Source organism: Pedococcus sp. P2_E5, assembly GCF_056403895.1.
Genome location: NZ_JBFUEP010000021.1, coordinates 1 through 55,211 on the forward strand (window position 1 = coordinate 1; position 55,211 = coordinate 55,211).

Here is a 55,211-nt window from a genome sequence, read left to right on the forward strand (position 1 = left end):
CCCCGGGCCCGGCCGCCCCGGGCCCGGCCGCCTCGAGCCCGGCCGCCTCGAGGCGGCGCGACGCATCCTGTCAGCCGGACCGCAGCTCCGCCGCGGGTTGCTCCCCCTGGCTCCCGGGGCGCACTCCGAGGTCGAGCATGCCTTCGAGCAGCAGCGCCAGACGGTACTCGGGGCGCGCCCGCAGGGCACGGTCCACACAGGTCCGGGCCAGGGCACCGTCACCGCGCCACCAGGCACAGCTGGCGAGCACGGTGAGCACCGGCGCCGCGTGCTCGTCCGGCACCGACCTGGCCAGGGACTGCAACCTGGCGAGCAGCCTGCCCCCGGCCACGGCCGAGGCGCCACCGGACCCGCGCTGCCAGGTGGGAGGTGGCATGGTGCAGCGCAGGGCGTCGACGAGGTCCGGCTCCAGGGAGTCCAGGGGCAGCGAACCCGGGCACAGCCAGCCCACCAGCCCGTCACGCAGCGCGAGGTCCTCCAGGCTGCGCACGAGCAGGGAGACCTCGGCCGGTCCGAGATCCTGGACGTCGGCGGCGCCATCGGTCACGTCGCAGACCACGGACCAGCGCGACAGCGCCTCGAGCCGACGGGCGGCCTCGGACCGTCCCGGGTCGGACGGCACGACCCCGGTCAGCTCGGTGGCCACGGCCTCGGCCAGGGCAGGATCCGCGGCGACGAGGCCGGCAATCGCCGACCGACCGGTCAGCGGCGCGACCTCGAGCCCGACGTACTCGGCGACGGCCGGGGTGTCGGCTGCCTCCGGGACCGGCGCACCCTCCGGCGGGCAGCACCCGTCGGCGCAGTCGATGCCGAACCAGCGCCCGTCACGGACGACGAGGCGGTCGAGCACATCGAGGTCGGCCTCGGTCGCCAGCCGACGGACGACCTCCAGAGCGGGCCTGCTCGAGCCCGGGGCCGTCTCGTAGCCCACGAGCATGACCGCCTCCGGACGGTCACGGAGCAGCGGACCCACGAGGACGCGGCCAACCTCCTCGACGTCCTCCGCTGGCGGCAGGTCGATCCGCTCGATCAGCCCGACGCTGCGACCGTGCAGGGCGAGCAGCACGATCGAGCCCTGCGGGTGGTAGCCGAGCTGGTAGGGCAGGACGGCCACGACGTCCGCCGGGCCGCGCAGTCTGATCTGGCTCATGGGCCAACGCTGGCGTCCAGGCAGCCGTCCGTCAGCGCCGGTGCTCGAGCCCTGTGGACGCCCGGGTCGGCGCTGCCCCGGGTGTGGCTCGCGGGCGCCACAACGGCGCCGCAACGGCGTCCTCCACCAGCCGACCGCTTCCCACACCCCGGCCGCGCGTCAGGACGTGCGTGGCGTCAGCGGACGACGTCGCCCTCCACGGTCTCGTGCACGGTCGTCGCCGGCGTGGCGCGCTCCCAGGCCAGGAACGACTCGGTCTCGTTGACGACGGTCGCAGCGATCCACGACACCACCACGGCGTCGTCGGCGAGGCCGAAGACGGACAGCGCCAGCTCGGGGATCAGGTCGATGGGCGACACGACGTAGGCCACCGCCCCGAGAACCATCAGCAGCCGACCGCGGGTGGTCCCGGCATACTCACCGCGAAAAGTGGCCCGGACGAGCCGGGGCAGGCTCATCAGGCGTTCCCCCAGGGCGGGCGAACCAGGACGCATTGAGGTCCGTACCGCGGTGGCGATGGTGCGCAGGGCACCGAAGCGGGTCATGGCCATGGTCAGACTCCCGTTGTTCGAGGGCGCAGGTTGTTCGAGGGCTCAGGTTGTTCGAGGGCGCCGCTCCCGGACGCCGACGTGGCCCGGACACAGTTCAAACGACCTGGGTGCCCCGGTGATTCCCGGCACCGTCCCAGCGTGCGCACACGAGGCGGCCCACGCCACTCGGAGCCGGGCAGTCAGAGTCCGGTGGCCCTGGGCGGGAACTCGTGGCGCGCGTGGTCGGCGATCTTCTTCAGCAGGTAGCTGTCGAGGCCGGCGCCGACGACGCCGCCGATGACCGGCACGCCCTTGCCGAACCGGCTCAGCGTCTTCTTCCCGGCGGTCGACAGCAGCCGGAAACCGACCGCCTTGTTGACCACCATCAACGCCGGTCCGGGCAGCCGCTGGGCCGCGAGGTTGGCGAGCCGGCCGGTCGAGGCCACACCCGCCTTCTTCAGCAGGTCGTCGGCGTCGGCCCCGACGAGGGTGAGCAGCACCGCCGAGCGGATCTCGGGCCGCTTGATGTCGTAGCCGCGCAGGGACGCGATCGAGGCCACCATCCGGGTCGCCACGACGTAGAACTCGACGACGTTGGCCGGGAGCGCCACCGGCAGCGTGACGAAACCGCCCAGCCCGGTGACGAAACCACCGGCGGCAGCAAGCCTGAGGTGACTTCGCACGACGGCGTCGACCGCCTCCTCGGCACCCGGCTTCTCGGCCCGCCGGACATCGGCGACCTTCTGCGCCGAGTCGAACGGACCCTTGCCGTCGATGCCCACGTCGAGCAGGCTCTCGATCAGGCCGGTCACTGCGCCGGAGAACATGCCCGAGTCCTCGCGAGGGGCCTTCCCCCGTTCGAGCGCCGAGGTCGGCTTTGCCTCCGCCTCGTCCTTGCCCATTCCGAGAAAGCCCACGTCAGCACCCCTCCGGGTTTCGTTTCGGTCGGTCGCCGCCATCCTGCCATGGGCCCGGAGGACCAGCGGGATTAGCCTTGGGACATGGCCCCAACCACTGAGTCCTCCTCCGCCGGCTTCACGCAGTACGCCCACCCGGAGCGGCTGGTCAGCACGCAGTGGCTGGCCGACCAGATCGAGGCCGGAGCCGTCGGTGGGCCCGACGGCATCGTCGTCCTGGAGTCCGACGAGGACGTGCTGCTCTACGACACGGGCCACATCCCCGGCTCGCTCAAGCTGGACTGGCACCAGGACCTGAACGACCCGGTGGTGCGCGACTACGTCGACGCCGAGCAGTTCGCCGCGGTCATGTCGGCCCGCGGCGTCGGCCGAGGCACCACGGTCGTGGTCTACGGCGACAAGAACAACTGGTGGGCCGCCTATGCGCTGTGGGTGATGAGCCTGTTCGGCCACGAGGACGTCCGGTTGCTCGACGGCGGTCGCGCCAAGTGGGCGGCCGAGGGTCGCGAGCTCACGCGAGAGGTTCCCGCCGTCGGCGCCCTGGCCGGCGACGCGGCATACCCCGTGGTGGAACGCGACGACGCGCCGATCCGGGCGTTCAAGGAGGACGTGCTCGCCCACCTCGGTGGGCCGCTGGTCGACGTGCGCTCCCCCGGCGAGTTCAGCGGCGAGCTGCTGCACATGCCCGACTACCCCCAGGAGGGCGCGATGCGCGGCGGGCACATCCCGGGCGCCAAGTCGGTGCCGTGGGCCCGGGCGGCCAACGAGGACGGCACCTTCAAGTCGCGCGAGGACCTCGAGGCGATCTACCTGCAGGAGCAGGGCCTGTCCCCCGACGCCGCCACGATCGCCTACTGCCGCATCGGCGAGCGCTCGTCGCACACCTGGTTCGTCCTCACCCACCTGCTGGGCTTCGACGCCGTCCGCAACTACGACGGCTCGTGGACCGAGTGGGGCAACGCCGTGCGCGTCCCTGTCGAACAAGGCGCGCCGACGTGACCAGTGCCGTGAGTGACCAGGCCTCGGCCCAGCCCGTCCCCCTGCCGGCTGCGATGCAGGAGATCGCCGACGACTTCGCGGATCTGCTTGCGCCGCAACGCCTGGAGCTCCTGCTGGAGTTCAGTGAGGGACTGCCCGACCTCCCGGAGAGGTATGCCGGGTCGCTCGACACCATGGAACAGGTCCACGAGTGCCAGTCCCCGATCTTCCTCGCCGTCGAGGTCGCGGACGAGCCCGCCGACCAGCCGGGTGAGCGGGCCGTGCACCTGTTCTTCTCGGCGCCCGCGGAGGCGCCGACGACCCGCGGGTTCGCGGGGATCCTCAGCGAGGGGCTCGACGGCCTGACCGCCGCCGAGGTGCTGGCCGTGCCGGAGGACGCGCCGTACCGGTTCTCGCTCGGTGAGGCGGTCTCGCCGCTGCGGCTGCGTGGCATGGTCGGGATGCTGAGCCGGATCAAGCGCCAGGTCGCCCTCAAGACCCGCACCTGACCACCGACCGGGTCGTCGGTCCCGGGTGCGAGGATGTGGCCGCCATGCCTGCTGCCCACGTCGCGTTCGTCGCCACAGCGGACGGTCGCGCCGCGATCGTGGGCGAACACGTCCAGCTCATCGGCCCGGTGGGCGAGCTCGTCCCGCGGGCAGCCGACCTCGAGCAGGCCGGTGACGTGAGGTGGGTCTGGTGGTCCGCCGGTGGCGACGCCTCCGCACTCGTCGCGGCCGGGGTGCCGGTGAACCGTTGCTGGGACGTGGCCGAAGCCCATCGCCTGCTCGCCGGCGGGTGGGAGGCGACGCCCCAGGTGGCGTGGGCCGCGGCACACCGGCTGGATCGTGCGGGCCTGCCCGCTGCGACGCGCGGAGACCTCTTCGACTTCCACACCACCGAGCCCTCGCGGGCGTCGGGGGTGTCCGGGGCGTCGACCGGCGGGCCGGGCACCGACGTCGACGCGGGACTGTCGGTGGTGAGGTCCGACGGCTACCTCGACCCCGACGCGGGCACGGCCACGTGGGTGCCGGACGACGACACGGTGGTGGCGTGGGGCCGRGCGACCCTCGCCTGCGCAAACGCCCAGGAGTCCGCCCTGGCGGAGGTGGGCCCACGGTCCGTGGCGGCGGCCCACTCGGAGTCCGCCGCAGCGTTCCTGTGTGTCGAGCTCGCCCGCGACGGGCTGCCCGTCGACCGGGCGACCGCCGAGCGGATGATCGCGGAGGCTGCCGGAGCCCGTCCCGAGAGCGAGGCGGACGCGAGACGGATCCGCGCCGAACGCGACCTGCAGGTGCTCTCCCACACGCCCGGTCGCGAGTCCACGGATCTGCGAAACCCGTTGCAGGTCAAGGAGCTCCTCGCCTCTGTCGGGGTTGTCGTACCCAACACGCGCAAGTGGGTCCTGGAGCCCTTCCGCGAGACCCACGCAGTGGTCGGCGCCCTCCTGGACTGGCGCAAGGCCGAACGCATCGCGACCACCTACGGCTACCCCTGGCTCGACGCCCACGTGGGGCCGGACGACAGGCTGCGCGGCGGGTGGACCGCCTGCGACGGAGCCGCTGGACGGATGACCGCGCAGAACGGCCTCCACAACCTGCCCACGTCGCTGCGCCCTGCCGTGGCCGCCCACCCCGGTCACGTCTTCGTCCGCGCAGACCTCGGCCAGATCGAACCGCGAGTCCTGGCCGCGGTCTCCGGCGACGAGGCCTTCGCCGCGGCAACCCGGGCGGACGACCTCTACGCGCCGGTGGCGGCGGCGCTCGGGGTGGAGCGTCCGGTGGCCAAGATCGCGGTCCTCGCGGCGATGTACGGCCAGCGCAGCGGAGCAGCCGGCGAGGCGCTCAAGGACCTCGAGCGCACCTACCCGGTCGCCATGGGCTACCTCGATGCCGCGTATGCCGCGGGGTTGCGGCGCGAGCCGCTGCGCACCTTCGGGGGTCGGCTGATCCGCCTCGACGCGGTCCTGGCCGACGCGCCCGCGGACGGCACGGCGGCCTACGACGCCGCCCGTGGCCGGTTCGCCCGCAACGCCGTGATCCAGGGCAGCGCCGCCGAGCTGTTCAAGGCGTGGGCGGCCACGGTCAGGGTCACGACGCGAGACCTCGGCGCCCAGATCGTGCTGTGCCTGCACGACGAGCTGCTCGTCCACGTCCCGGAGGAGAACGCCGCCGAGGCCAGGACCCGGCTCGAGCGCGCCCTGACCGACAGCGCCCGGCGCTGGACCGGGTCGACGCAGGTGCGCTTCGTCGCCGACGCCTCGATCATCCGGCGCTGGTCCGAGGCCAAGGACTAGTCCCTCGACAGCGCTGGACCGAGGCCGAGGCCGAGGCCGGGACCGAGGCCGAGGCCGGGATCGAGAACGAGGCCAACACCGAGACCGGGACCCGGCGAAGACCCTGACCCTCAGGCTCTGGCAAACCCCTGGCCATTGGGCCCTGGCAAACCCCCTGACCTGCGGGGATGCGTGGTTAGGTGGTGACATGGACTCCCAGGACGTCAAGCAGGCCGCCTCCAAGGCATCCGACCACCCCGCTCTGGAGGCCGCCGCGCGCGTGGGTTACGCCACGAGTGGCCTGCTGCACCTGCTGATCGGCTGGATCACCCTCCAGGTGGCCTTCGGCGGCAGCGGAGGCAAGAACGCCGACCAGAGCGGCGCCCTCGCGTCCCTCGCCGGCAACGGGGCGGGCAAGGCGGCCCTGTGGGTGGGCGTCGTCGGCTTCCTCGGCCTGGCCATCTGGCAGGTCGCCGATGCCTTCGTGGGACACCCCGGTGACGACAAGGACGCGTGGGGCGGCCGGGCCAAGGCCGCGGGCAAGGCGGTCATCTACGTCGCCCTCGCCTGGTCGGCGTTCCAGTTCGCCCGGGGCAGGTCCAGTGACAGCCGCAGCCAGAGCGTCGACTTCACCGCCAAGCTGCTGGACAAGCCCGGTGGGCGAGCACTCGTGGTCGTCATCGGACTCGCGATCATCGGCGTCGGCATCTACCACGTCCACAAGGGATGGACGAAGAAGTTCCTCCAGGACCTCCAGGACCACCCCGGCACGTGGGCGACGCGCGCCGGCCGGATCGGCTACATCGCCAAGGGCATCGCCCTGGTGATCGTCGGGTTCCTGTTCGCCGCTGCCGGCGTGCACAAGCAGGCGGCGGAGGCCAGCGGCCTCGACGGCGCGCTCAAGTCGCTACGCGACGAACCCTTCGGCCCCGCCCTGCTCGTCGTGATGGCGGCCGGTTTCGCGGCGTTCGCTCTCTACAGCTTCTCGCGCGCCAAGCACGCCAAGGTCTGACGAGTCGCCGGGGCCCCCGCCCCGGCGACGTGGCGCGTGGTTCGGCGCCGGACTGGTCAGCTGGGGTTGCCCTCGCCGGCGGCCTCGTCATCGGCGACGTCGCGCAGGAACTGCTCGAACTCGGCGCCGATCTCGTCCGCCGACGGCAGCTCGCTGACGTCGGTGGCGAGCAGGCTCGGCTTCTGACGACCCTCGCTGAACGTGTCGTACTGGCGCTCCAGCGCGGCGATCACCTGCGACACCTCGTCGGACCCCTCGATCTCGCGCGCGATCTCGGCGCGGTTGAGCCCCGCCTGCGCGATGAGGTCGTCGATGGGCAGGTTGAGCCCGGTGGCGGCGGTGATCGCGTTGAGCGCGGTCACGGCGCCGTCGGCGAACTCTGCCTGAGCGAGGTAGTGCGGCACGTGCACGGCGAACCCGAGGGCGTCGTGACCTGACTCCCCCAGCCTCAGCTCGAGCAGGGAGGACAGGCTCGCCGGCACCTCGACGCGACCGAACGGGTTGTCCTGCAAGGGAATCAGCCGCGGGTCCGTCGCGTGGGACGTGAGCCCGATGGGGCGGGTGTGCGGGACCGCCATGGGGATGCCGTGGGCACTGACGACGAGGGTGACGCCGAGCAGCACCACGAGCTGACGGACCGCCTCGGTCATCCGCTCCCACTGGAAGTCCGGCTCGGGTCCGGTCAGCAGGAAGTAGGGCGTGCCGTCCCGGTCGACGAGCCGGTGCAGCGCCAGGCACGGGTCGTCGTAGCTCATCCAGCGGTTGGAGTCGAAGACCATCGCAGGTCGACGACCGCGGTAGTCGATCATCTGGTCGGTGTCGAACGAGACGACGACGGTCGACTCGCCCGAGCCCAGGAGGTGGTCGGTGAGGATCCGTTGCGTGTGGCCCGCATCCATGAAGCCGCCGAGCGCGACGACCATGACCGACGCCCGCAGCTCCTGCGGGTCGGTGTCGGTCTCGAAGTGGTAGAGCTCGGATGGGTTCAGCACGGCTACTCCAGCGGTCGGTTCCCAGGTCTGATCTGGGCTCGTCAGGTTCTCTGCTTCTGGCCCGGGATGCTCGCAGACGTCCCGGTCCACAGTGGCAACGCTTCAGCATGGCAGGGGATTCCGTGCCTCACCTCCACCACCGTCGGGAGTTTCGCGAGCCATCCGAATGTGATGCCCGTCACACTTGACCACTTTGCGGAATGGGGCGAGCAGGCGTACGGTTCGATGAAACGAAACAGTTTCGTACTGTCCATCGACTCGAGGAAGACCACCGTGACTCCCACCAGCACCGCCACCGCCCTGGGGACCCAGGAGGCGCCCGAACCGGCGCGCTCCCGCCCCCGGGTCGAGGGCGACCGCGAACGGGAGATCCTCGAAGCCGCGCTCGAGACCCTGGCCGACGTGGGGTACGACCGCCTGAACTTCGACGCCGTGGCCAGTGCGGCGAAGGCCTCGAAGGCCACTCTCTACCGTCGCTGGCCGGGGAAGGTCGACCTGGTCATCGACGCGCTCCAGCTGATGATCGGCGTCGAGGCCGACCGCTACCCCGACACCGGCAGCCTGCGCGGTGACCTCATTGCCCAGGCCTGTGCCAAGGGCGGGATCGGCGAGGACCTCCCGGTCCAGGTGTTCGCCGCCCTGCTCGGGTCACTGCACCGCGACCCCGAGCTCCGTGAAGCCATCATGACCCGCCTCATGGCGCCCAAGATGGCGGTCACCCTCAAGACCTTCCGCGCCGCTCAGCTGCGCGGGGAGATCGGCAACGGCGCCGACCTGGAAATGCTGGCACGTCTGCTGCCGGCCATCTGTATCCACGAGGCGATGCTGACGGGCACCAACCCGTCACAGGAGCGCCTCATCTCCCTGGTGGACAGCGTCGTCCTCCCCGCCTGCGCCGCGACCCTGCAGCGCGGCTGACCACCCCTCGGCCTCTCTCCACCGCTGCACCCTCACCACGTCACCGTGAGGTCACCTGACGCCACGTCGGCTGACACCACGCCAGCTCACTCCATCCACCCAGAAGGATCCACCATGTCTTCGACTGCTGTCGTCGAGTCCGTCTCGACTCCGGAACCCGAGGTCGCGCCCAGCGGCAAGGGCCGGCACCTGGGCATCGCCCTGACCGTCATCACGGCCGCCCAGCTCATGGTCGTGCTCGACGGCACGATCGTGAACATCGCGATGCCGCACATCATGGCCGACCTCGGCTTCACCCAGGAGAACCTCTCGTGGGTCGTCACGGCCTACACCCTCGCCTTCGGCGGACTGCTGCTCCTCGGCGGACGCCTCGGTGACCTGTTCGGTCGCCGCAAGGTCTTCATGACCGGTGTGCTCGTCTTCGCGGGCGCCTCCCTTCTCGGCGGCCTGGCCCAGACCGAGGGCATGCTGCTCGGTGCCCGCGCGCTGCAGGGCATCGGCGCCGCACTGGCCTCCCCCACAGCCCTCGCACTGATCACCACGACCTTCCCCGCCGGCCCCGCGCGCAACCGCGCCATGGGTGTGTATGCCGCGATGTCCGGTGCCGGCGCCGCCGTCGGCCTCATCCTCGGTGGCGCGCTCACCGAGATCGACTGGCGCTGGACGATGTTCATCAACGTGCCGATCGGCCTCCTGGTCGCCTTCCTCGCGCCGCGCTTCCTCTCCGAGTCCGAGCCCGGCAAGGGCCGGATCGACGTCCCCGGCGCGATCCTCGGCACCGGTGGCCTGGTGTCCCTCGTCTACGGCCTCACCAACGCGGCCAGCGACTCCTGGACCTCGGCGACCACCCTCACCACGCTCGTCGCCGGTGTCGCGATGCTCGTCGCGTTCGTCGTCGTCGAGATGCGCTCCACCCACGCCCTCATGCCGATCCGCATCCTGGCCGACCGCACCCGCGGCACTTCGTTCGCCGTGATGCTCATCGTCGGCGCCGCGATGTTCGCGATGTTCTACTTCCTCGGCCTGTACATCCAGCAGGTGCTGGGCTACTCGCCGCTCAAGTCCGGCTTCGCGTTCCTCCCGTTCTCGTTCGGCATCGTCGTCGCCGCGCAGATCGCCTCGACCCTGATGACCAGGGTCGACCCCCGGTGGATCTCGGGCGTCGGCACCCTGCTGGCCGCGACCGGCATGTTCGGGTTCGCCCAGCTCGAGGTCGACAGCTCGTACGCCACGGGCCTGCTCCCGTGGATCACCATCCTCGCGGTCGGCATGGGCCTGACCTTCGTGCCGATGACGCTCACGGCAACCGCCGGGGTGGCCTCGGAGGACTCCGGTGTCGCCTCTGCCGTGCTCAACACGATGCAGCAGGTCGGTGGCGCACTGGGTCTGGCCACGCTGAGCACGGTGTTCGCCAACGGCGCCAAGGACAAGGGTGCCGAGCTCGGAGCCGCGCTCCAGGCCAAGGTGGCCTCAGGTTCGCTGTCCCCCGAGCAGGTCCAGGCCGCGCAGCACCAGATCGCGCTGCAGGCACAGACGTTCGGGTCGAGCCACGCCTACCTCGTGGCCGGAGCCATGATCATCGTCGGCTCACTGATCACGTTCGGATTCCTCAACGTCAAGCACGAGTCGCTGTCGTCCGAGGGCCACGAGAACGTCCACCTCGCCTGAGCCGACACCTCACCGACGAGGGCCCCGACCACCACGTGGTCGGGGCCCTCGCGCGTCGCTGCGGGGGTCGCGACTCACTCCAGGGCGGCGATCGCTGCCCGGATCCGCTTCTCCGACACCGGGTGTGCCGTGCCGAGCCCGTTCGCGAACAGGCTCACCCTCAGCTCCTCGACCATCCACCCGACATCCCGGACCGGGGCCGAGCGACGCTCGACGGGCGGCAGGGAGTCGAGCAGGTCGGCATACGCGATCTCGACGCGGTCCACGACCTCCTGGTTCGCCGCGTCCCGCGTCAGCGCGGCCGGTGAGGAGGGGGCCTTGTCGAGCCGCTGCAGCATCGCCCGCAGGTAGCGCCGCAGGTGGGGCAGGTGTGCCAGTCCCGTGTCGGCGATGAAGCCGCCGTAGACGAGGCTGTCGAGCTGGGCCCGGACGTCGGCGACGAGGGCTGAGGCAAACGGCGTGGAGAGGCCGTCGAGGCGTACTCGCACCTCCCTGGCCGCGGACAGGACCGGCTCCACCTCTGCCACCACCGTCAGCACGCGGGTCGCGATGTGGGTGCGGACCGCGGCGAGCACCGCCTCGAAGGTGGCGGCGTCGCGAACGCCATCGGCCCCAGCGCCTTCGCCACCGCGTTCGAGGACGATCGCGTCGACGGCGCAGGCGAGGGCGTCGTCGAGCAGGGCCGGCACCGAACCGTGCGGGTTGTCGCCCAGAGCCAGCTTCTGCGCGTTGGTCAGGGTGGCCAGGACCCGCTTCCAGGGCGCGGTCGTGTTGAGCAGCAACAGCCTGCGCACACCCAGCGCGGTGGCCGCGCCGGCCTCTCGCGCGCCTGGCATCACCACGATGTCGACGTGGTCGCCGCGGTCCACCAGAGCAGGGAAACCGTGGACGGTCTGCCCGCCGGAGGTCGACTCGAAGGTCGCTGGCAGGTCGCCGAAGTCCCACTGCCGCAGACCTTTTCGCTCGACAGCAGCGGCGGCACTCGACATCCGTCGCTGCACCTGGCCGGCCAGCTGCTCCTGGAGGGCGCCGAGGTCCTTGCCGCTGCCCAGCACGCGTCCGCTGCCGTCCTCGACCGCGAAGGTGATGCGCAGGTGGTCGGGGACGCGGTCCGACGCGAACTGTTCTGGCGGCACCTGGACGCCGGTCCGTGCCCGCAACACCCGCGCGAGCTCGTCAGCCAGCCGTCGGTCACCACCGGACTGGGCCTGCGCGAGGGCAGCAGCGGCGTGGTCCGGCGCGGGGACGAAGTGCACCCGGGTGGCCTTCGGCAGCGACCGCAGCAGCGCCGTCGCGAGCTCCTCCCGCAGCCCCGGCACCTGCCAGTCGAAGCCCTGGTCGGACACCTGGTTGAGCACCTGGACGGGGATGTGCACTGTCACGCCGTCGGCCGCCGCGCCCGGCTCGAACTGGTAGGTGACCGGGAGCTCGATGCCACCTTGGGTCCAGACCTTCGGATAGTCGAGGGCCGACACCCCCTCGGCGCTGTCGCGGGTGAGGAGCTCCTCGGTGAAGGTCAGCAGCTGCGGCGTCTGCCGGCGCGCGTCCTTCCACCAGCGGTCGAAATGGCGTTGGGAGACCACCTCGGGCGGCACCCGTGCGTCGTAGAACGCCACGAGGTCTTCCTCGTCGACGACGATGTCGCGCCTCCTGGCCCGTTCCTCGAGCTCGGAGAGTCGTTGCAGCAGAGCCTGGTTCGCCGTGAAGAACTCGTGGTGGGTGTCCCAGTCCCCCTCGACCAGCGCGTGCCGGATGAAGAGGTCACGCGACTCCTCGGCGTTGATCCGCGAGTACTGGACCGTGCGCGCGGCCACCAACGGGACGCCATACAGCGTGACCCGCTCGGTGGCCACCACCGCGCCCTGCTTGCGGGACCACCGGGGCTCGGAGTAGGTGCGCTTCACCAGGTGCGGGGCCAGCCGCTCTGCCCAGATCGGGTCGATCCGGGCGTTGCTCCGCGCCCACAGCCGGGTCGTCTCGACCAGCTCCGCCGACATCACCCAGGTCGGCTGGCGGCGGAACAGCGTCGACCCGGGCGAGATGCCGAACCGCGCACCGCGTGCCCCCAGGTAGTCGCGCTTGGCCTCGTCCCGCAGCCCGATGTGGGACAGCAGCCCGGCCAGCAGCGCCTGGTGGATGAGGTCTGCGTTGGGCGGCTCCCCGGGGGCGGCGGTCGCGGCCCTGGTGTCGATGCCGACGTCCTGGCACGCCTTGCGCAGCTGGCTGTGCAGGTCCTGCCACTCTCGCACCCGCAGGTAGTGGAGGTACTCCGTGCGGCACATCCGCCGAAAAGCGCTGTGGGACAACGCCTTCTGCTGCTCCTTGAGGTAAGCCCACAGGTTCAGCAGCGAGACGAAGTCCGAGTGCTCGTCGCGGAACCTCGCGTGCGACTGGTCGGCCTGGGTCTGCTTGTCGGCGGGTCGTTCGCGGGGATCCTGCATCGACAGGGCCGCGACGATGATCAGCACCTCACGCGTGCAGCCCACCGTGCCCGACTCGATCAGCATGCGCCCCAGCCGCGGGTCCACCGGCAGCCGTGCCAACGACGTCCCGTATGCCGTGAGCCGCCTCCCGCGCCCCCGATGCCTTCCGGTCGGGGGCGCGTCGGTGTCGGCGACGGTGTCGAAGGCCTGCAGCTCCTCCAGCAACCGGATGCCGTCGGCGACCTGACGGGCGTCCGGCGCGTCCACGAACGGGAAGGCCGTGATGTCGCCCAGGCCCAGCGCGGTCATCTGGAGGATGACGGACGCGAGGCTGGTGCGCTGGATCTCGGGCTCGGTGAACTCCGGCCTCGCCTCGTAGTCCTCCTCCGAGTAGAGGCGGATGCAGATGCCGTCGGCGAGGCGCCCACAGCGGCCGGCGCGCTGGTTGGCACTCGCCTGCGAGATTCCCTCGATCGGCAGCCTCTGCACCTTGGTGCGCTGGGAGTACCGCGAGATGCGCGCCGTCCCGGCGTCGACGACGTAGCGGATGCCGGGCACGGTGAGCGACGTCTCGGCGACGTTGGTGGCCAACACGATTCGTCGTCCGATGGCCCGTCCGAAGACCTTGTGCTGCTCCGCGGCCGAGAGCCGGGCATAGAGCGGGAGCACCTCGGTCTGGGGCAGCTTCATCGACTCGAGCGCGTCGGCGGTGTCGCGGATCTCGCGCTCCCCAGACAGGAACACGAGGATGTCGTGACCGGTCCCGTCCGCGGCGCGCTCGGTCCACAGCTCCTCGACGGCGTCACACACGCCGGTGACCTGGTCACGCTCCTCTGCCTCGGGCCGCTCCGGGTCGACGAGCGGGCGGTACCGGACCTCCACGGGGTAGGTGCGCCCGGAGACCTCGATGATCGGCGCTGGCTCCCCCGTGACCGCGTCACAGAAGTGTTCGGCGAACCGCTGCGGGTCGATCGTCGCGGAGGTGACGACGACCTTGAGGTCAGGGCGTCGCGGCAGCAGCTGCTTGAGGTAGCCGAGGATGAAGTCGATGTTGAGCGACCGCTCGTGCGCCTCGTCGATGATGATCGTGTCGTACTTGCGCAGCAGCCGGTCTCGTTGCATCTCGTTGAGCAGGATGCCGTCGGTCATCACCTTGACGAGAGTGGTGTCGCTGCTCTGGTCGGTGAAGCGCACCTGGTAGCCGATCGCGCCGCCGAGCTCGACCTCGAGCTCCTCGGCGATGCGCTCGGCCACCGAGCGCGCGGCGATGCGCCGAGGCTGGGTGTGCCCGATGAGTCCCGCCTGCCCACGCCCCACCTCGAGGCAGATCTTGGGCAGCTGGGTCGTCTTGCCCGAGCCCGTCTCCCCCGCCACGATGACGACCTGGTGGTCGCGGATCGCGGCGGCGATGTCGTCCTTGCGCGCGACGACCGGCAGTTCGGCGGGGTACTTGAGCTCCGGCACGGGTGGCGGGACCCGCACGGGCCGGGGTGGTCCCTGCCGACGTGGCCGCCGAGACCGGGACCGCTGCTCGGAGGACACGGGCGAAATCATACGGGTGAGCCCGAGTCACCCCTGGGCTGCTCAGCGACCCAGCGTGGTCAGGTTGCGCGGGTTCGGCAGCTGGTCGGGAGCCATGATCGCCCCACCCGAGACGATGACCAGCACCAGGACGAGGGCAAGGACCGTCAGGGCCACGACGAGGGCGAGCCGTGGGACCTGGTGGGGAAGGTGGACCGGGTGGACGTGCAGGTGGAGCGTCACGGGCCCCGGATGCGAAGCCATGCCGCCAGTATCCTCCCGCGGCCGCCGACTGACACCTGCATCCGACGTGTTCGGTCGGATGCAGGTGTCAGCCGGTCAGCCCAGCCCGTCGGCTCAGCCGGTCAGCCCAGCCAGTCGGCTCAGCCGGTCAGCTCAGGCGCCCTTGGCGGCGATGAACCCCTGCTCGAGGTCGGCGAGGATGTCGTCGATGTGCTCGATGCCCACGGCGAGCCGGACCAGCCCGGGCGTCACCCCGGCCTTCAGACGGTCGCCGTCCGGGCCCTGCGAGTGGGTCGTGGAGGCCGGGTGGATCGCGAGCGACCGCACGTCACCGATGTTGGCGACGTGGCTGTGCAGGACGAGCGACTCGACGAACCGGCGTCCCGCTTCGACACCCCCGGCGATCTCGAACGCCAGCACCGCCCCAGCACCCCGTGGCGTGTACTTCGTTGCCTTGGCGTAGGACTCGTGGTCGGGCAGAGACGCCCAGACGACCTGCTCGACCTGCTCGTGCGCCTGCAGGAACGCGGCCACCTTGTGGGTGTTCTCGAGGTGCCGCTCGATGCGCAGGCTCAGCGTCTCGATGCCCTGGGCGACGAGGAACGCGTTGAAGGGTGAGATCGCCGGACCGAGGTCGCGCAGCAGCTGGACGCGCGCCTTGAGGATGAACGCGAGGTTGGCGCCGAAGGCACTCCCCACGCCGAGGTCCCGCGCGAACACCAGCCCGTGGTAGCTCTCCTCCGGCGTGTTGTAGTTGGGGAACTTCTCCGGGTCGGCCCCGAAGTCGAACGTCCCTCCGTCGACGATCACCCCCGCGATCGAGGTGCCGTGGCCGCCGAGGTACTTCGTCGCCGAGTGCACGACGATGTCGGCTCCCCACTCCAGCGGGCGGATGAGGTAGGGCGTGGCGATCGTGTTGTCCACGACGAGCGGCACGCCGGCCTCGTGGGCGACGGCCGCGACTCCCTCGATGTCGAGCACCTCCGACTTCGGGTTGGAGATGGTCTCGCCGAAGAACAGCTTGGTGTTGGGCCGGACGGCCGCCCTCCAGGACTCCAGGTCGTTGGGGTCCTCGACGAAACCCACCTCGATCCCGAACTTGGGGAGGGTGTGCTTGAGCAGGTTGAAGGTGCCGCCGTACAGGCTCGGGCTCGCCACGACGTGGTCCCCAGCCTCGGCGATGTTGAGGATGGCCAGGGTCTCGGCGGCCTGGCCCGAGGCGACGAGCAGGGCCCCGACGCCACCCTCGAGCGACGCGACGCGCTGCTCGACGGCGTCCTGGGTCGGGTTCATGATGCGGGTGTAGATGTTGCCGAACTCCTTGAGAGCAAACAGGTTTGCCGCGTGCTCGGTGTCCTTGAAGACGTACGACGTCGTCTGGTAGATCGGCAGCGCGCGAGCGCCTGTGGCAGCGTCCGGCTCCTGTCCGACGTGGACCTGGCGGGTCTCGAACGACCAGTTGGTGGAACTCATCTCTGTGTCCTTCACTCTCGTATGCCGCGTGGCGCGGCTCGGGGGGCCCGTCGCCGGCGGAGCGGGTGGTCGAGGTGCCCGTGAGGGGAGATCCGTCTTCCCCAAGGTCTTGCGATCACTGACGCCACCGCCGGAACGGTGCGGGACACGTGCTGGGTCTCCCGCGCTTGCGGACGGCAACGGCGCCGCCCGCCAGGTCTTCACCCGGGGCACCCCACCGCGGAGGAGGGTTGCCGGCCAGCGAGCCGGGGCTTGTCGCTGGCACTCATGACCTGGCCCGAGGCTACGCCGGGGAGGTGAGCGGGCGGCATACCCATCTCTCATCGCGGACGCAGCCGCGCCGGGTCAGCGAGGGCCGGGTCAGCGAGGGCCGCGTCAGCGCGCGCCGGCACGTCCGTCGGGATCCGGGGCGGGGCCGCGCGCGGCGGTGGCGTCGCGAGCCTGCATCGCCTCGTCCGTCTCGTGCCGACCGTAGAGGTCACGGCCGGTGCCGACCGCTCCGAGACCGGCGGTGGTCGCCTCGGCGGCGAGGCCGGTCACGAACATGGTCCGCGACCGAGCGGGGTCACCGGTCACGAGGGCGAGGTCGTCGAGCCACCTGTTGCGCACCAGGACCCGTGCGCGTCCCGTGACCTGCTCGGCCGCCCAGTGTGCCGTCGCAGTGGGCGAGCCCGGCGAGCGCGTGGCGCGGAACGTGCGGGCGTCGGGCTCGGGCTCGGCTCGACCGGCGCGACGCAGCTCCTCGGCCGTGCCGATCCGGAGCCGTTGGGCGGTGTCGTACCGCAGCAGGCGTCGCGCCGTCCTGGTGCGGCCCGCGAGAGCCGCGGGGTTGGTCGCCAGCGCGCCCCGCTTGAGGACCGCGGACGCCGGGCCGGTGACCGACGTCGCGGCGCCCAGGGCGATGTCGCCCCAGTCCCCGTCGCCGTAGCCGACCTTGACCACCGCGTCCGCTGTCACCTGGACGCCGTCGCAGACCCCGGCGACCACGCCCAGCGCCCTGGACGGCGGCGTGGGAGTCATGGCGATGGCCCCCGCCGCGCTCCCGAGCGCGCCGGCCGCGCGACCCAGTCCGGTCAGGGAGTCGTACAGCCGTGAGTCGTCGAGCCCGTCCTGGACGAGCCGGTGCAGCACCGTGGCGCACCGGCGGTCCGCCTCGGTGAACCGGTGCCAGGCGGTGGCGTGGCGGCGTTCGGCGAGCTGGACGCGCTCGAGCTGCTCGATCTCCAAGCGGTGCAGGTCCGCGGCGACGACGCGCTGCGCCGGGTCGGCGCTGCCCTGCGCCGCCACCCGCCGGTTGCCGAGGGTGACCGCGAGCTGCCGGGCCTCGGTGTGCGTCGTCACCGCCCAGGAGGCGTCGTGCTGCGCCTCCGTCAGGGCTGCGGCCAGCGGACGCAGGGCCACCGCGGACACCGCGTAGCGACGTCCCACCGAGACGAGAAGCGAGGCCGCGGTACGGGACCGAGCGGCGAAGGCGGCACCGCCAGGGCCGCACCAGGTGGCCCTGCTCGGGTCGCCGAGGCCTCGCACCGTGCTCGCCAGGGCCAGCAGCAGCTCACCCTGCCCTGTGAGCCGGTCGGCCAGCGCACGCACCGTGCCGGGATCGCCGGGAAGCGGACGCAGGATCGTCATCCGGCACCGCCCTCGAAGGTAGCCTCGCTCCCGCGCTCGACCTCGGCGTACAGCCGCCCGGCGAGCGCGGTCGCGGCGGCCAGGTCCTCGAGCTCGCGTCCGAGTGACTGGCGCTGGTGCTCGAAGTCGCCGAGCACCGACGCGAGCGCTCCGGCGGTGTCGCCCGGACCCAGCGCCCAGGTCTGCTCGGAGCTTCGCACGGCGTGCCACCGGAGGTCCCCTGCCACCTCCCTCAGGGCATCGGCCAGCGCCACGATCGTGTCGGGGCTCACCTCGATCCGGGTCATGGGTTCGAGGGTAGGTCGGTCCCGCGACGTCTCCGGAGGTTGTCCACAACCGCCCGTGAGCACGGGCTGCCCACCCGGAATCTGCCGGTTCGTGTTGTGATGGACCCATGACCATTCTGGGTGAGTACGTCGCCAGTCCCACCGCATGGGTTCGCAGCCAGGTCGAGAAGATCGAGACGGCGGGGACGACCCGCGCGGTCGACATCCAGGGCCGCCCGGTCGTGATGCTGACCATGCACGGCCTCTCCGGCAAGGTGCGCAAGGTGCCCCTGATGCGCGTCGAGCACGACGGCGTGTATGCCGCGGTGGCGAGCAAGGGCGGCGCTCCCGAGCACCCGAAGTGGTACGCCAACCTCCGGAAGAACCCGGTCCTCGACCTCCAGGACCACGACCGCACCTGGACCGTGCGTGCCCGTGAGCTCGAAGGTGCCGAGCGCGAGGAGTGGTGGCCGCGGTGCGTCGAGGCGTTCCCGCCCTACGCCGACTACCAGGTCAAGACCGACCGGCTGATCCCGGTCTTCGTCCTGGAGCCCGTCGACGAGTCGGTTGAGGCACCCACTGACTAGCTCTCAGCTGGGACGCGTGCGGCGCAGCCAGAGCAGCCCGAGCACCGGCAGGACGAGCGGAACGAAGCCGTAGCCGGACCCGAAGTGCGACCACACCGTCTTGTCAGGGAAGGCGTCCGTGGCCAGGTAGGACGCCAGCCCCACGACGAGCACGCCCGCCAGCTCGACGCTGATGGCCACCAGCGCGACCCGGCGAGAGGTCAGGTCGCCGCGGGCCAGCGCGACCGTCGCCACGACGTAGATGACCGCCGCGAGTGCCGACAGGACATACGCCAGGGGCGCCCTCGAGAAGTACTCGGAGATCTGCAGCACGGAACGACCGGTGGCCGCGAGGGCGAGCAGGCCGTACACCGCGACGAGGACGACGCCCGGGCCCGATCGGGTCGAGGGCGTCGACGGGGTCGTCGCAGGCGCGGACGGGGTCTCAGCCACGGAGGTTCCAGATCTGTTGGAGGCGCGCGGTCATGACCGCGACGCCGAAGGCCCCGACGGCGACGACCCCCATCGCCCAGCGAGTCTTCTCCTTCAGCGCCAGGAACAGTGCCGCCGGGGGCACGAAGGGCAGAGTGATCGCATAGGCCGCGAACGTCGCCTGCTCGGCGYCGCCACCGGGGACCCGCCCCAGGTGGACGAGGCAGACCACCAGCTGCACCAGCAGCCCCAGCTCGGCCACCCCCGCCACGAGCAGGAGGCGGTCGTCGACGAGGCGGCTGCGCGCGGCATACCAGGCGGCGACGGCCATCAGGCACACCGCTGCCACGAGCACGACGACGGTCAGCGGGAGGAGCACGGCGGGAAGCCTACGCGAGCACCTCGTCGTCGGCGTTCCCCGCCCGGGTGTCCCTAGCCACCCGTCTGGGCGCCCTTGCCGGACGACCGCGGGTTCGGCGCCTTGCTCTCGCTGGTCGTACCGGGATCAGTCGGGGCCGGCGCTGACGTCTCGGCCTTGGCGGACTTGCCCTGGGCAGGCGGCGCGGCCGACCTCGTCGAGCTGGAGTTGGGCGCCTGGGCGGTCGGCGAGTGCGGGCTCGGCGTCATGGTGGTCTGCGGCTTGGTGTGTGAAGGCTTGGCGGTCGGCGTGACACGGGCGGTCGGCGCCGGTGATCCCTTGGTCGGCTTGGGCGCGAGCACCCCGGCGCAGAACGCCTCGACCCGGTCCGCCCCACCGGCGGTGCCGGACAGGTTGCGGAAGGCGACCGAACGGTCGCGGGCAGTGCCCTTGGCCTTGTCGGTGGCCCAAGCCCTGCACAGCCCGGCGGCGGGGCTGCTGGCAGCATGGGGCCCCACACCAGCGGTCGGCGGGGTGACGGGGTTGCTCCCCGAGTCCAGTGAGGTGCCGTTGCCACCCGCCTCGGGCGCGGGGGCTCCGACTGCGTCGTGCAGGACCTGCTGGACCGGGTCGGGCAGCACGCCGACATAGGCGGCTGCCCCGAGACCGCCCAACGACATCACCGACACGGACAGAGCGGTCGCGGTCAGGATCGCGGTCCGCGACCGACCAGCCACGGTCGCGCCCACCGCGCCCGCGGAGCCGATGGCGATGACCTTGACCCCCGGCGACCGGCGTGCGCTGGAGGGGATCTTGCGGAACGCGCTCAGGGCGATCGGTTCGTCAGCGAGCTCCGCCTGCGTGGCGKGGGCAGCCAACGACCACCTGAGCAGGTCGGCATCGGTGCCCAGGCGCTGCAGGGCCCGCGATTCGGCCCGTTCGATGTTCGCCTCGTCCACACCGATGACGTCGGCCACCGCACTGGGGGGCAGGCCCGCGCCCAGGTGCAGCACGACCACCTCGCCCTGCCCGAGGGGCAGCGCGCGCAAGGCCGTCAGGGTGTCGTTGATCCCGCGKTGCACCGGGTTGGCTCCTTCGTCGGAGTCGAGCAGCTCGTCGATGTCGAGGTCTCCGTCGCCGTCGACCTGGATGCCCGGGAGCACGGTGACCGAGCCCCAGGCCCGCCTCAGGGAGCCCTCCTCCGCGCGCTGGCGGGCACAGGCCAGCAACCAGACGCGCCAGGCGAGCTCGTCCCCGGCGAACCCCGGCAGGCCGCGCACGACGGTGATCCAGCCTTCGCAGGCCTCGTCGTACGGGTCGTCGTGCCCCACCACCCGCAGATAGCGGATCATGGCTGGGTTGGCGTCACGCCAGAGCCGGGCGAAGGCATCCTCTTCGCCGGCTTGAGCGGCGCGCAGAGTGCGCGCGAAATCGTTCCCCAGCACGGTTCCAGTATTGCGGGCCCGCCCGCGCAGTCCCCTCATCCGTTCGGCCCAAGTCCAGTTCTGGGGCGAAACGGACACGGCGGACAGGTCTGCGGGACGAACGTCACGCCGGGCGGCAGAACCGTGCCCAGGGCTTCCGTGAGCACGGCAGCCCTGGGCACGGTATGCCGCCCCGCAGGGTCAGGGCGCGACCGCCAGCTCCTGGGCGGGCACCGGAACCGGCTCCGGACGGGCCCGCTCCTCGCGGTGACCGTGCCGCTCCCACCAGCGGGCGAGCGGACCGGGCGCGTACCAGTTGGCCGTGCCGAGCAGCCGCATCGTGGCCGGCACCAGCAGTGCCCGCACAACGGTGGCGTCGAGCAGCACGGCGACGAGCATGCCCACGCCGATCATCTTGAGGAAGACGATCCCGCTGGTCGCGAAGCCGCCGATGACCACGGCCAGCAGCAGGGCCGCGCTGGTGATGATCCGTCCGGACCGCTGCACGCCGGCCGCGACGGCCCGGGTGTTGTCGCCGGTGCGGTCCCACTCCTCACGCACGCGGCTGAGCAGGAACACCTCGTAGTCCATCGACAGCCCGAAGAGGATCGCGAGCATGAGGATCGGCTGCGTGACGTCGAGGTACCCCGGTGAGGTGAAGCCGAGCAGCCCCGAGAGGTGACCTTCCTGGAAGATCCAGGTGACCACGCCGAACGACGCGACGATGGACACGCCGTTCATCACGATCGCCTTGAGGGGCAGCACGACCGAGCCGAAGGCGACGAACAGCAGGACGAGCATGACGGCCGCCACCATGAGCGCCATCCACGGCAGGTGGCTGCCGATCGAGTCGATCAGGTCCACGGCGTCGGCGGTGGGACCGCCGACCAGCGCGGTGGCGCCTGTTGGCGGGTAGACCGCCCGGATGCCCTTGAGCACGTCCTGGCTGCCTGAGGTCTGGGAGTTCCCCAGCCAGGTCGCCTCCACCAGCGTGAGCTGCTGGCCGTCCACGGACCGGGTCGCCACGGCGTTCGCCTGGGTGACCCCGTCAACCGCCTTCAGGCTCGTGAGGTAGGCCGAGGTGGCCGCCTCGTCCGCTCCGCGCACCATGATCGACGCGGTGGAGGTCTCGCCACCGAACAGGTCCGCCTGCAGGTCCGCGGCCTGGCGGCTGGGCGAGCTGACCGGCAGCACGCGCTCGTCGACGCTGCCCCACTGCGCCCCCAGGAACGGGCTGCCCAGCGCGAGCAGGCCGATGACGATGGCCAGGAGGTAGGCCACAGGGCGGCGCATCACGCTGTGGGCGACCCTGGCCCAGGTGCCGTGCACCACTTCGTGGTCGGAACCGTGCACCTCGTCCGGGGTGCGCGCATCGGCGACGCGTGCACGCGAACCGCGGCGCCACGGCATACGGCCGAACTCGATGCGGGGCCCGAGCACGCCCAGCAGCGCGGGCAGCACCGTCAGGGCCGCCACCATGGCGACCAGCACGGCGGCCATGCCGCCGTAGCCCATGGAGCGCAGGAAGTTCTGCGGGAACAGCAGGAGCGAGGCGAGCGAGGCGGCGACGATCAGGCCGGAGAAGAGCACAGTGCGACCGGCGGTGGTCATCGTGCGGACGACGGCCGCGCGGACACTGTCCTTCGACGTGTCGGGCTGGTGGGCCAGCTCCTCGCGGAAACGGCTCACGACGAAGAGCGCGTAGTCGATCGCCAGGCCCATGCCGAGCAGCGTGATGACGTTGATCGAGAAGATCGAGACGTCGGTGACTCCCGTGATGAGGCGCACGACCGCGAAGGCACCCATCACGGCGATCCCGCCGACGAGGGTGGGCATCAGGGCCGAGACGAGGCTGCCGAAGATCAGCAGGCTGAGGAGGAAGACGATCGGCAGCGAGATCGACTCTGCGCGCGCGATGTCCTTGGACACCTGCTCGTTGACATCGCCGAAGACCGCCCAGCGGCCACCCACGCTGGTGCTCAGCCCGGGGGCGTCGAGGTCATCCTTGACCGCTTCCCAGTTGTCGCTCTTGGCGTCCTGGCCGGCGCCGGCGAGCGTGACGATGACGCGCGTGGCGTGCCCGTCGCTGCTGACCAGTCCGGGCGACTTCGTGTCGTAGTAGGTCACCGCCCCGGCGACATCGGTCTTGGGCAGCGCGGTCAGGGTGTCGGTCACCGCGCGCTGGAACGCCGGGTCCTCCACGCGCAGGGTCGGGCTGGAGTAGACGACCACGAGGTCGGTCTCCCGCCCGGGGAAGGTCGCCTGCTCGAGGACGAGCTCCTTGGCGGAGTCGGTGGCGGGGTCGTCGAACCCGCCGTTGGAGAGGTTGCCGAAAACCCCTATGCCGTATGCCGCGGCGGCCAGGACCACGGCTATCCCGCCGAGGAGGACCAACCAGGACCTTCGTGCGACGAACTGACCCCACCTGTGCATCCGAACCACTCCCTCGCAACCCTGCATCACTGATGTTTACAGCAGTAACAGTGATGGGTGTAAACTAAGTTGTCAAGCGTTCATGGTTAACTCTCTTCGCAACACCGTGAACTCTGGGAGACGACGCGGCAGACCGAGTTCGCGCACGAGGAAGCAGGGAGACAGATGACGGCGGTTCCGACCCGGCGAGAACGCCAGCGACAGGCGACCTTCGACGAGATCGTCGACGTCGCGCGTCAGCTGCTGCGCGAGGGCGAGGACGTCTCCGTGCGGGCAGTCGCCCAGGAGATGGGCCTGACTCCCCCGGCGCTCTACCGCTATGTCGACAGCCACGCCGAGCTCATGGTGCGCGTCGCCCGGTCGATCTTCGAGGACGTGGTGGCGGCCATGACGACCGCCAGGGACCAGCAGGAGCCGGACGACCCGGCAGCGCAGATCGTCGCCTCGGCGGCGGCGTTCCGGACGTGGGCGCTGACCAACCGCAACGAGTTCCAGCTCGTCTTCGCCTCGGCGACGTCCATCGCGCTCGATGAGGCCGCGGCCCAGGAGCCCCTGGTGATCACGTCCCTGGACGCCTGCCTGCCCGAGGAGTCGGGCGTGAAGCTGTTCGGCGCGTTCTTCAGCGAGATCTTCGGGCGCCTGTGGGTCAAGTACCAGTTCCACATCCCCAGCGACGCCGAGCTCGACCCCGACCTGTTGGACGTGCTGCGCAGCGAGATCAAGCCGCCCGAGGTGACGGATGCACTGGGCGGGCCGACACCGGGCATGATCTGGATGTTCGAGCGCTCATGGTCACGGCTCTACGGCACGGTGACCCTCGAGGTGTTCGGCCACGTGCACCCCGCGTTCATCTCGACGGGGGCACTGTTCGGCGCGACGATGCTGGACATCGGACGCGAGCTCGGCATCGACGGCGAGTGGCCGCGGCTCCAGAAGGTGGCACGCGCCACGTACTGAGCCCACCCGGGTACTGAGCCAGCCCGGGTGCTGAGCCAACCCAAGTCCTGAGGGGGTCTCAGGCCTTCTGACGCTCGAACGTGACGAGCACCCCTTCGGTGCCGCCCGGTCCGATGCGTCCCTTGACCTCCACCGCCGTGACGGACTTCGCCTGCCAGCCCTTCTCGGCCCACTCGTTGAGGACCTTCTCCAGCTTGTCGGCGCTCATCTTGCCGCCGATCAGCCCTTCGCGGACCTGGACCACCTTGTACTCGTACATGCCCGCAGCCTAGAACGGACTTCGGCGCTCGGCCGCCGGATCGGGTCAGGTCACGACGCCTGGCTGAGCGGTGGTGGCAGCGCCTCGACGCCGGCTCGGGTCAGCGGCGAACCAGGCGGCGCAGCAGCCGCAGGTCGTCGCGAAGCCGCGGGGGGACCGGCAGGTGGAGGGAGGTCAGGGCTTCCTCGTAGGCGGCCATCGCCATCATGTGGTGACCGCGCGCGATCGCGAGCAGGGTGGCGTCCGAGGGTGGACGCCGATGCGCGGCGACCTCGGCCTGCGCCACGGTCATCGCCGCGTGCAGCTCGGCGAGAAGCAGTCCGGAGGAGGACATCCGCCGCTCCGGGATCACCGGAACGGCACCCTGCGTACCTGTCTGCGTCAGTCCTGCGTGCGTCAGCACTCGTCCTCGCCCCATTGCGACGGACTGGGCGACACCCGGCCGGGTCTCGCCACCATCGTCCCGTTCAGACTACGCCCCTTTTGTCGGGGCAGGCGCGCCTCGGACACGTTCCGGGGGCACCCTTCGGTCAGCTTCGCCTCGGACGAACGGAGGGGGTGGGTCTGATTGCGTGACCGTTCCCGGCCGCCCGCTCCTAGCGTGCGGTCTCGTGAAGAACTCACCTGTTGCCTCTGGTCGGGACGCCACCGATGCGTATGCCGCGTGGTGCCGTTGCGGTGCAGCAGTGGCCGACGGCGCCCACCGGCTGTGCACCGGTGCTGCGGCGGTCCACCACAGCGCGCGGGTCGAGGTGCGGGCCGACCTGCTGCTCAGCCGGCTCCGGGCGATCCACCTGATGGGGACGATGAACGGCGAGCTCCAGCCGCTGTAGGGCGCGAGCTCACCATGCTTCAGCCGCAGTCGTAGGGACACTCTCAGCCGCTGGTGACGGGCCCTCGCGGCGCGCCACTGGCCAGGATGGCCGAGGTGAGCGCCTTGGCGGCCTCGGCAGGAGCCTGGCGGTTGGTCAGCAGCACGAGGTCGAGGTGCGGCAGCTTGGGCAGCCCGCTGGAGGCGGGGAGCTCGACCAGGTCAGGCGGCATGAGGGTGCGTGCCATGACGGAGATGCCCAGGCCCGCCCGGACAGCTGCCAGCACCCCGTTGACGCCGCGGACCGTGCAGGTGATCCGGCTGCGGCGGCCCACGCGTTCGAGCACCTGGACGCTGATCGCCCGGCTGAGGCTGGGGGCCTGGTAGACGACCAGCGGGACCGGATGGTCGGGCTCCACCCGGGTGCCGTCGACTCCCGCCCACACGAGCTGGTCGCGGCGCACGAGCTGTCCCCGCACCGGGGTCGAGGTGCCCGCGTTGCGCTTGACGAAGGCGACGTCGAGGTGACCTGACTCGATGCGCCTGAGCAGCCCCTCGTTCTGCAGGACGGTCAGCTCGAGGTCGATCCGCGGGTAGAGCTGACGGAAGTCCCGCAGGATGCGCGGCAGGGGGGTCAGGGCGAGGTCGTCAGTCACCCCGAAGCGGAGCCGACCGGCGAGGTGGGAGCCGGTGAAGTAGCCGACGGCGCGCTCCTGCGCGGCCAGGATCTCGCGGGCGAAGCCGGCCATCGCCTCCCCGTCGGAGGTGAGTGCGACGCTGCGGGTGTCGCGGACGAACAACGGCCGTCCGACGGCCTCCTCGAGGCGTCGCACGTGCTGGCTGACCGTGGGCTGACGGATCCCGAGTGCCTCCGCGGCCCGGGTGAAGCTCAGGGCCTGGGTCACGGCGAGGAAGGTGCGCAGCAGCTCTGGCTCGTACACGAGAACTCCTGTGGTCGAGGCTGGGTAAGAGCAGTGAGTTCTGTCATTGCGAAACGCAATGACACTTATATTACTCATTCTGTCTCAGAATGCAGCGAAGGGATGCCGCCGCGCCCAGACTGGAGGTGAACGCAACCGACCCACACACGAAACCGTCCAGGACGACCCATGAGCTCCACCGCTGCCAACACAGTCCACCTCTCCGATCCCGCACTCCCCCAACCTGTTTCACGCACCTTCCCCTCGCTCGCGAATCGCAACTTCCGGCTCCTGCTCTCCGGCCTGCTGGTCTCGGGGACCGGCGGGTGGATCCAGCGCATCGCCCAGGACTGGCTAGTCCTGACGCTCACGGACAGCCCGACGGCCGTCGGGATCACCACCGCCTGCCAGTTCCTGCCGACCCTGGCACTGGGGCTGCACGGAGGTCTGCTCGCAGACCGCTTCCCCAAGCGCGGCATCCTGCTCGCCACCCAGGTGTCGATGTCCCTGACGGCTGCGGTGCTGGCGCTGCTGACGCTGAGCGGGCGCGTCGAGGTGTGGCACGTCTTCCTCCTCGCCGGTGTCCTCGGCGTCGTCACGGCCGTCGACAACCCCGTCCGACAGTCCTTCGTGTCGGAGGTCGTCGAGGGCCCGCAGCTGCCGAACGCGATCAGCCTGGTGTCCTGCACCTTCCAGATCGGCGCGATGGCGGGTCCGGTCATCGGTGGTGTGCTCATGAGCAGCGTGGGTGCGGGCTACGCCTTCGCCGTCAACGCGCTCACCTTTGCGGCGCCGGTCACCGCGCTCCTGCTCATGCGCGGAACAGGCCGGCGACAGGGGGCGTCCCGCGAGACTCCCGCCGCTGCCTCGCCGGGTATCCGCGAGGGCCTGGACTACGCGTTGCGCACCCCGAAGGTCCTGTGGCCGGTCGTGATGGTGGGAGCCTTCGGCTTCTTCACGATCAGCCTGCCGGTCACCTTGGCCGCCTTCGCCAAGGACGAGTTCCACTCKGGGGCGAGCGGTCTCGGCCTGCTCAACGGGGTCGTCGCAGTCGGAGCCCTGGCGGGGGCCCTCACCACCGCGCGGCGCAGCAAGCCGCTGCGCCTGCGGACCGTGGGGCTGGCCGCCTGGGCCCTGGCGATGGCGATGCTCCTCGCTGCGGCAGCGCCCGACCAGCTCTCCTTCACGCTCCTGCTCGTGCTCGTCGGCGCTGCGAACCTTGGCTTCCTCACCTCGGCCCAGTCGCTGGTCCAGCTCGCCACCGCCGACCACCTGCGCGGCCGCATCGTGGGCCTCTACATGCTGGTGTTCATCGGCAGTGGAGCTCTCGGCGGTCCGGTGGTGGGGCTGCTGGCAGAACACCTCGGTCCGCGCACGGGCCTGCTGATCTCAGGGGCCGTCCCCGCCGTGGTGACGATCCTCGTCTGCCGCCACCTGGCCCACACCGCGTCGCTGCGGATCGGACTCACCGCCTTCTCGGTCCGCGTGGTGCGACCTTCGGTGATGCCTCGCGGCTGAGGTGAGGCGCCCGCCCCGGCGAGCACCCGGCATACCCGTCAGTGGGTGGATCGGGTCAGCGCAGGCGTGGGATGAATGGGCGAACCGCCCGACGAGGGGCACGGCCCGCGCTCCCTAGCGTCGAGGACATGAACAGCTCCCTTCCCCTCGCAGCGGGCACCATCGCCACGGTCGTCTTCGCGGCCAGTGCGTTGCCCATGCTGGGAAAGGCCGCCCGCAGCAAGGACCTCAGGTCCTACAGCCGCAGCAACCTCGTCCTGGCCAACGTCGGCAACCTCGTCTACTCGCTGTACGTCTTCCACCTGCCACCGGGCCCCATCTGGATGCTGCACACCTTCTACATCGTCACCTCGGCCCTCATGCTCTTCTGGAGCCTGCGCTACCGGACCTCGATGACGACCGCGTCAGTCACATCCCCTGGGAGCGAGCCATGCGCACCGAACACATCGAGACAGTGATCATCGGGGCCGGCCAGGCCGGCCTTGCCACCGCCCACCACCTCCAACGGTTGGGCCGACCGTGCGTCGTCCTCGACTCGGCCTCCCGGGTGGGCGACGGCTGGCGTCAGCAGTGGGACAGCCTGCGGCTGTTCAGCCCTGCGTGGGCCGACGGCCTTCCGGGGATGGCCTTCCCCGCGCCGCGATGGGCCTTCCCGACCAAGGACGAGTTCGCCGACTACCTGGAGGCGTATGCCGTGCGCTTCCGGCTGCCGGTCCGGCTCGACACGCGCGTGGTGAAGGTGTCGCCACTGCCCAACCCGCCCGAGGCGTCGCCCGATGCCTCGCCCGACGCCTCGCCCGACGCCCCGGTGGGGTCTGCGGGCTATGTGGTCATGACGGCCGCAGGGCAGATCCACGCCGACAACGTCGTGCTGGCCACCGGCACGTTCGGGCGGACACCCCACGTGCCCAGCTTTGCCGACCAGCTCGACCCGTCGATCCGGCAAGTGCACTCCAGCCAGTACCGCCGCGCGTCGCAGCTCCCCCAGGGCACGGTGCTCGTCGTCGGCGCCGCCCACTCGGGCTGCGACATCGCCCATGAGGTGGCGGCCACGCACGACACCGTGCTGGCGGGGCCCGACACCGGTCAGATCCCGGTGCCGTTCGGCTCACCCCTGTTCAAGGTGGTCTTCCCGACGATGCTCTTCGTCTTCCGCCACGTGCTCACCCGCTCAAACCCGTTGGGCCGCAAGGCCAAGGACCACTTCCGCCATGGTGGACCGCGACTGCGCATCCAGCAGCGGGACCTTGCCGAGCGTGGGGTGGACTGGGTGCCCGGTCGGGTGGTCGGAGCCAAGGAGGGCCTGCCGCTGCTCGACGACGGGCGCGTCATCGACGCCCGAACCGTGGTCTGGTGCACGGGGTTCCGGCAGGCGTTCGACTGGGTCGAGCTGCCGGTCTTCGATGAGCAGGGGTGGCCGCGCGAGTTCCGTGGCGTGCCGGAAGGAGTCGCGGGGCTGTACTTCTGCGGCCTCCAGTTCCAGTACGCCGGCTCCTCGATGTTGATCTACGGTGCCGGTCGGGACGCCAAGCACGTCGCCAGCCGCATCGCCGCCAGTGTGGCCGGCCGTGCGGCCGACCGTGCGGGCCAGGAGCGACGCCACCCTCGGTCCACAGGCCAGTCCGTGGTCTCCTGACCTCAGCACGGTTCGTGCCGGAGGCTGAGACATGGCCGCGCGCGTATTCTCCGAGGAGGAGGGTGCGATGGGCATCGACACAGGTGTCGTCGAGGGCCGGGAGGCCTATGCGCGCCGAGCATGGGGCACGGCGTACGACCGGCTGCGCGCCTGCGACATCGGCGGCCTCTCCCCCGCCGACCTTGGGCTCCTGGCGGTGGCCGCCTACATGGTCGGTGACCGCGACACGGCAACCGCTGCCCTGGAAGGCTCCTTCCACCAGCACGCCGACGCCGGGAACGCCTTGGCTGCCGCCCGCGACGCGCACTGGCTCGGGTACGTGTTCAGCGCCAACGGCAACCCCGCGGTCGGCGCCGGCTGGGTGGCCCGCGGAGCACGCCTGCTGGCGGACCAACCGGACGACTGCGTCGAGCGGGGCTACCTGCGCATCCACGAGATGATTCCGCTGGTCTACGCAGGTCGCTTCGCGGAGGCGCTCGAGGTCGCCACCCAGCTCTTGGAGATCGGGCAGCGTTGGGGTGAGCCGGATCTCGTGACGTTCGGGATGGCCAGTAGCGGTCGGCTGCTGCTCTATGCGGGGCGGGTTCCCGAAGGGCTGACGCTGCTCGACGAGGCGATGCTGGGGGTCACCAGCGGCGAGGTCTCCCCGATCCTCACGGGGGAGATCCTGTGCCTGATGATCGAGGCCTGCCAGGAGGTTGCGGACTACGGGAGGATCACCGAGTGGACGGGTGTGCTGTCGCGCTGGTGCGACGCGCAGCCGGACCTGGTGCCCTTCACCGGGCAGTGCGCGGTGCACCGAGCGCAGGTCCTGCGGGCCAGCGGAGACTTCCCGCTCGCCCTGACGGAGCTCGCTCGCGCCCGTGAGCGGTATGCCGCGAACGGGTCGCCGCCGGCGACCGGGCTTGCGCTCTACGAACAGGGAGAGATCCAGCGGATCCAGGGCGAGTACGCCGCTGCCGAGACGGCCTTCGCGCAGGCGCGCACCCACGGGCACGAGGCACAGCCGGGCCTGTCCCTGTTGTGGCTGGCCCGGGGCCGCACCGCAGCCGCGGCGGCGTCGATGCGACGCCTGCTGAGCGAGGCGCACGACCCCGTGACCCGCGCGCAGCTGCTGCCCGCAGCAGTCGAGGTGCTTCTCGCGCACGGCGACAGGGACGGTGCCCGGGCAGCCGCCGAGGAGCTGAAGGAGACCGCCGACAGCTTCGCGTGCGACGGCCTCTCGGCCCGGGCCGCGTATGCCGTGGGCCTCGTCGCGCTCGATGCCGACGACCCTGCGGGGGCGCTGGCTCCCCTGCGTCGGGCCTGGAAGATCTGGATCGACCGAGGCGGCCGGTTCGAGGCGGCACGAGCCAGGGTACGGATCGGTCTGGCCTACCGGGCGCTGGGTGATGAGGACTCGGCCCAGTCGGAGCTGACCGTGGCGCAGCGGGCGTTCGTGGAGCTCGGGGCCAGGCCGTCCCAGCACGAGGTTGAGAGGCTGCTGGCCCGCGACCTGCCCGATGGGCTCACGGCCCGGGAGGTCGAGGTGCTCCGCCTGGTCGCGCAGGGGCAGAGCAACCCGCAGATCGCGTCGGCGCTGTTCCTCAGCCAGAAGACGGTGCAGCGCCACCTCAGCAACATCTTCACCAAGATCGGGGTCACGTCGCGAACAGCCGCAGGCGTCTACGCGTCGGAGCACGAACTCGCATGATGGCTGCGGGCGCGACGTTCTTTGTTGTTGCTCAGTTGGTGACGAGTCGGGCCTTGGCTGTCCTGACCGTCAGGGTCTCGGGGGTGCCCCCGATCGTGACGTCCCCGGGGATGGTGATCCAGGTGCCGCCGTTCACCCGATACTGACCGCTGTACGTGACGTCGGCTCGCACCTGGTAGCTGCCGCGCTTGGGGTACTCGTGACGGACGTCGCCGTCGGGGTAGGGGCCGCCGAGCGAGCCTGTGCGGTCACTGGTGCCATCGCCGTAGACGTAGAGCACGGACTTCAGCCGCGGTCGGATGTCGACCCGATATCCGGCCATCCGCGCCGGATCCACCGCGTCCACCTCGTCAGGCTGGTAACCCATCGCAGGCCATCGCAGTTCGAAGTAGGTCGGCAGCGTCACCAGCGTGACATTGCCTTCGGGCTGGATGTTGACCGTTGCCAGCGCAAAGTTCGTGTCGTGGAAGGCCGCCAGGACCATCGCCATCGTCACGACGCGCCGCCCGCCCGGGGCGTCCTCGGGGAAGCACGTGATCCCGTACTGCACCCACGGCCCCGTCGGATTTCCGGCAGGGTCAATAGTGCGACGGAACAACCGGACACTCGGACCCAGCCCTTCCGCGTGGGTGTTGCCCCGGCAGGCAAGAGCAGCAGCGGTGCAAGAGTCGTCGGCGCTCGGAGAGTCAGGAGTGTTCAAGCCACAGTTCGCCACAGAGGCGTACTCGTACTTCGGAGCTTTTGCCGCTGCCTCGGCAGCGGCACGTGCCTTGATCTCGCGCAGTTCCGCCCGATCGAACGCGGTCGTTCGCGCGCCGCCGTATGTGGCGTCGCCCGTGAAGTCAGCCGACGACGGCGATGCTGCGCCGATGATCCAGAGACCAGCCGCCAGGCCGACTAGTCCGACGCGACCTACCCCATGTCGTAGAGCAACCATCGGTCCTCCTTCCATACGGTCAGAGCACTGACTGCCATACTTTTCCGGGGGTCAGTACTCACGACCTTTCCCCGTGGATCGACTATGTCCACTTTGTGCTGCGTGCCGAGGACTCGCACGTACTGCTTGCCTGGAGGAGCTCCGTCGAAGGCGGTGAACTGCTCGAAGGTTGCGGGGCTGCGCGCATAGCGATGTCCTTTGGACACCAAGTCCTGTGCCGTCTTTTCGAACGCCTTGCAACTTAGGCAGCCATCCTCACTGAGCGGCATGAGAAGGCCGGTGCGAGGAAGGGTCCAGGCGACGTTGACCTGGTCCAGGTAGAACTTCACGAAGGCCTCGGCGCCTTCCGGGGTGTGTGCCCTTGCAGCAACCGGAATGTCCACCGTCGCCGTCGCGGAACTCGCGGTCGTTGAACTCGAGCTGGGCGGCGTTGACCTCGTCGTCGAAACACTCGATGTCGTCGAACTCGTCGGCGGAGGGTCGTCTCCCCCACCCGAGCAACCCACCAGGCCCAGCAGCACGACGAGGCCGCACGCGGCATACGCACGCACAGAACTCACGCTCGATCTCCCCTTCAGTAGCCCCCGCTACCCGATCGCACGCGAGTCTATGCAAACAGACGACAACTGGCCCAGCGTCATCCACAGTGAGGTCACATGTCGAGACCGTCACCTGCGCAGACCCGCAGGGCCAGCGCCGACGCCAGGAGGTCTCAGCCCTACCCCGTCACCCCTCCAGCCAGTCGGCCGAGCGCGTCGTCCCAGTGCTGCAGGTCCGCTCGCGGGTCGCCCGCGATGCCGCGTCCTTCGTGGAAGACCTCGACCTTGGTCCCGTCCCCCTCGGGGCGCAGCTGCACGTCGAGCATGCTCAACGGCCCGTCCTCATGGGGATGCCAGGTGACCCGCACCTGTTCGACGGGATGGAAGCTGCGCACGACGCCGTACGACCCGTCAGCCGCGTGCCACGGCTCGCCCTTGTTTCCGATGCGGGCGCCCTCGCCGAAGAGGGCTTCGGTGCCGGCCGCACTGATCAGGTGCTGCCAGACCTGCTCGACCGGTGCGGGGACCACGACCCGCGCGTGCACGCCTGCTTCCAGGTCGCCGGGGTCTGCGTCTGCGTCGTCCGGGACCGTTTCGACCACACTGCTCATGGAGAACCTCCGTCCGAGGGCCACTCCCCGGGTGGGCGTGACCCACGAGGTCCAGTCGACCAAGCCTTGGGCCCGCTGGCAACAGGTGCGGCCAAATTTCACGGCGGGCATTGTCGAGGACCGCACCGCCTCGTGAGGCCTGCGGTGAGGTATGCCGGGTGGTGACCACCCGGCATACCTCCCGTCAGTGCCTCTGCGCACCTAGTCCGTTCGGCTCGTGTGACGTCGGTCGAGGAGACCGCGCGGCGGAGGGTGGGGACGATGGAGGCCGTCGTGACCACCCCAGGCGGGTGCGGGAAGGAGGGGTGTGGAGCTCGACAAGGTGGAGCTGTGGTGGCTCGAGGTCTCGGCGCAGTGCGGGTGCGGTGAGCCGCTGCCGCGCGGCGTGCAGGCGGGGTTCGACCCGGCGGCCAGGGAGCTGCTCTGCCTGCGGTGCCTGGCGGACCTGAGGGCGGGACGACCTCGGAACCGTGAACCAGCCCCCGAGCTGGGCATCCCCGAGCTGGGCACCGCCGAGACGGTCCGCGAGATCCCACCCAGCGCCGACGGTCCCGCGCCACCTCCAGTGGGCTACAGCGTGACGCGACCACGGCGACGCAGCGGTTCCGACACCGCCACCAAGGTGTTGGTCGCGCTGCTCCTGGTCGCCCTGGCAGTCCTGGGGATCCCGCGCCTCCTGGCAAGGAGCTCGGGAGCGGACGCCTTCGGCACGGCCGGGCACTCGTCGCTCGGTGACATCGCGATGGGTTCCCCGATCACGCCGGTCAGACCGTCCGACTCGGACGGGGCGTCGCCACCCGTACCGTCCGACGCGCGCGCGACCCGCCTGAGCCTGTCGCCCCGACAACGCTCCTCGTCCACCGCCTACACGTTCCTGGCGACCACGACGCCCGGACGGCCGGTGGGCTTCGACCCGTGTCGACCGATCCACCTCGTGGTGAACAACGCCGAGTCCCCGCGGGGCGGGGACCAGCTGATCAGGGAGGCTGCCGCGAAGGTGGGCGCGGCGACCGGCCTCGTGCTCACCGTTGACGGTCGGACCAGCGAGACGCCGAGCGTCCGTCGACGCAGCGTCGACAAGCGGCTCTACGGGAACCGTTGGGCACCGGTCCTCGTCGCCTGGACCCACGACAGCGCCAACTCCGAGCTCGCCGGCAGAGTCGTCGGCGTCGGTGGTCCGGTGATGGCGCCCTACCGGAACCCGGCCGACATGCACTACGTGACGGGTGGGGTGCTGCTGGACGCCCCAGCGTTCGAGCAGATCCTCGACGAGCCCGGTGGCCGGGTCATCGCGCGCAGCATCGTCATGCACGAGCTCGCCCACCTGGTCGGTCTGGGCCACGTGGCAGACCGGCGGCAGCTGATGTTCGCGTCGATGGAAGGCCAGACCGGGTTCGCGGCCGGCGACCTCGAAGGTTTGCGCCGGGTCGGCTCGGGCCCCTGCTTCTCCGGCTGACGCCCGGATCCCGAGCTGACRCCCAGTCCCCCAGCTGCCACCCAGCCCCCCAGCGGCACCCGGCTTCCCCGGCCAAGGCTCTGACCTGTGGGAACGGCGCGTGCGAGTGCAGGCGCACAGCCTGCCAAGATGGCGCCATGAGACCTCCGTTCGACCCGTCCAACGCAGTCCGATACGCCGCGCTCGCCCGGATGCTCGTCCGTCACGGCCGGTCCGACCTGGTCAGTGGCGCGGGGTTCGACGAGTTCCTCGTCGAGGACGAACGGCCGGCTGGCGACACGTCCGCCGCCGAGTCCCTGGCCGACGACCTCGAGGCCATGGGTCCGACGTACGTCAAGCTGGGACAGCTGCTCTCGACGCGGGTCGACCTCCTGCCGCCGGCCTACACCGAGGCGCTGACCCGCTTGCAGGACAAGGTCGAGCCGTTCCCCTACGAGCAGGTCCAGCAGATCGTCGAGGACGAGCTGGGCGTCTCGATCCGGCACGCGTTCGCCTCCTTCGAGCAGACCCCCATGGCTGCCGCGTCCCTCGGACAGGTGCACCGGGCGGTCCTGCCCAGCGGCAGGGAGGTCGTCGTCAAGGTGCAGCGGCCCGGGGTGCGCGAGGTGGTGCGCGACGACATGGAGGCGCTGGGCAAGATCGCCGCCTTCGCCGACGACCACACCGATGTAGGACGTCGCTACGGCTTTGGCCAGCTGCTCACGCACTTCCGTCGCTCGCTCGCGGGCGAGCTGGACTACCAGCGAGAGGCGGCCAACCTCGTGCGTCTCGGCGAGCTCACCGCGGACTACCCCCGGCTGGTGGTGCCGCGACCCGTTGCCGACTACACCAGTGGTCGGGTCCTGACGATGGACCTGGTGCCCGGCCGGAAGGTCACCGACATCGGCGCACTGGGCCTGCTGGACATCGACGGTGAGCCGCTCGTGCGCGAGCTCTTCGCGGCATACCTGCGGATGATCCTCGTGGACGGCTTCCTGCACGCCGACCCGCACCCGGGCAACGTGCTGCTCACGCCCGATGGCCGGCTCGGCCTCATCGACCTCGGCATGGTCGCCACGGTCCCGCCCCGTGTCCAGGACAAGATCGTCAAGCTGCTGCTGGCGATCGGTGACGCCGACGGCGAAGAGGTGGCGACGGTGCTCGCCTCGATGGGAGAGCCGCTCGACGGGTATGACGCAGGGCAGTTCCGCGACGAGGTCTCGGAGCTCGTGTCGCGGGCGGTGTCGCTGGGCGAGCAGGTGCAGGCGGGTGCCGTCCTGATGGAGCTGAGCCGGCTCTCGGGCGTTCACGGTCTGCGCCCACCACCGGAGATGACCATGGTGGCCAAGGCCCTGCTCAACCTCGACCAGGTGACCAAGCACCTCGACCCGAGCTTCGCTCCCGCCACGGCGATCCGCGAGAACGTCGCCGACATCATGGGCAGCGGCCTGAACGTGTCGGCCTCGGGACTGATGGCTGCGGCCATCGACGCCAAGGAGTTCACCGCGAACTTTCCCAGCCGCGCCAACGCCATCATGGAGAACCTCGCCGGGGGCAAGTTCTCGCTGCGGGTCGATGCCCTCGACGAGGCTCGGTTCCTCCACGTCCTCCAGCGGCTCGCGAACCGGCTGACCATGGGCATCGTGATGGCGGCCCTCGTGGTGGGCGCGGCGCTCATGATGCAGGTGCCCACCGAGAACCGCATCCTCGGCTATCCCGCCATCGCCATGGTGTTCTTCCTCTTGGCTGCGGTGGGCGGAGCCGCGCTCGTCGTGTCGATCGTGCGGACGGACAGCCGAATCGCACGGCAGGCGGCCACCGACCGCGACCCCAGGCCCTGACCGGCGCCGCCCAGGACCTGGTGCGTCAGAACCACTGGTGCGGACGAGGACGAGACTCGCGCCGCCCAGCCAGGAGACCCCGACCGAACCGGACGACCGTCCAGCACCACCAGCGGTCGATGTCGCGGGTCGCGAGGTCCGCACGCCACTCCCAGAAGTCGCACAGGTGCACGAGCTCGGCCTCGTTGAGGGAAAGGCACACGTCCACGAACGTGCCCTGGTGGCCGACGGTGGGGTCGACGAAGGGGGCCCCGTCGTAGACCACCCAGGTGGTCCCCGCGTCGATCCGGTCCACATCACCCATAAGGTGATGGTGACCCCGAACCAGGGGTTTCACCTCCGTCGATCGATGGAGGTCGTGCTCGACCACTGGCGTCAGGCGACGCGCTTCTGCGGCGAGGTCTCCTTCGTCTTGCCGGGGTCGCGCTCCACGATGTCGCCGAGGGCGTCGTCGATCTGCTTCATGATGGCCGGCTCGAGCTTCACACCAGCGGCCTTGACGTTCTCGTGCACCTGTTCCGGGCGCGATGCCCCCACCAGCGCGGACGCGACGTTCGGGTTCTGGAGCACCCAGGCGACGGCGAGCTGCGCCATGGACAGGCCGGCCTCGTCGGCGATCGGCTCGAGCCCCTGCACGCGGGTCAGGACGTCGTCGTTCATGAAGCGGCTGATCATGTCCGCGCCGCCCTTCTCGTCGGCGGCGCGCGAACCCGCGGGCGGCTGCTGTCCTGGCTGGTACTTGCCGGTGAGCACGCCCTGGGCGATCGGGCTCCAGACGATCTGGCTGACGCCGAGCTCCTCGCACGTCGGCACGACCTCGCCCTCGATGACCCGCCACAGCATCGAGTACTGCGGCTGGCTCGAGATGAGCTGGAAGCCGAGCTCCTTGGAGAGCGCGACGCCCTCGCGGATCTGGTCAGCCGTCCACTCGCTGACGCCGATGTAGTGGGCCTTGCCCTGGCGGACGACGTCGGCGAACGCCTGCATCGTCTCCTCGAGCGGGGTCTCGGTGTCGTAGCGGTGCGCCTGGTAGAGGTCGACGTAGTCCGTCTGGAGCCTCTGCAGCGAGCCGTTGATCGACTCCATGATGTGCTTGCGCGACAGGCCGGTGTCGTTCTTCCCGCCCGGCCCGGTGGGCCAGTAGACCTTCGTGAAGATCTCCAGGCTCTCGCGCCGCTCGCCCTTGAGCGCCTCGCCGAGGACGGTCTCCGCCTTGGTGTTGGCATAGACGTCCGCGGTGTCGAAGGTGCTGATGCCCGCGTCGAGCGCGGCAGCCACGCACTGCGCCGCGACGTCGTTCTCGACCTGGGAGCCGTGGGTGAGCCAGTTTCCGTAGGTGATCTCGGAGATCTTGAGTCCGCTGTTGCCGAGGTATCGGTAGTCCATGCTTCAACCGTATGCCGCGGCCCGTCACGGTGCGAATCGCCCCAGCCGCTCCCACCCAGCCCCCACCCTGACCATCCACTGCCCACCCACTGCCCAGGAACTGCCCACCCGCTGCCCGCGCACGCACGAGCAGGTATGCCGGGTGGTCACCACCCGGCATACCTGCTCGGCTGCCTGCGTGCTTGGGTCTGGCTGCGTCAGTGCTGGGCGATCACGGTCCGCCAGCCGTAGTTGTAGGCGAACCCGGTCGGGAAGTTGTCGTCCGTCGCACTGGAGTCGAAGACGCAGAACTGCACCCAGGCTGCGCCGTTGGCGAGCTCACCCGAGACGTAGCCGGTGCCGAACGGGTGGTCGACGAGCTTGACCGTGAACCGGTTGACGTGCCACTTGCCATCGCACTGGATCGTCTGTCCTGCGGGGTCGTTGGCGTACTGGTAGTTCGTGTCGTACCAGGCGTCCGAGGTCATGCCGGACCCCTCAGCGGTCGGGTCGGGGCCGCCCTGCTTGATCGACGCCCACAGGTGCGTGCCGGTCTCCCCACCCCAGCACCGGAACTTGGCCTGGATGTAGGCGTCGCTGCCGTTGGCCACCACCTGCTCCCCCACCCAGGCGATCTCCGGCGGTGGAAGCTCCTCGGCGGAGGCTGAGCCGGCGGGCAGCGCCGTGGCGGCGGCCAGAGCCAGGGCTGCACCAGCAGCGATGCGGGCAAGTCTCATCGGGTTCTCCTCATCCTCGTGGGAATCTCTCGCGCGGACCGGGTGTCGGCCTCGGCGCCCCTCGACGCTAGGTGGGCTCCTCCACGGCCGGATCCCGCCGAAGGGTGACGTGGCGCGTACGCCGGATGCCGTAGCCGTGGAGGGCCAGCCGCCCGTGACCAGCCGCCGCCGATGTGCCGCCCGTGATGTGCCGCCCGTGACGTACCGCCCGCCCGCAGCGTCGTGCCGGTCGAAAGCGGGACCTAGGGCCCGGGTGCGATGCGGTTCCGCGCCGTACGTTCGGTAGGCCGTCAACGTGGCCGGCCGGGATGACCTGCGCCCCTTCCCCGCCTCACGGCGCACACCACGGCGCACACCACCCCCGCGCACCACCCCGCGTCCCAGCCCACATCGACTCCCTGGAGAATTGTCACCATGGTCCACGTCCTGGCCCTGCCCGCGCCGGCCCTTCCCACGCACGAACGCTGGTTCGTCGACTCCGCGCCCGCCGACTGGGGCTTCTTCCTGCGGCCGCTGCCGCTGGCGTTGACGGTCGCGGTGGTCGTCGTCACCGTGGTGTGGCGCTGGGTGGCGCGACGCTTCGACCGGCCCGAGCTTCCCGTGCTTCGTGGTGTCGGACGACTGGTCCCCTGGGTACCGCGCCTGCTCGGGGTGCACCTCGGTGTGGCCCTGCTCGCGCTGGCGGCGTCGGGCGCGTTCGTCACGCCTACCGTGGACGACCTGCACTCGACCGGCGGCAGCATCCTCCTGCTGCTCGAGGCCACCCTCGGCGTGTGGCTCATCACCGGGTTCCAGCAGCGCCCGGCGGCTGCCCTGACCCTGGCGCTGGGGCCGATCATGGCCGCGTTCACCGGGCCGATGGCGCTCCTGGAGTCCGCCAACATCGCGGCCGTCGCGGCCTTCCTCGTGATCGCGCCAGCCGGTGCGAACCGTCACGGCGCCACCACGTTGTCCGACGCCCAGCTGAGGTGGGCGCTGCTCGCGCTGCGGGCCGGCGTGGGGGTCGCCCTGATCGCACTGGCGTTCACCGAGAAGTTCACCAACCCGGCGATGGCGCGCGAGACGCTCGAGCACTACCCGGCGCTCAACGTGGTCAGCCTCGTCGGACTGCACGTCCCCACTGACGTGTTCGTCGTCATCGCCGGGAGCATCGAGCTGCTGTTCGGTCTGCTCGTGCTGTCCGGGGCGCTGCCGCAGGTCGCGGTGCTGGTCGCGATGGTGCCGTTCAACGCGACCCTGGTCCTGTTCGGCCAGACCGAGCTGGTGGGCCACCTGCCGGTCTACGGCGTCTTCCTGGCCATGCTCGCGTACGGGTCCAACCCCACGACCGCTGCCGCAGTGCGGTGGCTGCCGCGCCGCTCCGACGTGCCCCTGCTGACCCGTCGGCCCGTCTCCGCCGCCGACCGCAGCCAAGAGGCCGCCCGGACCGCCTGACGATCGAGGGCGGCGGGCCGCAAGAGACAGCGTTGTCCCCGCCGACCCAGGTCGACGGGGACAATCTCCGCGGCACGAGACCTCGGCGGCGCGAGCTGTCAGGCGGAGATGGCGTGCTGTCGCCGCTCGCCCGAGGTGATCTCGATCTTGCGGGGCTTGGCCTGCTCCGCGACGGGGATCGTCAACCGGAGCACCCCGTCCCGGTAGGCGGCCTCGACCCGGTCGGCGTCGAGGCTGTCGCCAAGGAAGAGCTGGCGGCTGAACACGCCGCGCGGCCTCTCGGTCGCGATCGTCTCGGCCTCGTCGGAGAGCCGATCGCGCTCGGCCCTGACGGTCAGCACGTTGCGCTCCACGTCGAGGTCGATCGAGCCCGGTTCGACGCCGGGAAGGTCGAACTCGACGACGAACACGTCGCCCTGGCGCCAGGCGTCCATGGGCATCACGGTGGGACGAGCCATCGTCCCGAATACCTGCTGTGCCAGCTGGTCCAGCTCGCGGAACTGGTCAGTCCGCATGAGCATCTCAACCACCTCCAGTGTTGTGAGGGTTCTTTCCTGACCGACTTCGATCGGCTAGGATCTCAGTCATGGTCTATAGATTTTGTAAATCTGAGACACAGCATTTGTCAAGCCCTCGGCCGAGGATCGTATGAGCATTGCTGCGAGTCCTTCGGACCGCCCGCTCTACACGATCTCGGTCGCGGCCGACCTCGCGGGCCTGCCAATCCCGACGCTGCGCCTGTACGAGGAGCGAGGTCTGGTCCGGCCGGAACGCACCGTGGGCGGCACGCGCCGGTACAGCGACGCCGATCTCGTTCGAATCGCCCGCATCAGCGAGCTGGCCGAGTCCGGGATTCCCCTCACGGCTGTGGCCATGGTGCTGGAGCTCCAGGACGACAACGCCGACCTCACCTCGCGCAACCGCAGCCTGCGGGCGCGCAACTCCGACCTGATGCGGGACAACCAGCGCCTGCGCAGCGATGGGGACACCCCCGCCCAGGACGCCTGATCAGCTGTCACACGCCGGAAGGCTGTCTTGTCTTGATGGGTAGAGGTCACAGGTATCGACAAGGGAGTGAGTGATGAGGATCTTCGTCGCAGGAGCCACCGGAGCCATCGGCCGCCAGCTCGTGCCACGGCTGGTCGAGGCGGGCCACGAGGTGTACGGCATGACGCACGACGCCTCCAAGCAGCAGCTGTTGCGCGACCTGGGTGCCAGCCCGGTGGTCGCCGACGCGCTCGATGCCGACCAGGTGGCCGAGGCGGTGGGCCGGGTGCAGCCGGACGTGATCGTCCACCAGCTCACCTCGATCGGCCCGATGGACCTGCGGCACTTCGACCGCGCGTTCGCGACGACCAACCGGCTGCGGACCGAGGGCACGGACCACCTCCTCTCGGCCGGCCAGGCCGTCGGCGTGAAGCGGTTCGTCGCGCAGAGCTTCTTCGCGGCATACGAACGCACGGGAGGTCTGGTCAAGACCGAGGAGGATCCGTTCGGAGCCGGGCCGGCCAAGGAGATGCGCGAGACGGTTGCGGCGATCCTCCACGTCGAGGACGCCGTCCTCGCTGCCACGTGGACCGAGGGAATCGTGTTGCGCTACGGCGGTTTCTACGGACCGGGCACCTCGCTCGGACCCGACGGCGAGCAGACCGAGGCGGTCCGTCAGCGCAAGTTCCCCGTGGTGGGTGACGGTGGCGGCGTGTGGTCGTTCATCCACATCGCGGATGCCGCGGAGGCGACGGTCGCGGCGATCGACCACGGCCGTCGAGGGGTCTACAACGTGGTCGACGACGAACCCGCGCCGGTGGCCGAGTGGTTGCCCGCCCTGGCGCGTACGTTGGGTGCCAAGAAGCCGATGCACGTGCCTCGCTTCGTGGGGCGGCTGCTCACCGGTGAGATCGGAGCGGTGATGATGACCGAGCTGCGGGGTGCGTCCAACGCCAAGGCGAGGCGCGAGCTCGGCTGGAGCCCGGCGCACCCGAGCTGGCGCGACGGCTTCCGCGACATGCTGAGGGCACCCGGCACCGTGAGCAGGAGGTGACGTGAACGCCGGCCCTGACGTGAACGCGGACAGTGACGTGAAGGCGGACAGTGACGTGAAGGCGGACAGTGACGTGAACGGACGCGGCGACGTGAGCGCAGGAGGCCCCGCGAGCGATCGGGAGGCACTGCTCGACGAGCTGCGTCCGACCGCCTTCGCCATCGCCTACCGCATGCTCGGCAGCGTGTCCGAGGCCGAGGACGTGGTGCAGGAGGCGTTGCTGCGGGTGCACCAGTCCCTCGACGCCGGTGAGATCATCGCGTCGCCCCGCGCTTTCGTGGCCACCATCACCACGCGGCTGGCGATCAACGAGCTGCGTTCCGCCAGGGCCCGTCGCGAGCGCTACGTCGGTGAGTGGCTGCCGGAGCCGATCGTCACCGACGCCGCCGACGACCCCGCCAAGCATGCCGAGACCGCCGACTCGCTGTCGCTGGCGATGCTGGTGCTGCTCGAAAGCCTGTCCCCCGAGCAGCGGGCCGTGCTGCTGTTGCACGACGTGTTCGGCTACGGCTACCCCGAGATCACGGACATCGTGGGCAAGACCGAGGACAACGTGCGCCAGCTCGCCACGCGCGCCCGACAGCACGTCAAGGCACGCCGACCGCGGTTCGAGACCACCCGTGAGCAGCAGCGCGAGCTGGCGACGAAGTTCTTCGCGGCCGCCGAACACGGCGACCTCGCCGGCCTCGAGGCACTGCTCGCCCACGACGTCACGCTGACCGGCGACGGTGGCGGCAAGGTCCCTGCCCTGGCCCGGTCCCTGAGCGGTCGCAGCCGGGTCGCCCACACCCTGACCAACTGGCTGCGGGCGCTGGCTCGGTTCCCCCAGGTGTCGATGCGGCCGGTCGAGATCAACGGCGACCCCGGAGCCATCTACGTCGACGACCAGGATCGGATCCTCGGCGTCTGGGCCCTCGAGTTCGCCGACGGCGAGATCATCGGGATCCGCTCGATCGTCAACCCGGACAAGCTCGGCCACCTCGGCCCGGTCGGCGACGCCGTCGCCATCCTGCGTTCCGCCCGCTGAGGGCCAATGCCAGACCACGCCGTCCCGAGCCGGACCAGCGCAACCCGGACCAGAGCAACCCTGACCAACCCAGACCAAGTCGGGTATGCCGAGGGCAAAGGTCCCCGAGTCAAGGCGCACCTACGCACTTGGTGGGAGGCGGCGGTGAACCCTGTCGGCGTACGGTCGGGGGCGGCGGCAGGGCCCGAGGGAACCTGCCCTCGCCGGTGTCGCCGGAGGAGCCCGCCATGAAGCGTCCCGCTGCCCTGGTCACCGTCTGTGCCACCCTCGGCGCCATGCTCTGCGCCGGTCTCACCCTGACCGCCTCCCCCGCGGCGGCGATCGTCAACGGAACTCTTGACACCACCCACCGGAGCACTGGTGCACTGGTCCAGGTCGACGACCTCGGGCACCTGCAGGCCCGGTGCAGCGGCTTCCTGGCCGCACCGACGGTGTTCGTCACGGCACAGCATTGCTTCGGGATCTTCAGGATCCCGGACGGCGATCCCGCGATGGTGAGCTTCGACCCTGTTGTCACTGACGCCTCGCCGACGCTGACGGGGACTGCCCACCACAACACCGCAGTTGGCTCGACCCCGAGCAGTGATGCGCACGATGTCGGTGTGATCGTCCTGTCGGCGCCGGTGACCGACCGCACCCCGATGAACCTGCCCAAGCTGGACGAGCTCGTCACCTTCCAGAAGAGTGGCCAGCTCGAGGCGCACGACCCCATCCGCATCGTCGGCTACGGCGCCGTGAACGTGGAGCGACCGCGCATCTTCACGTTCGCCAACGAGCGCCGCACGACCCTCCTGGAGTTCCAGACGCTGCAGCCGGGCTTCATGGTGTCGCAGCAGAAGAACGGCGGGGCCTGCTACGGCGACTCGGGCGGGCCCAACATCGTGACCGTGGGCGGACGTGAGGTCGTCGGCGCCATCACCCGTCACCTCAACGCCGGCTTCGACTGCGAGACGACCGTGTGGAGCTACCGGCTCGACACCCCGGCGGCCAGGGCGTTCCTCGGCCAGTTCCTGACACTTCCCTGACAGGCCCACCTTCCAGGCCGAGCACCCACCGGACCCACCAGATCCACCCGCCAGGCCGAGCATCCGCCAGCCCGCGTCCAGATGGTGCCCACTGGACAGAATGCGTTAGTGACGACTAACGTATTGGGTGTTGTGAATGATCCTCTCTCCGCCGCCGCCGAGCCGACCCGCCGCCGGATCCTGCAGCTCCTGGCCCGCGGGCCACGGGGCGTCACGGACCTGGCCGGCGAGTTTCCGGTGACCAGGTCCGCGATCAGCCAGCACCTGCTGGTCCTCGCCGAGGCTGGGTTGGTGGAGGCCGAGAAGGTCGGACGCACGCGGACCTACCGGGTCGTGCCGAGCGGGCTGCAGCGGTTGCAGGCCGAGATCGACCGGTTCTGGACGTCCGAACTCGACCTGCTCGTCGCTGACGCGCACCAGATGAAGGGAACCCCATGAGCTTCACGAAGTCCGCCGTACTGCCTGTCTCCCCCGACGAGGCGTTCGCGCTGATCACCGAGCCCGAGCGGCTGCGTCGCTGGCAGACCGTGTCGGCGACCGTCGACCTGCGCGCAGGCGGCTCCTACCAGTGGACGGTCACGCCCGGCCACGTCGCCGAGGGCACCTACCACGAGGTCGAGCCCGGCCGCAGGCTCGTGTTCGGCTGGGGCTGGGACGCCAACCCCGACCTGCCCAAGGACGCCTCCACCGTCACGGTGACCATCGAGCCGGTTCCGGAGGGCTCGCGGGTGACGCTGGTGCACGAGGGCCTCACCGAGGCGCAGGCCGCGATGCACGCAGAGGGCTGGAACCACTACTTCGAGCGCCTCGAGCGCCTCGCCGCGACCGGCGACGCCGGAGCGGACGAGTGGGCGTGGGCACCCGAGAACCTCACTCCGCTCGTCGCGGCCGAGGCAGCCCTGGCCGCCATCCAGCCCGTGCTGCGAAACCTCACGCCGGCCGACCGCCCGAAGCCCACGCCGTGCGCCGACTTCACCGCGCACGAGCTCGCGGACCACCTGCTCGGCTCCCTCGTGCAGCTGGGCGGCATGGCGGGCGCGACCCTGACCATCCCCGCCCAGGGATCGCTCGAGGACAAGGTGTCGGTGCTCGCCGCGCAGGCGATCGACGCGTGGCGCGGGATCGACCTCGACGGCACCGTCGCGGGCCACGGTGGCGCGGACATCCCCGCGATGTTCCTCGCCAGCATCCTGCCGCTCGAGCTCCTGCTGCACGGATGGGACCTCGCCCAGGCCTCGGGTCAGGACCTGCACGTCTCCGACGAGGTGGCCGGCTACATCCACGACCTCACGCGCGACGTCATCGCGCAGGGGCGGGGCAGCTCGTTCGCCGAGGAGCTGACGCCAGCGGCGGACGCCGATGCGGTCGAGCGGTTCGCCGCCTACGCCGGGCGCACCCGCATCCCCGCCTGATCGCTGTCCGCACGCGGGCCACATCGGACCCCATCGCGATCCACGCCCCGCCTGATCCCTGTCCGTACGCGGGCCGCGTCATGGACGCGACGTTGGCTCATCACGACCCCGCAGGTTCCGGCGGACAGTGCCCCGCCTGACCGCCTGTCACCTTCGGGCGCTTCACCACTCCCCACAACCGCACACCATCACCCTCGTCAACCGCGGCAGCGCCGCATTCCAAGGAGAACCAGTCATGAGCAAGTTCCTGTTCATCTACCACGCACCGACCACGCCCGCCGAGGCTGCGCCGGCAGACCCCGCCGAGATGGAAGCAGTGATGGGCCAGTGGATGGAGTGGGCCGGCCGCGTCGGCGACGGCATGGTCGACTTCGGCACCCCGCTCGCGGGCGGCGTCCAGGTCACTCCCGAAGGCACCTCCCCGAGCACCCGCGAGGTCGCCGGCTACAGCATCATCGAAGCCGCCGACCTGGATGCGGCCCTCGCCCTCGCCCAGGGTCACCCGCACCTCAACATGCCCGGCGGCTGCACCATCGAGGTGCACGAGGCCCAGCCCGTCCCCGGCATGTGACCGATCGGGCCTGCCCGTAGGCATGCTTCGCACCCCGCACGCACGTGCGGGGTGCGAAGCAGGTTCATGGTCGGGGTGGTGATCTGCCCTGCAGGTCGACGGACTCGTCACCCCTGTCGACAGACTCGTCGCCCCGGTCGAGGGGCTCGTCACCCCGGCCGATGGGCTCGTCACCGCTACCCACTGACTCGTCACCCCAGTCGACGGACTCGTCACCCCGGTCGACTGACTCGTCACCCCGGTCGACTGACTCGTCACCCCGGTCGACCCACTCACCATCCCCGCCCATGGACTCCTCACCCCGGTCGAGGGACTCGTTGCTCGCGTCGACGCACTCGTCACCCTGCTCAGTCGGGTGGCTGGCGCGCCAGTCCTCGAGCTGAACGTCGTAGGACCCGGGTGTGAGGTCCCACCGCACCAACGGGCCGTTCGGTCCGGTGACGACCTCGCCGGCGTAGCGGTTGTTGTGCACGATCGTATGGTGTCTCTGGCACAGGAGCGCGCCGTGGTCGATGTCGGTCGGGCCGCCGTCGGCCCAGTGAATGAGGTGGTGCGCGTCGCACCAGGTCGCGGGCTTCGTGCAGCCCGGGAACGTGCAGTGCCGATCCCGCAGCCACAGGTGGCGAATCTGGGCAGGCGTGTAGAGCCGCACGGCCCGGCCCTGCTCGAGAATCTCGCCGTCGGAACCCAGCACGGCGGGAATGATCTCGGCATCGCAGGCCAGCCGCCGCATGGTCTCGATGGACAGGGGTTCTCCCTCCACCGTGAGGCCAGCCCCACGACAGGTCTGCTGCAGCTCGGCCAGGCCGATGGTCACGACCAGGCTGGTCTTGGCCTGGCGGGGCACACCCTCCGGGGCGCTCACGGCCCGCTGCACCAGCTCGACCACCGCGTCCGCCCGGCGCGCGCTCGGCGTACGCGGGTCCCGCTCCTTCGTCTCAGGGTCGGGCTGCGGCTTCGCCAGCGCATCGACAGCGGCGTCGACGATCGCGGCGCCCTCGGCGTCCAGCAGCATCGTGTAGCGCCACATCCCCATCGGGCCCTTGCCCTTCACGAAGGACCGATGCGCGCGCTTCACCTCCGCCTCGTGCTCGATCAACCGGTCCGGTCGCATCATGTCGGCCGTCCAGCGCACCCCGATCGCGAGCGACTTCTCTGACATCGCGCCATGGCCCCGGGCCCCCTGCAGAAGGTGCTGGGTGGCGTCCTCCAGCTGGGACGGATCGGCCATGCCCCGGACACCCTCGTGGAACCGCACCAGCATTGCCGCCTTGCCCACCGGCAGCGCATTGGTCGCCTCCGGGTCCCGTCCCTCGGCGACGGCTTCCTGCACCCCGGCGAGCCGCAGCTCACCGGAGGCGCCCGCAACCGTGTCCAGATCGGACAGCAGTCGCGGACTCAACCCCGGCGCCCGCATCCGCGCCCAGTCCTGAGCACCCCACCCCTCGCCCACCCCGAGCCCACGGGACTTCGCCTCCGCCAGCACCGCCGCCAGGTGCGCCTCAGTGCTCGCATGGAGCTGGCCGAGGATGGTCATGGCCTCCTCGACCTCGCCGTCCGACAACACCCACAGCTGCCCCGCCCCGGCGTCGGCCAACGCATCGCGCGACTCCCGGGCAGCATCCAGCACCGGCCGGGCGTGGGGTGCCCGTCCTCGCGTCGTGCCATCGGGTGCGATTGCCATGACCCCAACGTTAGAGGGATCCACTGACAGCCCAACCAAGGACCGCGATCACGAATTCGCTTGCTGCTCAACACTTTTCGACCAGATGGCCAAGCATTCCGCAACGGCGCCGATACGGTGCCGATACGGCGCCATATCGGCACCACCCCTCCACGGGTCGGCCGAATCAGGGCCGGCGCCGCGCCCCTGGCACCCGGATGTGGACAACATTCGGCTCAGAGCGAAACAGTGCAGTCCCCCACCACTTCGCCGACCGCGCGCCTCATCGCCGCATCGCCGATCACCGCATCGCCTCGTCGCCGCAGCCCCCCACCACTGCGCCGACCGCGCGCCGCATCGCCTCGTCGCCCCCCCAGCGCATGCCAAGGCGCGGTATGCCGAGTGGTCGCCCACCCGGCATACCGCGCCCTTGTCCTCGCGGACTGGAGCCAGCCCGCAGCCGGCTCAGCCCGGCAGCTCAGCCCGAAGCGGGCTCAGCCCTTCTGCAGCTGGGCCACGTGCAGCGTCACCATCCGCCCGCCGACGCTGTCGGAGTCGAGCGTGTCGGGGTCGGAGACTGCGTAGTTGCCGACGACGTCGAACGTGTACGTGCCGGCCGCCGTGACAGGCACCTGGACGGTCGCCGTGCCGGCCCCTGCGGTGAAGGACTCGGTCGAGGTGCCGATGACGGCCCCCGAGGGGTCCTTCACCGTGACCGTGTAGCTCGTGCCGTTGATGCCGACCGCCGCGAGAGAGGGGTGCGACAGAGACACCTTGAGTGACGTGACACCCGCCGCGACCGGTGCGGTGTAGGTGTGGCTGTCCGTGCCGCCCACCGTGGCGCGCGGGCTGTCGTAGGTCCAGAAGTCACCGCGGGCGACCTTCCAGCCGTCCTCGGCCAGGACACGGGCGTCAGCCTGCGCGCTGGCGCGGGCGAGGTCCTTGGCCCAGCTGCGACTGCTGACCAGGGCGACGGCCTTGTCGAGGTTCGCGTAGCCGTAGCCGATCTGCCAGAACGGCAGCGTGCCGGTGTCGTCGTCGTTCGTGACCGGGCTGGCCGTGGCCTGCAGCGCGAGCCGCACCTGGTCGGGGGTCAGGGCCGGGTTCGCCTGCTTCAGCACCGCCGCCGCCCCCGCGATGTGCGGCGACGCCATGGACGTGCCCGACGCGGTGGTGTTCTCCCCAGGCGGGCACGGGCCGACGACGGTGCCGGTCGTGTCGCACGTCGAGGAGATGTCGACGCCCGGCGCCGTCACGTCGGGGTGCACGAGGCCGATGCGGTCCCCGGTGTAGACAGTGTGGCCACCGGCCGTGATCCCGGTCGGCTGCGAGTTGTCGTGCGTGAGGCCGTTCGACGAGAAGTCACCACGGTGACGGTCCACCGAACCCGCCGCCACCGAGATCACCCAGGGCGACTGGCTGAACGGGTTGAGGCTCAGCTCGGCGTTCTCGGAACCCGAGTTCCCGGCCGCGAAGACGACCGTGACTCCTTGGTCCACAACGGCTTTCGTCGCGACGGCCACCGGGTCGCGCGGGTCGAACTGGCGGTAGGAGTTGCCCCAGCTGTTGTTGACGACGTCGATGCCGAGCAGGTCGGGCTGGTCGAGCATGTAGTCATAGGCGGTCACGACGGCCGTCGTGAACAGGACCGCGCCGATCGCGAAGCAGTCCAGCTCCGCGTCGGGTGCCACGCCGTAGCGCGAGCCATCCGTGACCGAGCTCGAGTCGGCCGCGATGATGCCCGCAACGTGGGTGCCGTGCCCCGACCCCAGATCGGTGTTCGAGTACGGCCCTTGGTCAGCCGGCACGACGAGTGTGGTCGAGGAGTCGGCGGGCAGGTTGGCGTACTCACCACTGACGAGCGAGACGTTGTGCTTCACGCGGTGCGCGAGGTCGGGATGCGTTGCGTCGCAACCGGAGTCGACAACCCCGACGGTGACGCCCTTGCCCGTGAGCCCCTTGGCCCGCAGAGCGGCTCCGCCCATCGCGTCGGATGAGGTGGTGTCGAGCAGCTCGATGTTCTCGTCGGGGTACACGTCGTTCGCCGTGCCCGTGGTCACCGCCGACCGGAACTGAGCCACCGTGCCACTCACCAGCGCGAGCGGCAGCCGCTTCATCGGCTGCACGGTGAGGCCGAGCGCCTTGAGGGCGGTCACCTGGGTGGCTGTGGGTATGCCGTCGAACGTCGCGATCGCGCGCCCGCTCGGGGTGCCGTTGTCGAGCAGCCGGGCCAGGCCCGGGGTGCCTCCCCCTCCGTCAACAGCAGGGAGGGTGACGGTGGTCGCGGAAGCCGCACCCGCGGCATACCCGCCGGAGACGACCAGGGCCAGGGCGGTCGCGCCGGTGAGCGCGGCCTTGGTGACGCGGTGGGACGTGCGAAGCATGGTTCCTCCACGGAGCAGTAGGTGAACCGTTAACGCGACGCACAGCCCCGGGGTTACGCGAGCCGTTCGCGCGGCTCACCGACGCCCGTGCCCACAACCAAAGCAGGGGTATGCCGCGGGGCCGGGCCCCGCGGCCTACCTCACCTTGCTCAGTGGGCGGGCTGGAGCGTGTCCTGCGTGGCCTCAGGCTCCTCCGCGGCGGTCGGCGTCCCCGCGTCGAGCGAGGCGTCGCGCCTGGACAGCGCACTGGGCCACCACATCCGCCCGCGCACGTCGAGGTTCAGCGCCGTCACCAGGACCGAGCGGACCACGAGCGTGTCGAGCAGGACGCCGAGGGCGACGGCGAACCCGATCTCCGCGAAGGTGACCACCGGCAGGGTTGCCAGCACGGCGAACGTCCCCGCGAGGACCAGTCCGGCCGAGGTGATGACGCCACCGGTCGCGGCGAGCCCGACGAGGGCACCACGTCGCGTGCCGATCTCCTTGGCCTCCTCGTGGACGCGCGTCATGAGGAAGATGTTGTAGTCGATCCCGAGCGCGACGAGGAAGACGAAGACGAACAGCGGCAACGACGAGTCCGCCCCGGCGAAGCCCAGCACGTGCCGGAAGATCAGCGCCGACAGGCCCATTGCCGCACCGTAGGACAGGACGACCGTGCCGATCAGGATGAGGGGCGCGGTGATCGCACGCAGCAGCAGCACGAGGATCAGCAGCACGACGGCGAGGATGAGCGGGATGATCCGCACGTTGTCGTCGGCCGACGCGCGCAGGGTGTCGGCACGGGTAGCCGTGTCACCACCGGCGATCGCATCGGCCCCGGGGACTTCGGCGATGGCGGTGCGGATCCGGTCGACGCTCTGGGTGGCCGCGTCGGAGTCGGGCGCATCCGTGAGGGTCGCCTGGATCAGCGAGAGGTTGCCCTTCGTCACCGGGTCGGCGACCGAGGAGACACCCTCGACCGACTTCAGGGTGGTCACGACCGTGGCGGCCTGGTCGGCGTTGGCGAGGATCATGACAGGGGAACCGGAGCCGGCTGGGAAGTGCCGGGCCAGGACCTGCTCTCCCACGACGGATTCCGGTGTGCCGTAGAACGCGTCCTTGTTCTGCAGCCCGACCGCGTTGAGCTGCAGGACGCCGAGCGAGGCCACGGCCAGCAACAGCGAGGTGACCACCCACGTGCGCCGCGGAGCCCGCGCGATCCGGGCGCCGATGCGGGCCCAGAAGCCGTCACGGGCGTGGTCGTCGGAGCCGTAGGACGGCCGCACCGGCCAGAAGATCCAGCGCCCACACACGACGAGCAGCGCGGGCAGCAGCGTCAGCATGACCAGCAGGCCGACGGCGACGCCGATGGCGGCGACCGGCCCCAGTCCCTTGGTGGAGTTCATCGTCGCGACGAGCAGGCAGAGCATGCCGGCGATGACCGTGGCGCCCGAGGCGAAGATGGCGGGCCCGGCGCGGTGCAGCGCAAAGGCCATCGCCTCGTGCCGGTCCTCGTGGCGGCGCAGCTCTTCTCGATAGCGGGCGACGAGCAGCAGGGCGTAGTCGGTCCCCGCGCCGAACACGATCACGGTGAGGATGCCCGAGCTCTGCGCGTTGACCGTGAGCGTGTCGTCCTTGGCGAGGAAGTAGATGACGGCCTGGGCGACGAAGAGGGCGGTGCCCGCCGAGAGGACCGGGATGAGCCACAGGACAGGGCTGCGGTAGGTCAGCAGCAGGATGATGATGACGACGGTCATCGCGGAGTAGAGCAGCTTGCCGTCGATGCCCGAGAACGCCTCGGACGAGTCCGCGGAGAAGCCGACCGGACCGGTCACCAGCATCGACAGCCCGTCCGGACGGTCCTGGGCGATCGCGCGCAGGTCCTTGACGGTCGCGCCGAGCGAGTCCCACCCGGCATCGCCCGCATCGATCGGGACTATCACCTGCAGCGCCTTGCCGTCCTGCGACGGGATCGGGCCCACGGAGTCGTTCTTGACCGGCTCGAGGGCGTTGAACTTGGCGACCTGCTCGGTGACCGACTGGGTGTCCGCCGGGGTCAGCCCGGCGGGCCGCTCGTAGACGATGACCGCCGGGAACTCGTTCTTGCTCTGGAACGCCTCGATCTGCTTGACCACCTGGGTCGACTGGGCGTCGGCCGGCAGCCATGCCACGGCCTCGTTGTTGAGCGCGCCCTGCAGCTTCCCCGCGGGTCCGAACGCCGCGGCCAGCACGGCCAGCCAGAAGACGAGGACGAACCACTTGGTCACCTTCGATGACGGGAACCACGCCAACCGCCCGACGTCCCCGATCCGTGTCTGTGCCATCGCTGTCGCCTCTCCCCTACCCGGTGTCGCACCTCCCAGCTCGGCGCAGATCCGTTCCACCGTAAGCCGCGGTCATGCTGTCGTACAACGGTTTTCGGTGTAGGTGAGGTGGGTCTCAGGGGTTCGTCAGGGGTGACCCTGAGGCGCTTTCGGGCAATACGGGACGTATGCCGCGTGGCTGGGTCCGCCCCTCGGGGACGCGTGGACCGCGCGTCCGTCTCGCTACGCACTATGGCCGACCCGAGCGTGCGCCCGTTGCCCCTAGCGTGGGACGAGCGGCCTCACGGAGAGGGGACATCATGGCCAGCACTCTCGCCGTCGACGGGCGGTGGGACGACCAGCACACCCCGACGTACCTCGAAGAGCTGCTCGAGACCCTCCGCGTCGTGGGGGTCGTGGGCATGGGGTGGGGCCTGGTGTGCATCGGGCTCGGCAGCCGGCTCGCCATGTTCGTGCTCCGCGTCACCTCCCCCGACTACGTGCGGGGCGTGCGCAGCGACGACGACTTCATCATCGGACGCTTCACGTTGTCCGGCACCTACAACCTTGCCGTCCTCGGGGCCGCCTTCGGAGTGATCGGCGCGGCCGCCTACATCGCGGTGGCGCCGTGGCTGATCGGGTCGCCCGGCTTTCGCCGGTTCACGGTCGCCCTCACCAGTGCCGCGATCGGCGGGTCCGGGACCATCCACTACGACGGCATCGACTTCCACGTCCTCAAGCCGCAGGCCCTGGCCCTCGGGCTCTTCCTCGCCCTGCCGTTCCTCTTCGGCTACGGCGTCGCGACCCTGGTCGACAAGGTCGCGGACCGGGACTCGTGGACGCGCCGAGGCAAGACGGCGTGGGTCCTGCCGCTGGCGCTCTTCGTGCTGATTGTGGCCAACCCACTCTGGGCATTCGTCCCGATCGTCGCCGCGATTATCGCCGTCCTGCTCCCGGTGCGCCGACTGTTCCACCGCCCGATCGCGTCCTCGCCGGCCGGGACCCTCGCCGCGCGGACGTTCTACTTCGCGATCGCCCTCTACAGCTTCTCGCAGCTGGGCATGGACCTGGCCGACTTCGCCTGAGGACGCCGGTCTGTCCTCGAGGGCGCTGGTCCGTCTTTTGCGCTGGGCGCCTTTGCGCTGGGCGACCGCTACTTGCTGGACAGAGACCGGGCCGACCGTGCGCGGGGGCGTTCGTGTCGACCCCGACTCGCCTGACGGTCCGGGTCCCGCACCGCTGAGGCGATCGAGGCCGCGAACAGCCCGACGAAGCCCACTCCCATCACCCAGGTCAGCGGACGGTCCGTGAAGAACTCGTCCCTCGCCCGCACCACGGCCACGAGGACCAGGGCGAACATCACGAGCTGCACGCGCCGCATCAGCCGCACTGCCTCCCACCGGTCGTCGACCAGCACCCAGAGCCCGGCCGCGCCCAGGCAGAACGTCGCACCGACAACACGAGAAGTCAGCGGGGTGAGCGGCCACGGCCAGACGGTGATCGCCCACGCCGGCGCGGCGAAGAGGACCAGTCCGGTGACAAGGGCGAGCCCTCCCAGGTCGGCCACGAACCGACGGGTCACGCGCCCGAGGCGAGAGGCGTCGGGAGCCGGCTGAGCGGCATACCGCTGGTTGGTGAGCCAGGCCGCCACCACGAGGAAGGGGGCGGTGAAGTAGAGGGCGGCCCAGAGCCAGAAGGCGACCTTCGCGTGGGCGAACTTGTCCCAGTGCACGATCGTGGCGACCCCGAGCAGCGTCGCGAACAGGGCGACCGAGACGAAGCCCGCACGCACGGCTGCCCAGTGGCGCTCGACGAGGAGCACGCGCAGGAAGAAGTAGCAGCCGCCGAGGTAGGCCGACGCCAGGAGCATCGAGGTCATCTGGGCCTGGATGGGCCACGACCAGAGCCGGGCGGTCTCGCCGGGGAAGCCGTAGAGCAGGGCGAAGGCCACGAGCAGGAAGGGCGCGATGAACGCGGCGAGGGCGCGGGTGGTGGTGAGCAGGCGGTCGTCGCGAGTCATGCCGGCACCCGCGAGACGGAGTCGAGCAGGGCCGCGTAGGAGGCCACCAGCGCGCGCCGTTCGGCGGCCAGTCGCGGGTCGGCGAGGTCGCACCCACCGGCCACCCACGCGTCCGAGAGGTCCATCGCCTCGGCGCGCCATCGGGCGGCTTCGCGCATCCTCGACCGGGGCGCCGAGTAGACGTGGGCGTAGAGCTCGACCAGGGCGTGTTCGAGCTGGGGGCGGGTCGCCGCGTCGTCGCGCTGGTGGGCCCGGTGGACCCGCCACCACTCGACCTCCAGCTCCGAGGCCCGCTGGGGGTCGAAGCTCAGGTCCGAGTGCGCAAGGACGAGCTGGTAGAACCGCCGCATCGAGGCCCGTGCGGCGTCAGGATCGTTGTGCGGCACCGGTGCCCACGCCTTGTTGGCGCGCAGCACGTGCCACGCCGCGACGAAGGTCAGCCGCGGTCCCAGGCCGAAACCCTGGTCGACCATGCCGACGAAGGCCCGCAGCGCCGGTCCCCACTCGCGTCGGTAGTAGCTCGCCCACGCCTGGGTCTCGAGGCGCCCGAGGGCGACGGGGTCGAAGTCGCGAGGACTGTGGCGACTGAGACTGTGTCGACTTGCCACGCCGCACCTGCTTCCGGGCCTGTGGCGGCCGCCGCAGTTGCTGTCGACCGTCGGMACTTGAGCGCTGGCCACCCGCCAGCCCTGAGCCCGATACTAGAGCGCGCAGGCCCATCCGGTCAGGGGGTGCAGATGCCCGAGCGCGACATCGCCACGGTCGTTGCGGCCATGGATGCCCGGCTCGTCCGGATGCCTCCCGAAAGGACCGCGCGGCGGCTGTTCCTCGAGACCTATCGCCGGACGACGCTGGCCGTGGGCAAGGCGATCGCGGACGCGCAGT

General features: G+C 70.5%; 53 protein-coding genes and 1 riboswitch (1 of these 54 running past the window's edge). Of the genes, 25 read left to right on the forward strand and 28 right to left on the reverse strand.

What is annotated here, in order from left to right:
* Positions 1-70: 70 nt before the first annotated feature.
* The 3 genes from AC1DVZ_RS08790 to AC1DVZ_RS08800 all read right to left on the reverse strand — a co-directional run bounded on the left by AC1DVZ_RS08790 (position 71) and on the right by AC1DVZ_RS08800 (position 2,597).
* A complete protein-coding gene (locus AC1DVZ_RS08790) occupies positions 71-1,150 on the reverse strand; it encodes a DUF4192 domain-containing protein (RefSeq protein WP_477617803.1) in 1,080 nt (359 codons plus the stop codon).
* A 176-nt stretch (positions 1,151-1,326) separates the two neighbouring features.
* Positions 1,327-1,701: a YkvA family protein gene (locus AC1DVZ_RS08795; RefSeq protein WP_477617804.1), complete on the reverse strand. Its 375-nt coding sequence runs from the start codon at positions 1,699-1,701 to the stop codon at positions 1,327-1,329.
* Between the two features lie 179 nt (positions 1,702-1,880).
* Positions 1,881-2,597 carry an EcsC family protein gene (locus AC1DVZ_RS08800; protein ID WP_477617805.1) on the reverse strand — a complete coding sequence of 239 codons (717 nt, stop codon included), beginning with the start codon at positions 2,595-2,597 and terminating at the stop codon, positions 1,881-1,883.
* A gap of 84 nt (positions 2,598-2,681) precedes the next feature.
* Here AC1DVZ_RS08800 and AC1DVZ_RS08805 point away from each other — a divergent pair, with 84 nt between their 5' ends.
* The 4 genes from AC1DVZ_RS08805 (at position 2,682) to AC1DVZ_RS08820 (ending at position 6,862) form a co-directional block, all read left to right on the forward strand.
* Positions 2,682-3,596 carry a sulfurtransferase gene (locus tag AC1DVZ_RS08805; protein WP_477617806.1) on the forward strand — a complete coding sequence of 305 codons (915 nt, stop codon included), beginning with the start codon at positions 2,682-2,684 and terminating at the stop codon, positions 3,594-3,596.
* A gap of 53 nt (positions 3,597-3,649) precedes the next feature.
* Complete coding sequence (locus tag AC1DVZ_RS08810; RefSeq protein ID WP_477617865.1) at positions 3,650-4,084, forward strand: SufE family protein; 435 nt, start codon at positions 3,650-3,652, stop codon at positions 4,082-4,084.
* Positions 4,085-4,128: 44 nt separating this feature from the next.
* Positions 4,129-5,871 carry a DNA polymerase gene (locus tag AC1DVZ_RS08815; protein ID WP_477617807.1) on the forward strand — a complete coding sequence of 581 codons (1,743 nt, stop codon included), beginning with the start codon at positions 4,129-4,131 and terminating at the stop codon, positions 5,869-5,871.
* A gap of 187 nt (positions 5,872-6,058) precedes the next feature.
* Positions 6,059-6,862 (forward strand): DUF1206 domain-containing protein, encoded by an 804-nt coding sequence (locus tag AC1DVZ_RS08820; RefSeq protein ID WP_477617808.1) that lies wholly within the window; start codon positions 6,059-6,061, stop codon positions 6,860-6,862.
* A 56-nt stretch (positions 6,863-6,918) separates the two neighbouring features.
* Here AC1DVZ_RS08820 and AC1DVZ_RS08825 read toward each other — a convergent pair whose 3' ends face one another.
* Positions 6,919-7,854 (reverse strand): PAC2 family protein, encoded by a 936-nt coding sequence (locus AC1DVZ_RS08825; protein ID WP_477617809.1) that lies wholly within the window; start codon positions 7,852-7,854, stop codon positions 6,919-6,921.
* Positions 7,855-8,127: 273 nt separating this feature from the next.
* Between AC1DVZ_RS08825 and AC1DVZ_RS08830 the strand changes: the two genes are divergently transcribed.
* Complete coding sequence (locus AC1DVZ_RS08830; protein ID WP_477617810.1) at positions 8,128-8,772, forward strand: TetR-like C-terminal domain-containing protein; 645 nt, start codon at positions 8,128-8,130, stop codon at positions 8,770-8,772.
* 114 nt (positions 8,773-8,886) lie between these two features.
* Entirely contained in the window at positions 8,887-10,440 is a 1,554-nt protein-coding gene (locus tag AC1DVZ_RS08835; RefSeq protein WP_477617811.1) for a DHA2 family efflux MFS transporter permease subunit, read from the forward strand.
* A gap of 74 nt (positions 10,441-10,514) precedes the next feature.
* Here the strand turns inward: AC1DVZ_RS08835 and hrpA are convergent, their stop codons facing one another.
* The 5 genes from hrpA to AC1DVZ_RS08860 all read right to left on the reverse strand — a co-directional run bounded on the left by hrpA (position 10,515) and on the right by AC1DVZ_RS08860 (position 18,016).
* On the reverse strand, positions 10,515-14,417 hold the full coding sequence (gene hrpA / locus AC1DVZ_RS08840) for an ATP-dependent RNA helicase HrpA (protein ID WP_477617812.1): 3,903 nt from the start codon (positions 14,415-14,417) through the stop codon (positions 10,515-10,517).
* Between the two features lie 30 nt (positions 14,418-14,447).
* A complete protein-coding gene (locus AC1DVZ_RS08845; protein WP_477617813.1) occupies positions 14,448-14,648 on the reverse strand; it encodes a hypothetical protein in 201 nt (66 codons plus the stop codon).
* 132 nt (positions 14,649-14,780) lie between these two features.
* Positions 14,781-16,100, reverse strand: a complete 1,320-nt coding sequence (locus AC1DVZ_RS08850; protein WP_477617814.1) for a bifunctional o-acetylhomoserine/o-acetylserine sulfhydrylase — start codon at positions 16,098-16,100, stop codon at positions 14,781-14,783.
* Between the two features lie 158 nt (positions 16,101-16,258).
* Positions 16,259-16,373: riboswitch (SAM riboswitch) on the reverse strand.
* Positions 16,374-16,475: 102 nt separating this feature from the next.
* Positions 16,476-17,729 carry a hypothetical protein gene (locus tag AC1DVZ_RS08855; RefSeq protein ID WP_477617815.1) on the reverse strand — a complete coding sequence of 418 codons (1,254 nt, stop codon included), beginning with the start codon at positions 17,727-17,729 and terminating at the stop codon, positions 16,476-16,478.
* The gene (locus tag AC1DVZ_RS08860; protein ID WP_477617816.1) at positions 17,726-18,016 is read right to left on the reverse strand and encodes a hypothetical protein; all 291 of its coding nucleotides are present in this window, start codon (positions 18,014-18,016) and stop codon (positions 17,726-17,728) included. The genes AC1DVZ_RS08855 and AC1DVZ_RS08860 overlap by 4 nt, the downstream gene beginning before the upstream one ends.
* Before the next feature lie 107 nt (positions 18,017-18,123).
* Here AC1DVZ_RS08860 and AC1DVZ_RS08865 point away from each other — a divergent pair, with 107 nt between their 5' ends.
* Positions 18,124-18,582 (forward strand): nitroreductase family deazaflavin-dependent oxidoreductase, encoded by a 459-nt coding sequence (locus AC1DVZ_RS08865; protein WP_477617817.1) that lies wholly within the window; start codon positions 18,124-18,126, stop codon positions 18,580-18,582.
* Positions 18,583-18,585: 3 nt separating this feature from the next.
* Here the strand turns inward: AC1DVZ_RS08865 and AC1DVZ_RS08870 are convergent, their stop codons facing one another.
* The 4 genes from AC1DVZ_RS08870 to AC1DVZ_RS08885 all read right to left on the reverse strand — a co-directional run bounded on the left by AC1DVZ_RS08870 (position 18,586) and on the right by AC1DVZ_RS08885 (position 23,208).
* Positions 18,586-19,014 (reverse strand): hypothetical protein, encoded by a 429-nt coding sequence (locus AC1DVZ_RS08870; RefSeq protein WP_477617818.1) that lies wholly within the window; start codon positions 19,012-19,014, stop codon positions 18,586-18,588.
* Positions 19,007-19,372, reverse strand: a complete 366-nt coding sequence (locus tag AC1DVZ_RS08875; RefSeq protein ID WP_477617819.1) for a hypothetical protein — start codon at positions 19,370-19,372, stop codon at positions 19,007-19,009. Before AC1DVZ_RS08875 ends, AC1DVZ_RS08870 begins: the two co-directional genes overlap by 8 nt.
* A gap of 53 nt (positions 19,373-19,425) precedes the next feature.
* Complete coding sequence (locus AC1DVZ_RS08880) at positions 19,426-20,796, reverse strand: RNA polymerase sigma factor (protein WP_477617820.1); 1,371 nt, start codon at positions 20,794-20,796, stop codon at positions 19,426-19,428.
* A gap of 180 nt (positions 20,797-20,976) precedes the next feature.
* On the reverse strand, positions 20,977-23,208 hold the full coding sequence (locus AC1DVZ_RS08885) for an MMPL family transporter (RefSeq protein ID WP_477617821.1): 2,232 nt from the start codon (positions 23,206-23,208) through the stop codon (positions 20,977-20,979).
* Between the two features lie 165 nt (positions 23,209-23,373).
* Between AC1DVZ_RS08885 and AC1DVZ_RS08890 the strand changes: the two genes are divergently transcribed.
* A complete protein-coding gene (locus AC1DVZ_RS08890; protein WP_477617822.1) occupies positions 23,374-24,165 on the forward strand; it encodes a TetR/AcrR family transcriptional regulator in 792 nt (263 codons plus the stop codon).
* A gap of 58 nt (positions 24,166-24,223) precedes the next feature.
* On the opposite strand, the gene AC1DVZ_RS08895 is transcribed toward AC1DVZ_RS08890, so the two are convergent.
* Positions 24,224-24,424 (reverse strand): DUF4177 domain-containing protein, encoded by a 201-nt coding sequence (locus tag AC1DVZ_RS08895; protein WP_477617823.1) that lies wholly within the window; start codon positions 24,422-24,424, stop codon positions 24,224-24,226.
* Between the two features lie 100 nt (positions 24,425-24,524).
* The gene (locus AC1DVZ_RS08900; protein WP_477617824.1) at positions 24,525-24,776 is read right to left on the reverse strand and encodes a hypothetical protein; all 252 of its coding nucleotides are present in this window, start codon (positions 24,774-24,776) and stop codon (positions 24,525-24,527) included.
* A gap of 259 nt (positions 24,777-25,035) precedes the next feature.
* Here AC1DVZ_RS08900 and AC1DVZ_RS08905 point away from each other — a divergent pair, with 259 nt between their 5' ends.
* Positions 25,036-25,257: a hypothetical protein gene (locus tag AC1DVZ_RS08905; protein WP_477617825.1), complete on the forward strand. Its 222-nt coding sequence runs from the start codon at positions 25,036-25,038 to the stop codon at positions 25,255-25,257.
* A gap of 43 nt (positions 25,258-25,300) precedes the next feature.
* Here AC1DVZ_RS08905 and AC1DVZ_RS08910 read toward each other — a convergent pair whose 3' ends face one another.
* Positions 25,301-26,176: a LysR substrate-binding domain-containing protein gene (locus tag AC1DVZ_RS08910; protein ID WP_477617826.1), complete on the reverse strand. Its 876-nt coding sequence runs from the start codon at positions 26,174-26,176 to the stop codon at positions 25,301-25,303.
* A gap of 168 nt (positions 26,177-26,344) precedes the next feature.
* Between AC1DVZ_RS08910 and AC1DVZ_RS08915 the strand changes: the two genes are divergently transcribed.
* The 4 genes from AC1DVZ_RS08915 (at position 26,345) to AC1DVZ_RS08930 (ending at position 31,002) form a co-directional block, all read left to right on the forward strand.
* Positions 26,345-27,673 carry an MFS transporter gene (locus AC1DVZ_RS08915; protein WP_477617827.1) on the forward strand — a complete coding sequence of 443 codons (1,329 nt, stop codon included), beginning with the start codon at positions 26,345-26,347 and terminating at the stop codon, positions 27,671-27,673.
* A gap of 128 nt (positions 27,674-27,801) precedes the next feature.
* A complete protein-coding gene (locus AC1DVZ_RS08920) occupies positions 27,802-28,131 on the forward strand; it encodes a hypothetical protein (RefSeq protein WP_477617828.1) in 330 nt (109 codons plus the stop codon).
* A complete protein-coding gene (locus AC1DVZ_RS08925) occupies positions 28,104-29,309 on the forward strand; it encodes a flavin-containing monooxygenase (protein WP_477617829.1) in 1,206 nt (401 codons plus the stop codon). Before AC1DVZ_RS08920 ends, AC1DVZ_RS08925 begins: the two co-directional genes overlap by 28 nt.
* A 31-nt stretch (positions 29,310-29,340) precedes the next feature.
* Positions 29,341-31,002, forward strand: a complete 1,662-nt coding sequence (locus AC1DVZ_RS08930; RefSeq protein WP_477617830.1) for a helix-turn-helix transcriptional regulator — start codon at positions 29,341-29,343, stop codon at positions 31,000-31,002.
* A 31-nt stretch (positions 31,003-31,033) separates the two neighbouring features.
* On the opposite strand, the gene AC1DVZ_RS08935 is transcribed toward AC1DVZ_RS08930, so the two are convergent.
* The 3 genes from AC1DVZ_RS08935 to AC1DVZ_RS08945 form a co-directional block, all read right to left on the reverse strand.
* Positions 31,034-31,552, reverse strand: coding sequence for a hypothetical protein (locus tag AC1DVZ_RS08935; RefSeq protein ID WP_477617831.1), 519 nt, complete (start codon positions 31,550-31,552; stop codon positions 31,034-31,036).
* A gap of 362 nt (positions 31,553-31,914) precedes the next feature.
* The gene (locus tag AC1DVZ_RS08940) at positions 31,915-32,499 is read right to left on the reverse strand and encodes a DUF6318 family protein (protein ID WP_477617832.1); all 585 of its coding nucleotides are present in this window, start codon (positions 32,497-32,499) and stop codon (positions 31,915-31,917) included.
* A 158-nt stretch (positions 32,500-32,657) separates the two neighbouring features.
* On the reverse strand, positions 32,658-33,089 hold the full coding sequence (locus tag AC1DVZ_RS08945) for an SRPBCC family protein (RefSeq protein ID WP_477617833.1): 432 nt from the start codon (positions 33,087-33,089) through the stop codon (positions 32,658-32,660).
* A gap of 307 nt (positions 33,090-33,396) precedes the next feature.
* On the opposite strand from AC1DVZ_RS08945, the gene AC1DVZ_RS08950 reads away from it, so the two are divergent.
* Together AC1DVZ_RS08950 and AC1DVZ_RS08955 are read left to right on the forward strand one after the other, a co-directional pair.
* Positions 33,397-34,545, forward strand: coding sequence for a hypothetical protein (locus AC1DVZ_RS08950; protein WP_477617834.1), 1,149 nt, complete (start codon positions 33,397-33,399; stop codon positions 34,543-34,545).
* A 137-nt stretch (positions 34,546-34,682) separates the two neighbouring features.
* Positions 34,683-36,365, forward strand: a complete 1,683-nt coding sequence (locus AC1DVZ_RS08955; protein ID WP_477617835.1) for an ABC1 kinase family protein — start codon at positions 34,683-34,685, stop codon at positions 36,363-36,365.
* 25 nt (positions 36,366-36,390) lie between these two features.
* On the opposite strand, the gene AC1DVZ_RS08960 is transcribed toward AC1DVZ_RS08955, so the two are convergent.
* The 3 genes from AC1DVZ_RS08960 to AC1DVZ_RS08970 all read right to left on the reverse strand — a co-directional run bounded on the left by AC1DVZ_RS08960 (position 36,391) and on the right by AC1DVZ_RS08970 (position 38,467).
* Positions 36,391-36,669, reverse strand: coding sequence for a hypothetical protein (locus AC1DVZ_RS08960; RefSeq protein ID WP_477617836.1), 279 nt, complete (start codon positions 36,667-36,669; stop codon positions 36,391-36,393).
* Positions 36,670-36,740: 71 nt separating this feature from the next.
* The gene (locus tag AC1DVZ_RS08965) at positions 36,741-37,751 is read right to left on the reverse strand and encodes an aldo/keto reductase family protein (protein ID WP_477617837.1); all 1,011 of its coding nucleotides are present in this window, start codon (positions 37,749-37,751) and stop codon (positions 36,741-36,743) included.
* 197 nt (positions 37,752-37,948) lie between these two features.
* Positions 37,949-38,467 carry a hypothetical protein gene (locus tag AC1DVZ_RS08970; protein WP_477617838.1) on the reverse strand — a complete coding sequence of 173 codons (519 nt, stop codon included), beginning with the start codon at positions 38,465-38,467 and terminating at the stop codon, positions 37,949-37,951.
* A gap of 414 nt (positions 38,468-38,881) precedes the next feature.
* Between AC1DVZ_RS08970 and AC1DVZ_RS08975 the strand changes: the two genes are divergently transcribed.
* Positions 38,882-39,901: a hypothetical protein gene (locus tag AC1DVZ_RS08975; RefSeq protein ID WP_477617839.1), complete on the forward strand. Its 1,020-nt coding sequence runs from the start codon at positions 38,882-38,884 to the stop codon at positions 39,899-39,901.
* 98 nt (positions 39,902-39,999) lie between these two features.
* Here AC1DVZ_RS08975 and AC1DVZ_RS08980 read toward each other — a convergent pair whose 3' ends face one another.
* Positions 40,000-40,422, reverse strand: coding sequence for an Hsp20/alpha crystallin family protein (locus tag AC1DVZ_RS08980; protein WP_477617840.1), 423 nt, complete (start codon positions 40,420-40,422; stop codon positions 40,000-40,002).
* A gap of 127 nt (positions 40,423-40,549) precedes the next feature.
* Here AC1DVZ_RS08980 and AC1DVZ_RS08985 point away from each other — a divergent pair, with 127 nt between their 5' ends.
* The 7 genes from AC1DVZ_RS08985 to AC1DVZ_RS09015 all read left to right on the forward strand — a co-directional run bounded on the left by AC1DVZ_RS08985 (position 40,550) and on the right by AC1DVZ_RS09015 (position 45,977).
* Entirely contained in the window at positions 40,550-40,909 is a 360-nt protein-coding gene (locus AC1DVZ_RS08985) for a MerR family transcriptional regulator (RefSeq protein WP_477617841.1), read from the forward strand.
* A 73-nt stretch (positions 40,910-40,982) separates the two neighbouring features.
* Entirely contained in the window at positions 40,983-41,942 is a 960-nt protein-coding gene (locus AC1DVZ_RS08990; RefSeq protein ID WP_477617842.1) for an NAD-dependent epimerase/dehydratase family protein, read from the forward strand.
* Between the two features lies 1 nt (position 41,943).
* Complete coding sequence (locus tag AC1DVZ_RS08995; protein WP_477617843.1) at positions 41,944-42,969, forward strand: RNA polymerase sigma-70 factor; 1,026 nt, start codon at positions 41,944-41,946, stop codon at positions 42,967-42,969.
* Between the two features lie 227 nt (positions 42,970-43,196).
* Positions 43,197-43,994, forward strand: a complete 798-nt coding sequence (locus AC1DVZ_RS09000) for a trypsin-like serine protease (RefSeq protein ID WP_477617844.1) — start codon at positions 43,197-43,199, stop codon at positions 43,992-43,994.
* 132 nt (positions 43,995-44,126) lie between these two features.
* Entirely contained in the window at positions 44,127-44,432 is a 306-nt protein-coding gene (locus tag AC1DVZ_RS09005; protein WP_477617845.1) for an ArsR/SmtB family transcription factor, read from the forward strand.
* Positions 44,429-45,406 carry a TIGR03086 family metal-binding protein gene (locus AC1DVZ_RS09010; RefSeq protein WP_477617846.1) on the forward strand — a complete coding sequence of 326 codons (978 nt, stop codon included), beginning with the start codon at positions 44,429-44,431 and terminating at the stop codon, positions 45,404-45,406. The genes AC1DVZ_RS09005 and AC1DVZ_RS09010 overlap by 4 nt, the downstream gene beginning before the upstream one ends.
* 235 nt (positions 45,407-45,641) lie before the next feature.
* On the forward strand, positions 45,642-45,977 hold the full coding sequence (locus AC1DVZ_RS09015; protein ID WP_477617847.1) for a YciI family protein: 336 nt from the start codon (positions 45,642-45,644) through the stop codon (positions 45,975-45,977).
* A gap of 64 nt (positions 45,978-46,041) precedes the next feature.
* On the opposite strand, the gene AC1DVZ_RS09020 is transcribed toward AC1DVZ_RS09015, so the two are convergent.
* The 3 genes from AC1DVZ_RS09020 to AC1DVZ_RS09030 all read right to left on the reverse strand — a co-directional run bounded on the left by AC1DVZ_RS09020 (position 46,042) and on the right by AC1DVZ_RS09030 (position 52,327).
* On the reverse strand, positions 46,042-47,661 hold the full coding sequence (locus AC1DVZ_RS09020; protein ID WP_477617848.1) for an HNH endonuclease signature motif containing protein: 1,620 nt from the start codon (positions 47,659-47,661) through the stop codon (positions 46,042-46,044).
* 473 nt (positions 47,662-48,134) lie between these two features.
* Positions 48,135-50,024, reverse strand: coding sequence for a S8 family peptidase (locus AC1DVZ_RS09025; protein ID WP_477617849.1), 1,890 nt, complete (start codon positions 50,022-50,024; stop codon positions 48,135-48,137).
* A 149-nt stretch (positions 50,025-50,173) separates the two neighbouring features.
* On the reverse strand, positions 50,174-52,327 hold the full coding sequence (locus tag AC1DVZ_RS09030; protein WP_477617850.1) for an MMPL family transporter: 2,154 nt from the start codon (positions 52,325-52,327) through the stop codon (positions 50,174-50,176).
* A gap of 299 nt (positions 52,328-52,626) precedes the next feature.
* On the opposite strand from AC1DVZ_RS09030, the gene AC1DVZ_RS09035 reads away from it, so the two are divergent.
* On the forward strand, positions 52,627-53,391 hold the full coding sequence (locus AC1DVZ_RS09035) for a hypothetical protein (RefSeq protein ID WP_477617851.1): 765 nt from the start codon (positions 52,627-52,629) through the stop codon (positions 53,389-53,391).
* Positions 53,392-53,459: 68 nt separating this feature from the next.
* Here the strand turns inward: AC1DVZ_RS09035 and AC1DVZ_RS09040 are convergent, their stop codons facing one another.
* The gene (locus AC1DVZ_RS09040) at positions 53,460-54,326 is read right to left on the reverse strand and encodes a hypothetical protein (RefSeq protein ID WP_477617852.1); all 867 of its coding nucleotides are present in this window, start codon (positions 54,324-54,326) and stop codon (positions 53,460-53,462) included.
* A complete protein-coding gene (locus AC1DVZ_RS09045; RefSeq protein WP_477617853.1) occupies positions 54,323-54,934 on the reverse strand; it encodes a hypothetical protein in 612 nt (203 codons plus the stop codon). Before AC1DVZ_RS09045 ends, AC1DVZ_RS09040 begins: the two co-directional genes overlap by 4 nt.
* A gap of 129 nt (positions 54,935-55,063) precedes the next feature.
* Here AC1DVZ_RS09045 and AC1DVZ_RS09050 point away from each other — a divergent pair, with 129 nt between their 5' ends.
* Positions 55,064-55,211 carry the beginning of a DUF5995 family protein gene (locus AC1DVZ_RS09050; protein WP_477617854.1) on the forward strand. Its footprint extends 605 nt past the window's final position, so the window shows 148 of its 753 coding nt (coding positions 1-148); it begins with the start codon at positions 55,064-55,066; its stop codon lies beyond the right edge, outside the window.

Excerpts from the sequence above, each read along its gene's own strand:
- AC1DVZ_RS08955 (WP_477617835.1), top strand. The coding sequence starts at position 34,683 with ATGAGACCTCCGTTCGACCCGTCCAACGCAGTCCGATACGCCGCGCTC.
- AC1DVZ_RS09000 (WP_477617844.1), top strand. The coding sequence starts at position 43,197 with ATGAAGCGTCCCGCTGCCCTGGTCACCGTCTGTGCCACCCTCGGCGCC.
- AC1DVZ_RS08835 (WP_477617811.1), top strand. The coding sequence starts at position 8,887 with ATGTCTTCGACTGCTGTCGTCGAGTCCGTCTCGACTCCGGAACCCGAG.
- AC1DVZ_RS09040 (WP_477617852.1), bottom strand. The coding sequence starts at position 54,326 with ATGACTCGCGACGACCGCCTGCTCACCACCACCCGCGCCCTCGCCGCG.
- AC1DVZ_RS08990 (WP_477617842.1), top strand. The coding sequence starts at position 40,983 with ATGAGGATCTTCGTCGCAGGAGCCACCGGAGCCATCGGCCGCCAGCTC.
- AC1DVZ_RS08925 (WP_477617829.1), top strand. The coding sequence starts at position 28,104 with ATGCGCACCGAACACATCGAGACAGTGATCATCGGGGCCGGCCAGGCC.
- AC1DVZ_RS08860 (WP_477617816.1), bottom strand. The coding sequence starts at position 18,016 with ATGACCCGGATCGAGGTGAGCCCCGACACGATCGTGGCGCTGGCCGAT.
- AC1DVZ_RS08865 (WP_477617817.1), top strand. The coding sequence starts at position 18,124 with ATGACCATTCTGGGTGAGTACGTCGCCAGTCCCACCGCATGGGTTCGC.
- AC1DVZ_RS08805 (WP_477617806.1), top strand. The coding sequence starts at position 2,682 with ATGGCCCCAACCACTGAGTCCTCCTCCGCCGGCTTCACGCAGTACGCC.
- AC1DVZ_RS09025 (WP_477617849.1), bottom strand. The coding sequence starts at position 50,024 with ATGCTTCGCACGTCCCACCGCGTCACCAAGGCCGCGCTCACCGGCGCG.
- AC1DVZ_RS08970 (WP_477617838.1), bottom strand. The coding sequence starts at position 38,467 with ATGAGACTTGCCCGCATCGCTGCTGGTGCAGCCCTGGCTCTGGCCGCC.
- AC1DVZ_RS08890 (WP_477617822.1), top strand. The coding sequence starts at position 23,374 with ATGACGGCGGTTCCGACCCGGCGAGAACGCCAGCGACAGGCGACCTTC.
- AC1DVZ_RS08845 (WP_477617813.1), bottom strand. The coding sequence starts at position 14,648 with ATGGCTTCGCATCCGGGGCCCGTGACGCTCCACCTGCACGTCCACCCG.
- AC1DVZ_RS08930 (WP_477617830.1), top strand. The coding sequence starts at position 29,341 with ATGGCCGCGCGCGTATTCTCCGAGGAGGAGGGTGCGATGGGCATCGAC.
- AC1DVZ_RS09015 (WP_477617847.1), top strand. The coding sequence starts at position 45,642 with ATGAGCAAGTTCCTGTTCATCTACCACGCACCGACCACGCCCGCCGAG.
- AC1DVZ_RS08920 (WP_477617828.1), top strand. The coding sequence starts at position 27,802 with ATGAACAGCTCCCTTCCCCTCGCAGCGGGCACCATCGCCACGGTCGTC.
- AC1DVZ_RS08895 (WP_477617823.1), bottom strand. The coding sequence starts at position 24,424 with ATGTACGAGTACAAGGTGGTCCAGGTCCGCGAAGGGCTGATCGGCGGC.
- AC1DVZ_RS08980 (WP_477617840.1), bottom strand. The coding sequence starts at position 40,422 with ATGCTCATGCGGACTGACCAGTTCCGCGAGCTGGACCAGCTGGCACAG.
- AC1DVZ_RS08820 (WP_477617808.1), top strand. The coding sequence starts at position 6,059 with ATGGACTCCCAGGACGTCAAGCAGGCCGCCTCCAAGGCATCCGACCAC.
- hrpA (WP_477617812.1), bottom strand. The coding sequence starts at position 14,417 with ATGATTTCGCCCGTGTCCTCCGAGCAGCGGTCCCGGTCTCGGCGGCCA.
- AC1DVZ_RS08855 (WP_477617815.1), bottom strand. The coding sequence starts at position 17,729 with ATGACGATCCTGCGTCCGCTTCCCGGCGATCCCGGCACGGTGCGTGCG.
- AC1DVZ_RS08975 (WP_477617839.1), top strand. The coding sequence starts at position 38,882 with ATGGTCCACGTCCTGGCCCTGCCCGCGCCGGCCCTTCCCACGCACGAA.
- AC1DVZ_RS08790 (WP_477617803.1), bottom strand. The coding sequence starts at position 1,150 with ATGAGCCAGATCAGACTGCGCGGCCCGGCGGACGTCGTGGCCGTCCTG.
- AC1DVZ_RS08810 (WP_477617865.1), top strand. The coding sequence starts at position 3,650 with ATGCAGGAGATCGCCGACGACTTCGCGGATCTGCTTGCGCCGCAACGC.
- AC1DVZ_RS09035 (WP_477617851.1), top strand. The coding sequence starts at position 52,627 with ATGGCCAGCACTCTCGCCGTCGACGGGCGGTGGGACGACCAGCACACC.
- AC1DVZ_RS09020 (WP_477617848.1), bottom strand. The coding sequence starts at position 47,661 with ATGGCAATCGCACCCGATGGCACGACGCGAGGACGGGCACCCCACGCC.
- AC1DVZ_RS09010 (WP_477617846.1), top strand. The coding sequence starts at position 44,429 with ATGAGCTTCACGAAGTCCGCCGTACTGCCTGTCTCCCCCGACGAGGCG.
- AC1DVZ_RS08795 (WP_477617804.1), bottom strand. The coding sequence starts at position 1,701 with ATGGCCATGACCCGCTTCGGTGCCCTGCGCACCATCGCCACCGCGGTA.
- AC1DVZ_RS08945 (WP_477617833.1), bottom strand. The coding sequence starts at position 33,089 with ATGAGCAGTGTGGTCGAAACGGTCCCGGACGACGCAGACGCAGACCCC.
- AC1DVZ_RS08885 (WP_477617821.1), bottom strand. The coding sequence starts at position 23,208 with ATGCACAGGTGGGGTCAGTTCGTCGCACGAAGGTCCTGGTTGGTCCTC.
- AC1DVZ_RS08985 (WP_477617841.1), top strand. The coding sequence starts at position 40,550 with ATGAGCATTGCTGCGAGTCCTTCGGACCGCCCGCTCTACACGATCTCG.
- AC1DVZ_RS09030 (WP_477617850.1), bottom strand. The coding sequence starts at position 52,327 with ATGGCACAGACACGGATCGGGGACGTCGGGCGGTTGGCGTGGTTCCCG.
- AC1DVZ_RS08960 (WP_477617836.1), bottom strand. The coding sequence starts at position 36,669 with ATGGGTGATGTGGACCGGATCGACGCGGGGACCACCTGGGTGGTCTAC.
- AC1DVZ_RS08850 (WP_477617814.1), bottom strand. The coding sequence starts at position 16,100 with ATGAGTTCCACCAACTGGTCGTTCGAGACCCGCCAGGTCCACGTCGGA.
- AC1DVZ_RS08965 (WP_477617837.1), bottom strand. The coding sequence starts at position 37,751 with ATGGACTACCGATACCTCGGCAACAGCGGACTCAAGATCTCCGAGATC.